Source organism: Pseudobdellovibrionaceae bacterium, from assembly GCA_023954155.1.
In the GTDB taxonomy this organism is placed as follows: Bacteria; Bdellovibrionota; Bdellovibrionia; order Bdellovibrionales; family UBA1609; genus JAMLIO01.
Genome location: JAMLIO010000003.1, coordinates 1 through 57,671, shown reverse-complemented (window position 1 = coordinate 57,671; position 57,671 = coordinate 1). Strand labels below are relative to the sequence as shown.

The following is a 57,671-nucleotide window of genomic DNA, read 5'->3' as shown; positions in this document are numbered from 1 at the left end:
GCCATTTTCTACCAATGAGCATCTCTAAGGGGCGACCCACCATGTGTAGAGCTAAAGAATTAAAAAGAAGGTGCATATAACTGCCATGTAAAAATGCTGCCGCTAAAATGCGATACCATTCGTTATGCTCTAAAATCAAAAAATGGCTAAGGGCTCCCATGGTCACAAGCGCAAGGGAGGTGGGAGCCACCCAAGACTGTGAAGTCAAAAGTTCAATGCCAAAGATCAAAGCGAAGACAGCGATAAGTGCCGTCGTGAACCATGTGGTTCGGGTCTGCAATTGCAGCGGAACAAAGGTGGGATCTATGGCCTCGTGGGGAGCAGAATGGTGTTGATTCACAAAAACCTCGATTCATTTTGGTGGGACTTAATATTAGGAGTTAAACCACGTTTTTTTGTAAAATTTCTACTTTAATACTCTATTCACCGCAGTGCAGTGAGAACTTATATTTGACCCACCGCCCACGGGATTGATAGCACCGAACCTTGGTGTTGTGTCTCAATGACCCTCCGAATTTAAAGTCTTAAATGAACAAACGAAGAAAAGTGAAAAAGGACAGTTGAGAGTGAATAGATATTATAAGGTCTTTATGTATGGGCTGGTCTTGACCTTTATCAACAGTGCTTGCACACGAAAAATAGACCCCAATGTCATCTATATTGGGCATTACGATTCCATGACAGGCAGCGAGGCTACTTTTGGCCAAGGCTCTTATAATGGGGTCAAGCTGGCTTTATTGGAACTTAACAAAGCAGGTGGAATTCACGGCAAGCAAGTTCAGGTCGTCTCAATGGATGATCAAAGTAAAAACGAAGAGGCGCGCTCTGTGATCACTCGTTTGTTATCTCGCAAAGAGATCATTGCTGTGATTGGAGGCGTAGCCAGCTCTAGAACCTTGGCTGCGGCACCAGTGGCTCAAGAGACACAGATTCCATTTGTATCTCCTAGTTCTACAAACCCCAGAGTGACTCAGATTGGGGAGTATATTTTTCGCGTGTGTTTCATTGATCCTTTTCAGGGGTGGGTGATGGCGAAATTTGCCATGGAACATCTTAAGGCCCAAAAACTAGCAATCCTACGTGATGTGAAATCTGATTACAGTGTGGGTTTGGCAGATTTTTTTAAAAAAGGTGTGAAGGATCGAGGTGGCGAGATCGTATCTGATCTGACATACCAAGCAGGAGATATTGATTTTAAAGCGCAGTTGACCCAAATTCGATCCCATAAACCTGACGCGATCTTTATTCCTGGTTATTACACTGAAGTGGGGTTGATCGCTCGCCAAGCTAAGCAACTGGGTATTGATGTGCCTCTATTAGGTGGCGATGGCTGGGACAGTGCTAAACTGACAGAGATTGGTCAAGATGCTGTGAACGACAGTTATTTTTCTAATCACTACTCTCAAGACACTAAGGACCCTATTGCTCAAGACTTTATTCGAAAATATGTAGAGCTGTATAAAGATATTCCTGATGGTTTAGGAGCCTTAGGGTATGATACAGCTCGAATCTTATTTGAAGCTATGGCAAGAACACAAGACTTAACTCCTGAGCAGATTCGTGACGAGCTAGCAAAGACGAAAGACTTTATTGGTGTGACAGGTAAAATCAGTATCGATGAAAATAGGGATGCTAAAAAAAGTGCAGTAGTTGTAAAGATTGAAAAGGGCCATCAAAAAATGGTCACCACTATTGAGCCAGAATAAAATGAAGTTAGGGTAGAGGAGATCAGGGCGTGCAACAGGAATTTCTGCAACATATTATCAATGGAATCAGTTTAGGGAGCATCTACGCGTTGATCGCTCTGGGTTATACCATGGTGTATGGTATTTTAAAGCTGATCAACTTTGCTCATGCCGATGTGTATATGGTTGGAGCCTTTGCTGCCTATTACACTGCGAAATACTTGGGAATTGAATCCAGTCCTGGACTTCCGACTTTATTGATTCTTTTAGGGGCCTCCATACTGGCCTGTGCGCTACTAGGACTCTTGATCGAACGTTTAGCGTATCGTCCTTTGCAACATGCACCTCGTTTAAACTTATTGATCACAGCCATTGGGGTTAGTCTGCTGTTAGAGTATTCAGCACAAGTGATCTTTGGTCCTAACCCTAAAGTTTTTCCTAATGTGATCAATGATGCCGTAGTTTTAGATTTAGGCGCGGCTAAAGTTCGTAGTTTTGATGTGATCATTTTAGTTATCGGTTTAATCTCTATGGGAGTTTTACACTTCATCATCCATCACACTCGTGCAGGACGTGCTATGCGTGCCGTAAGCACTTCACCTACTGTGGCAAGTCTTATGGGTGTGAACACAAATCGGATTGTGGCGTTCACTTTTGTACTGGGTTCGGCCCTTGCTGGGGTGGGCAGTGTACTTGTGGGTATGAAGTATCCTAAGATTGATCCTCTTATGGGGCTTCTTATAGGACTTAAAGCCTTTGTCGCCGCAGTCTTAGGTGGAATTGGAAGTGTACCTGGAGCCGTCTTAGGCGGTGTGATCATGGGACTTTCAGAAGAGATGGTGGTGGCGTATTTGTCTTCTACTTATCGTGATGCTTTTGCTTTTGGTGTTCTTATTGTGATTTTAATTTTTAAACCCACAGGCCTATTAGGCAAAAATCAAACGGAAAAAGTCTGATGAAAAAATCTCTACTCTTCCCTTTATTAAGCTTTTTAGCCTGCCTGCTTTTAGGCATTGTTTTTGAGTTGAGTTTTGGCCCCTTTATTAAGCTCATGATTTTATATGTCATGATCAATATGATTTTGGGTTTAAGCTTAAACTTAGTAAATGGTTTTACGGGTCAGTTCAGCTTAGGCCATGCAGGCTTTATGGCCATTGGGGCTTATGTTTCAGCTTATCTCAGTCTAAATTGTCCACTTCTGCCAGGGATCGCTGTTTATTTTAGTTTTGTGCTTTTTGCTTTAGCTGGGGGTTTAGCGGCCGCATTTGCTGGATTGATCGTAGGTATCCCGTCTTTACGTTTGCGCGGAGATTATTTGGCCATTGTCACCTTGGGATTTGGAGAGATCGTTCGGGTGCTACTTTTAAACTTAGAGGTTGTGGGTGGTGCGCGTGGATTAAACGAAATTCCAGCCATTCCACGTATTAACTATGAACTGTTTTCGATCAGTCGCTTTTTTTCTGCGTACATTGTGGCGGCCTTTTGGGTTTTGGTCACTGTGTTTGTGATTTATAGATTGATCAGAAGCAGTTACGGTCTGACCTTTATGAGTGTTCGTGATGATGAGATCGCCGCAGAAGCCATGGGTGTGAACACCACAAAAACTAAAGTATGGGCCTTTATCATTTCAAGTTTTTTTGCAGGAATTGCAGGAGCCATTTTCGCCCATGTGTCGAATTACTTAAACCCTGCCACATTTTCTTTCTTAAAAAGTGTAGACGCTGTGATTATGGTGGTTCTCGGTGGTATGGGTAGCATTACAGGGTCTTTAGTGGCGGCTGTTTTTATCACCCTAATGCCTGAAGTTTTACGTCCACTGCAATCCATGACGGGTGTGGATTTAAGAATGGTGATCTATGCCTTAAGTTTGGTTCTTCTTATGATTTGGCGTCCTCAAGGTTTATTTGGAAATAAAGAACTGATTCACGTTTGGAAGCATTACTCTCAGGTAGGGGTTCAACTTTGGAGACGTTACGTTAAATTGGGGAGGGACGATGTCCGCCGCTAATATTCTTAACGTCAAAAATATCTGCATGACATTTGGTGGACTGAAAGCCGTAGATAATTTCCGTCTACAACTGAATGAAGGCGAACTTGTGGGGTTGATTGGACCTAATGGTGCAGGTAAAACGACAATCTTTAATATGCTTACAGGTGTGTACTGTCCCACAGACGGCGAAATTATACTTGATGGGCAGGTCATCAATGGGATTAAGCCTTTCCGTATCTCTCAGATGGGGATGGCTAGAACTTTTCAAAACATTCGACTGTTTAAACAGATGACTGTACTCGAAAATGTACTGGTCGCCGCTCATCAACATGTGGATTACAATATTTTACAAGCTTTAGTTCGGACACCAAAGTTTTTTACAAATCAGAATGCAAGCACAGAGTATGCTCTGCAATTATTAGAAATCTTTGATTTAAAACATAAAGCTCACGAAGAGGCCACGTCTTTACCCTATGGGGAACAAAGAAAATTAGAGATTGTTAGAGCCCTAGCCACAAAGCCTAGAGTGATTTTGCTTGATGAGCCAGCTGCGGGTATGAATCCCAAAGAAAAAATCACTTTGATGGAAACGATCTCTCGTATTCGGAAAGAATTTGATTTGACCATTTTACTGATCGAGCACGACATGAAACTCGTGATGGGAATCTGTGAACGCGTTTTAGTATTAGATTACGGGAAACTCATTTGTGAAGGTGTTCCAGAAGTGGTGCAAAAAGATCCAAAGGTGATTGCGGCCTATCTGGGTGTTCCTGAAGAAGAGGTGAAGATATGAGTCAGATTTTAAATGTATCAGACCTCAACGTGAAATATGGTGGTATTCATGCCATCAAAGGGATCAGCTTTCATGTGGACACTCAAGAGATTGTATCTCTGATTGGTTCTAATGGTGCTGGTAAAACCAGTACACTGCGGGCTTTGTCGGGGCTTGTGTCTTCAACAGGGATCATTGAGTTTGAAGGTCAAGACATCACTAAGATTCCAAGTTTTGAGCGAGTGCCATTAGGTTTAGCGCAATCTCCTGAAGGACGTGGTGTATTTGCAGATATGACGGTGTGGGAGAACCTAGAGATGGGGGCCTACACTAGAAAAGATAAGAACGAAGTCGACCAAGACAGAGAAAAGTATTTAGAATTTTTCCCTAGACTTCGTGAACGTATTAAGCAGCTGGCTGGAACTTTATCTGGCGGGGAACAACAGATGCTGGCGATCTGTCGCGCGCTGATGTCTAGGCCCAAGTTATTACTTTTGGATGAGCCTTCGTTGGGATTAGCTCCTTTGATTGTGGCACAAATTTTTGAAATCGTGCAAAAATTAAATCAAGAAGGCTTAACTATATTATTGGTAGAACAAAATGCCACACAAGCCTTAAAGATATCACACAGAGCTTATGTGATTGAAACTGGGAACGTGATCTTAGAAGGTACAGGAGCCGAGTTATTGGCCAACGATCAGGTTAGGCAAAGCTATCTGGGGGCTTAAATTAGCATCAAGCGGTTAAGCTGTTGGAATGAATTTTAAGACAAACATGTAATATTTAGAATTTATTTTAAGAATAACTTCAAGTAAAAGTCTTACGACACCCACCTGTGGTTTCAAAAAATGTCATGAGCTTAAAATAAGTGTAAAGATTTTTGACAACTTTAGTGTCAGCACAAGATAGATTAGAGTTCTTATGGCATGGGCATGGCATTAGAAGTTTAAAGGTAAAAAGTCTTGATTTGGGAGTGGGTAATATTGATTTTTAAGAGAGCCGTAATTTTTAGTTTTATATTTTTTCCAATGACAACTGTATGGGCGAAAAGAAGTTGTGAAGGCTACTTATCACAGCCAATAACAGAAGTTTCTACGGCTTTGGATCTTTATGATCAGACTTGGGCGGGGATTTGGCAGAACTTTGCTCGTGCAACGAAAGCTCATCCTGACTTTAAATACATTTCAGATTTGATCCCACGCCCATTCACTCCCACTGAGCGTCAGTCTTTAATTCAAGAAAGTAAGCTTTATCGACAAAGGATTTATGATCAGCTTATTCAAAAAGGCATCAGTGCTTCTCGCGCCAATGAACTTTCACAAGTGGCTTATTCGAGACAAATCTTACTTTTGTTTTTTGAATATAAAACAGAATTAAACTTTGTTGACCCTAAGCTTCTTGGTCCAGAGAAAACATTAGTTCCTCCCACAGATTACAAAGGATCGCTTTCTGTAGCGGAGTTGAGCGCCATGTTTGGTGGGGTGGAAAAAGTATGGCCCACCTTAGTGAGAAAAACTAATCCCTACAAGGGGAGTAGTCTATTAGATGTCAAAGAGCCTATCCTTATTGCTGGGGGACGGTTTCGTGAAGGCTATTATTGGGATACTTACTTTGGCAGTATGGGTTTGATGGCAACGGGACGCTGGAAGTTGCCAGTCGCTCAACTGAGTAATTTTGTTGAACTGGTCAACACTTATGGTTTAATTCCCAATGGGCTACGTACATATTATTTAAGCCGTTCACAGCCGCCCGTGGTGTCTATGATGGCGCGCTTAGTGTATGAAGGCACTCGCAACTTAGATGTCCAAACTCAAAAAGAAATTGAAACGTGGCTGGTGCAGGAGGTTTATCCTGCTCTTAAAAATGACTATTCCAATTTTTGGATGGCAGAACGTTTGGATATCAAGACAGGGCTTAATTTTTATTCTGATAAATATAATGAGCCTCGACCAGAACGACACTCACATGATGTGGAATCTAGCTTGGGTCGCACCTATAGAGATGTTCGTGCTGAAGCTGAATCAGGGTTAGATCACACCAACATATTTCAAGGACAAGCCAGTCAGACACTTACTGTGTCGTTAAACAGTTTTATGTATGCCTATGAAAAGAATTTAAGTTGGCTGGCAGAAATGGCTAAAGACACAGTGGCTCAAAGAAATTACGAAAACGCGGCCCAGTTACGACAACAAAGAATGTCAAAGTACATGTGGAACCCCGAACTTCAAACATTTCAAAATTACCACATGACTGAGCAGAAGCTGATGTCAGGGATTTCAGGAGATGTGTTTTCAACTCTATTTGTGGGTTTAGCAACGCCAGAGCAAGCCAGACAAATGCGTCCCACACTTCTTAATGTTCTGGAGTTACCAGGCGGCATTGCGGCGTCCAGCTTGCGTGAGAGTGACAAGCAATGGGACGGAGTTCATGGTTGGGCTCCTTTTCAAGTCATGGCGATCCAAGGGCTGGCGCAATATGGCTTTAGGTCTGATGCAAATAGAATAGCCAGTAAGTGGCTTGCAACCAATCTGGATGTCTATCTTGAAAAAGGTCAATTCTACGAAAAGTTAGATTTGGCTAGAAAGAGTACCCCCGTGGAAGATCATTCTAAGTACCCCACCCAAACAGGCTTTTTATGGACGAATGGGTCAATTGCGTGGACTTTAAAATACTTAGGATTTGACTTCCAGTAAGCTTGGGGCATACAAGAGCCAAGTTGGTGGTTTTTAAATACACAATTAAAAGGGGAAATACTATGAGATACCTATTAGGTCTTTTGACATTAACTTTTGCCATGAACGTGATGGCTAACGATGGCGGTATGGCTTACATCAATGTGCAAGGCATTGCTCCTACGAATGCTAAAGAAGGAACAGAGATTAAGTTTTATGGCAAAGACGCCGCAAATTTTATGCGCCTTTTACCTAGCTATTCATCTGTACTTTATTCTATGGTTAGCCCTCAGGTTGCTGATAAGCTACAAGATTCTGAGCGTGGTGTGATGGTAGCAAGCAAGGGTTGGACTTTGATCTTTGGTTGCGCTGCGGGTGAACTGACAAACCTTGATTTTGATAGTGATGACGAGTTTGGTGGATATCCTAATGCTGTGTTTGCGCCTAGACAGCCCGAGTGCACTGTCAGTCTATATAAAGGAAATTGGACAGACGAAGGCGACAACTGGTCCATGAAACCTCTTGATTACCGTAAGACTTATCCACAACCTTATTAAGATTTGATCATAAAATTTAATGTTTTATGTGATTCAAAAAAAGTATTCTTTCAAACCGATAATTGCTGTGGCGATTGTCGGTTTTGTTTTTTTAATCTCATGGATTTCACATTATAACTTGATCAGCCCTTATCCTGTGAACTTTGATATTGCCACGATGTTGACCCCCAGTGGAATTTTTAAAAATTACATTTTCAATGACACTTATCTGACACCCTATTACGATCAGTCTCCTCAGATTGCAGATGCTGGAAGCAAAGGGTTGCTCTATTTTTTGATTTTTACATTAGATGTACTTGTTGTCCTTCTTCTTTGTAAGTTCAGGAAGTCTGACTTTGGCAATCCCCAAAGACAAGGTCACATATGAGTGGGTTGTCTTACGTTTATATTTTTTTTCAGTCCAATTTTCTGGAAGTTCCAGTTTATATTTTGTTTTATGTTTTTATATTTAAATCGTCTTTGAATATAAAACAGACGTCAATTATGGTGACGCTAACAAATCTTTTAACCCACCCCCTAGTCTTTTTTGTGATCATGCGCTTATCACTGTCGTATATTGAAAATATACTTATCGCAGAAATCTTTGCTATTGGGGCAGAAACTCTATTGCACGCATGGATTTTTAGAATATCTGCTAAGAAAACCTTTGTGGCTTCACTGTTTGCCAATCTAGTATCTTGGCAGCTTGCTCCTATGCTGACATTTTATATTTTCTACTGAAAGCTTCTGCCCTACATGATGCAGATCATACTCCACTACATTTTGTTTATGTTACCGTAACTCAAGTCAATTTAAAGCGTCTTGGGGGGTTATCATGAATCCTTTTGGGGTAGTGGGTCTTGTTTTTATCGGTTCGATCAAGACCCAAGCGGTGGTTCATTGAACAGCCGCCAAAGACAAGACCGCTCGCTGACGAAAAGTTTTGCCATAAATAAAGATAGACATACTAAATACATAGGGCAGGTAAAATGACAAACGATCAAGACAACAAAACCACCGAAGAAGATGTGCCGTATTTTCAGAAACTATATGATCGACCTTTTTTATGGTTGGCATTGGGGTTGATCACCATGGTCCTTTTTTATACTGGCTGGGGAATTTTAGAAATCATGATGCTTTCTAAGGCCCCTCTTCCATAGAACTTTCACACACTGGAGAAAATGACATGTCAGAAAAAGAAACTATGCACTCAGGAATCGTTCCCCCAGAAGGGGTTTGGTGGAAGAATGTTCCCTCCCAAGAAAAAGTATGGATCACTGTGGCTTTTATATGGTGCATGATCCTGTTTGCCATGATGCCTGTGTGGCACATTCGTGGTGGGCAAAACCCGTCGGGGATTCGATACAAAGTAGACCCCATGGACTTTATGGCACGCACGCAACGCTTTGTTGAAGAGTTTAAGGTAGGAGAAGAGTCTGGAATTCCAGTGGTTGAGCCTCCTCCAGGTTCGCATATCTATCTTGTGGGACGAATGTGGCAATGGTATCCCGTTTTAAAATTAAAAAAGGGTGTGGAGTACACGCTTCATCTTTCCTCTATTGATATTAACCATGGTTTTGCTTTGTTTCCAGTGAACATCAACTTCCAAGTTATTCCTGGATATGACTACGGTCTTAAGATCACGCCGAATCAGGCTGGGGATTTTAGAATCATTTGTAATGAATTTTGTGGAATCGGACACCATATGATGGTCGGTAAGGTTCTGGTAACTGAGTGATGTAGAGGAGCTAAAAATGAGTGGTGTTATTCAAAACCTAAGTTCTCGGTTCAGAACCTGTGCCGTAACTGGTTTAAAAGTAAATAAAGATTCTGAAAATTTAATTAAGGCCAATGCGGTGATCGCTATTGTCTGTCTTTTAATTGGAGTGACAGCGGCTTTCGGTCTGGTGCTGACCCGATGGCAAAGTGTGCATCTTTTGTCGGCAGAGTACTACTACCGTTTCTTGACTCTGCATGGGCTGAATATGTTGATCTTTTTCATCATCTTTTTTGAGATGGCGATTTTGTATTTTGCGGGACCTGTGCTGCTCAATGCGCGGCAACCCACGCCTAAGATAGGTTGGGCGGCTTTTGCCTTGATGGTGATCGGGATGATCATGGTAAATACTATGGTTTTGATGGGTAAAGCCGATGTGTTGTTTACCTCTTATCCTCCCTTACAGGCTCATCCTCTCTATTACTTGGGTGTGATTCTTTTTGCAGTGGGAGCTTTAATTGCAACGTCCTTATTTTTTGCCGCTCTGGTGGTCGCTAAACGAGAAAAAACCTATAAGGGCAGTGTGCCACTGGTGACCTTTGGAGCGATGACAGCTGCTATTATCGCTGTGATCACCTTAGTCCATGGGGCCGCAACTTACATTCCTGCTTTATTGTGGTCGATGAACCTGATTGAACTCGATGCTCAGTTATATAGACTTTTATTTTGGGCCTTAGGACACTCCTCGCAACAGATCAACGTGGCGGCGATGGTTTCTGTTTGGTATCTGCTTGGAGGCCTCACGGTGGGGGCTGTTGTGCTTAATGAAAAGGTCAGTCGTACGGCCTTTGTTCTATACATTCTTTTTATTTCCATGGCTTCTGCTCACCATCTCTTGGTGGACCCTGGATTTGGATCGGCATGGAAGATTTGGAACACCAGTTACGCGATGTATTTGGCGGTCTTGGCCAGTATGGTTCATGGTTTCACTGTTCCTGCAGGAATTGAAATGGGACAACGCCTACGTGGATTCAATGCAGGAAAGTTTGAATGGCTCAGAAAAGCACCGTGGAGTGATCCTGGATTTTCGGGAATGGCGTTGTCTGTGGTGATCTTTGGATTTTTGGGCGGGATTACTGGAGTTGTGATCGGGACTGAACAGATCAATATTATTGTTCACAACACTATGAGATTACCTGGTCACTTCCATGCGACAGTGGCAGGTGGGACAGCACTAGCATTTATGGCTGTGACTTATTATGTGTTGCCATTGATCTTTCAAAAACGAATTGCCTTTTGGAAGTTAGCAAAGTTTCAGCCATGGATTTTTGGCGGAGGCATGAGTTTGATGTGTATGTCTATGATTTACATGGGAATCTTTGGTGTTCCACGTAGACATTGGGACTCTTCTTTTTCTAATGCGCCATTTTCTGTAGAGTTCCACCCTGCGGTGTGGATCTCTCAAGCCTCTATGGGTGTGGGTGGTTTGTTAGCAGCCACTGGTGCTCTGCTATTTGTGGTGATTGCTGTTGTGACGGTGTTTTTTGGGAAACCTCTTACAGAACAGGCTTTACGTGAAGGGGCAAGTGGTATTCCTCAAGGTGTATTGCGATTACCCACACAGATGCACCAAGGAGACAATGTAGAAACTGTTCATAAAAAAGGTGCTCCAGGAACAATGATTCTTGTTTTGATCTTCTTTGCGTGTTTTGTGCTTTACTACTTCGTCAACTGGAAGATTCTATCTTTCCTTTGGAAGGTGGGTTAGATGTGAGTGGTTCGCGAGCCGCTGCGTTTCTGATGATTACAGTATGGATTGTAGGAAGCCTCTTTTTATGGGGGCTTGCCTTTTTTCCGACAGGAAGTGAAACCCCTGACTGGTTAAATGTAGCCCGCAATGTGTGTTTTGGTGCTCCAGAAAACGGCTTGCCTGATCTTGCAGGTTGGATTGTGCTTATTCTTGGACCAATCTCTTTTGTGATTGTGGGTATGATAGCTTGGCCACAAGAACTTACAGAAGCCGTAAAAGATCTCTGGTGGAATCGCTACGGAAAATTTTTTGCAACTTTAGTGATGGTAGCTGTAGTGGTGGAAGCCAGATGGGTCGTTAATAAAGTTCAATCGGGTTTGCAGTACGAAAGATTCGACTATGCAAATTCTTCAGAAGAGGATCTGCCACTCTTTTATCCAAGAACGAATAAAGCGGCACCTGATTTTACCTTAGTGGATCAAAGTGGAAATCCATTTCGCTTAGCTGATTATAACGACAAGACTGTGCTTTTGACTTTTGCTTTTGCTCATTGTCAGACCGTGTGCCCTGTGTTGGTTCGTCAGGCTTTAGATGTGGGAAGTGAATTTAAAGACAGTGTGCGAGTAGTGATTCTGACCCTAGACCCTTGGAGAGACACACCAAAGTCTCTGCCTTTTCTTGCAGAAAAATGGGAGCTGACTGAAGGCTCACATATTCTTTCGGGGTCAGTGGAAGATGTTCTTGCTGTTTTAGAACAGTTTCAAGTGGCGTATCAACGGGATGAGAAGACAGGCGATGTGATACATCCTTCTTTGGTTTATTTGATCGAACAAGGTGAAAGAATCGCCTACGCGTTTAACAATGCTTCAAACAGATGGCTACGTCAGGCGATTGAACGAATTGAGAGTGAAAGACATGCGATTACGGGATCTCGATAGAATTTTTAACCGTTTTTATTCATCAAAGTATAACCCTCTTTACCAGTCTGGTTCGATTGCTCTAGGGTTGTTTATTATTGTGGCTGTCACAGGAACTTATCTGAGTTTCTTTTATCGACTAGGGGAGCCTTACGAATCTGTGGAGGCTTTGAATCAGAGCTTTTGGTTTGGATCGTGGGTCAGAGCCCTTCACAGATATGCTTCAGACCTTATGGTAGTGGCTGTGGTCTTTCATGTTTTTAGAATGATTGTTCATAAAAAATATTTTGGTCCAAGAACTTTTGCCTGGGTGAGTGGTGTTGGCCTGTTGTTCTTGCTTTTGATTTCTGGTTGGACGGGCTATGTGATGGTGTGGGATGTGCAAGCTCAGGCTCTAGCCGCAGCAGGGGCTAAGATGTTTGACTCTTTGGGGTTATTTTCTGATCCCATTGCACGTTCTTTTAATGGAATTGAGCATCCGCCTGCTTCGTTCTTTTTTCTTAACTTGTTTTTACATGTGGTGCTGCCTTTAGGAATGGTTTTTGGAATTTGGATTCACACCTCTCGCATGGCACGAGCAGATTGGTTTCCTCACAAGAAAATCATATATGGAATGCTGGCATCACTGATTGTGGTGTCTGTGATTTGGCCTGCTCCTTTGGGGTTAAAGGCGGATCTGCTGAAAAGCCCTGAAGATTACCCCATTGATTGGTTCTTTAATTTTTGGATTTCTGGGGCGGAATCTTATCCGCTTTTGACCTTTTTACTTTTTATGGCTGGAGGAACTCTTTTGGCAGGAGTGCCTTGGTTCTTTAAGCCAAAAAGTCAGAGAGGAAAATCATTTAATGACCCTAATATCTGTGAGGGGTGCACACAGTGTGTTCAGGATTGTCCTTACGAGGCGATTCAAATGATGACCAAAGATGTGAATGCTAAAATGAAAACTGTGGCCGTGGTGACTCCTGAACTTTGTGTGAGTTGTGGTTTGTGTTCGGCTTCTTGTGACCCTATGACCATTGGTCCAGAAGGACGCAAAGGTGGGGATCAGCTTAAAGAGGCGAAACAGTTTTTAGAGTCTTTAAATTTGGACAAGAAAAGTCTAGATCACACTTTGATCGTGGGTTGTAGTAATCAATCAGCAGTTTTAAAAAATATCGACCAGTACTGTCAGACTCAGTCTACATACCATCTTTATCCCGCAGAGTGCCCAGGCACGCTGCATAGTATGGTTTATCGTATGTTTGCGGCTCGTTTCTCAAGAGTAGTTGTGGCCTCTTGTCCTTCACGAAACTGTGTCAACAAGGACGGGTATATGCTGCTCACAGAAAGAATGAGTGGGGACAGAGAGCCTACGATATTAAATCCTCAGCTCAGAGAGCGTGTGCACGCTTTTCCTCTTGGTGATGGCGAGGAAAAAAGATTTTTTGAGGTTCTTGAAAATACAGAGAGCATTTTAGAATCTCAGAAGACTAGCTCTTGGAAAACACGAGTTTCAGCTCTGATTGTCAGTCTGGGCTTAGTGTTTTTGATTGCAGGTTTGACTCGCATCCCAGGTGGAGCAGGGGAAGAAGAGGGTCTCTTGCGTGTAAGCATCCGCCTTGTCGGTCAAAATGAAAAGAGTTGCCAAGAGCCTTCCGCAGAAGAGATGGCTAAACTTCCTATACACATGCGAGCAACAGAAGTGTGCACCTACCGCGCTCTTAGTTATCAGTTGAAACTCAGCATTGATGGCAAAGAGCATCTAAATGAACAGGTTCATCCAGGGGGCTTAAGACGTGATCGTCCTATCTATGTGAACCATGAGATCAAGGTGGCCACTGGAGTTCGTGATGTGCAATTTTCTATGGAACCTATAGACTCTCAAGATGAATCCATTGTGAGTTTGAACTTGGAACGAAAGGTTGAATTTAATTCAGGCCAAGTGGCTTTGCTTTATTATTCTCTTGATACAAAAAATGCGGACATAAAAGAGTCCACCGCCACAGAGGTGCAAAGTGAATAAGTCTTTGACTACGGCTTGGGTAGTACTGGGAACAAGTGCGCTTTTAATAAGTGGTCTACTTTCGGTTTTAGTGACAGGAGCTAAAATGCCAGGGATCAAGCAGGCTGTGGATATTGAATTTATCCAGTGGTGCTTGGTGGTGCATGTGAATCTTGCCACTTTGATTTGGTTTACGGCTTTGCCTGTGGGGCTTTTGCATTTTTCTACAAGGTCACGTAGTTTCTTTTCAAGTCCCTTATCGTGGGTGGGTTTTGTGTTTGCGTGTGCGGGTCTGGTTTTATTATTTAGTGTTCCTCCACAAGAAGGTGTAAAGCCCATACTGGCCAATTACATCCCTGTTCTGAGTCATGAAAGATATTATTTGGGACTGGCAGTGTATCTTTTAGGAATTGTGGTCAGCATTTTATCACCCAAAGTCTTTGTGAATGATCTGCGTTTAAAGAAGGAATGGAATGGACTTTATGAAGTGCGCTTCGGGCTTTTTATTGGGATGGTTTTTTTATTACTTGCCGTAGTAGCCCTTGGGTTTTCCTTCAAACAGCTCTTTAAAGAGCAATGGCTGACTGAATTTAGAATTGTGGAAGTAGGAATGTGGGGTGGTGGCCATTTGATTCAACATGCCTCGGCGGTGTTTATCGTCTGCTGTTGGGTTTTGCTTCTATGCCGTCAGCAAGAGCGTTCTGTCTTTGATCGTCGTGATCTTTTTTTGGTCTTTTCAGGAATGGGGCTTCCCATATTTTTTGTGCCTCTACTTTTGTACTTTGATGTCACGAGTGCAGAGTACAGACGGGGATTTACATTGTTGATGCAGTGGGGGATTGCTCCGTCAGTGGCTCTTTTTCTGGTTTTTGCGTTCAAACGACTGTCCTTACGTCTCTCAGATCTGAAGAGTTATGAGTTTGTGGCCTTTGCTTTAAGTGCTTTATTGATCGTCACAGGTTTTACTTTTGGTGCTTTGATTAGAGGACCTGATCTGCGAGTGCCAGGACATTATCATGCCAGCATTGGTGCTGTGACTTTGGCGTTTATGGCTACAAGTTATATGGTGTTGGCTCCCAGTGTGAGCAGATGGATGCTGCGTTCTGTGTGGTTTTATGGAATTGGACAGTTTATTTTTGCAAGTGGGATGTTCATCGCTGGAGCCTTTGGAACCCCAAGAAAGACCTATGGAAGTGAACAGGTTTTTACGCATTGGGGACAAAGTTTGGGGATAGGTGTGATGGCCATTGGTGGAATAGGGGCTTTACTGGGTGGGATTTTCTTTGCGGTGGCAATTTTTCCTCATCTGTGTTCATTAAAGTTCAAAATTGAAAATGGAGAGTTATGTCTAAATACCAAAAGCTCGCTTGGCTGATTGGTCTACTGGCTTTATTGTTTGTGATGGTGTCTGTGGGAGGTATTACTCGGCTTTCCAAGTCAGGTCTGTCTATCACAGAGTGGAAACCTGTTACAGGAATTTTGCCACCTTTAAGTGAAGAGGCATGGCTCAGGGAATTTGATTTATATAAAAACTCACCAGAGTTCAAACACCACAACGCGCATTTTGATTTGCAGGATTACAAAGGCATTTTCTGGTGGGAGTACATTCATCGTGTTTTAGGACGGGTGATTTTTCTTTTTGCAGTGGCCTTAAGCTTTAGTTTCTGGAGAAAGAAAGAGGCCTCTGGCGGGTATGCACTTTTGCTTCCGATGCTTATTGTTTTTCAAGGTTTAATGGGATGGTTGATGGTGAAGACGGGGCTTAACCATCGGCCTTCAGTGAGTCACTACATGTTGACCGTTCACTTTTTTCTGGCGGTGTTCACCATGACGGTGGTGTATTACCCTTTATCACAAATGAAAAAACCTCTTTGGGACCGATTGTCCAGACGAGGATATTTTTTAGTGATCACTTTAGGTGTTCTGCTTGGTCTTCAAATTGTGTACGGTTGTTTTACAGCAGGTTTAAAGGCGGGATTTTATTTTGGCACTTTCCCTTTTATGGGTGGGCAGTTTTTTCCACCACAGGGTCTACTTATGGAGCCCGCTGTGCATAATTTTTTTGAAAACCCTATCACAGTACAATGGATTCATCGTTGGTTGGGCGTAGGTGTGGGACTGTTTCTATTTTTCACAGGGTATCATCTGATAAAGCACGAAAGCCCTTCCTTTACCCGACCTGTTTTGCATTTAGTAAGTTTAGTGATCATTCAAATTATTTTAGGTATCTCGACGTTACTTTTTCATGTTCCCATCTCGCTGGCTGTATTTCACCAAGCAATGGCCGCACTGATTTGGTTGGGGTACTGTAACATCGTCTTCCGCATTAACTGTAAGCCTTCGCTTACGCAATAGCTTGTGATGCTTTATTTGGGTCTAGGTAAGCCTCCCGATCAAGACACCGTCGACTTGCGAGAGGGCTTTGTATGATTTAAGGGTGATGTTCTTTTGCTAATTAACGTGCCGTTCTGGAAGCATACTCACAGGTGATTTGTTTCTTTAAATCTGGATTGTAGACATTAGCACGCATCACCCAGTACGTTCTTTGACCACCGCCTTTTTGTTGAAGATCAAGCAAAGAGTGGGTGGTTTCGGTAGGTTTACCAGGGCAAGATTTCGTTTGGGTTAGTTTTATTTTAATGAGTGTGTCAGTAACTTTAATCTGTTTTTTGGATATAGTTGTTTGACATGAACTTTTTGTTATAGAGTCAAGGTTCTTATTACGTCTCAGTTGTGTGGTCTTGTTATTTTGAGATTTTCTGTTTGCGGCTGAATCGCCAACATCATCAGCAAGATCAAAAGTGTAGCCAAAGCTAGTTCCTTTTGAGGCATCAGGTATGTATGGCAAATCGTTGAGAATCACTTGATCGCCCCAAAACACTAAAAAAGCAGCTCCTTGAGGTTTACCAGGACATAAGTTCTTTTGAACTAAATCAGGTGTACTACGGCCTGCTGGAAGAAACTTCTGAGCGCGCAGTTCTTCTTGTAGGTATCTGGGTATTTTAAATTCGTCTTCAGCAGGAGCCTCAGGTGGTTCATAGGGTGCAGTAATATTACTGCTATCACCAAGTTCATTGGCCATAGTTCCGATAGATATTCCTAGGGTCAGTAATAATAAAATTGCAAATCTCACATTTAGCTCCTTTGATTTTACCAAGATATATTCGTATCGGAATAAGACAGTCTCTTTTTGAGAAAAAATATGGTAGTGACTTTATTATTTATAAATCATTGAATTTAGAGAGGTTTTTAACTGCCCGAGGGTGCCAATGAGCCTCAAAGTAGTGATAAGGATGGTTATGCGCTTCTTTATACTCTTCTAATAAATTCCAATTGATGGTTTCATGGTTTTCTTCGTCTAGTCGTAGATCATGAATAAGGGCATCTCGACTGCTCCATGCTTTTTGTGTGGTAAACGCTTGATCTAACCCATTTTACAGGAGATTTATAATTTGGACTAAACTATAAATTTTTGAAAAGTCTATTTGTTGATGCTTTAATATCTTGGTCTTTAAATAAAGAAGGCGTTATAATCACCAAAGCAACATATTTAGTATGTTTTGTTATGGCATATTTTTAAAAATATAAGGGGAAGATGTGGAACTCACAAAGACTCAATGGTTTTTTTTTGTTGGTGCCTTTACTTTATTAACAGCCGTATTTTTTGTCAGTTGTTCTAATAATAAAGGGCTCGACCTTGACCCATGCTCGAGTGAACACCTTTTTGCTCATCATGCCGTCCCAATTCCTGATATTGCATTTCTGGCCCCCATTGGAACCATGAGCCCACATGGCGGGAGTCCTCTACCTAAGAGACATACGGGCTATATGTTAAATAAAGAGGACGTTCCTGTTATTGCTCCTGGAGATTTTATTATCACAGAGATCAGAGAAACGACGTACGTGACGTCTCCAACTAGACCAGGTCATAAAGACTATTCAGTCAGCTTTGCGGTTTGCGCTGAAGTCAGTGGGCATTTTGGTCACATCAGTGCGCTTGAGACACATATACTAGATCAAGCCAAGGGGGGGATGAAATGTGATGAGTACGACACAGTCGATGAGCATATTAGAAGCTGTAAAGCTCGTGTTAAAATTAAAGTCAAAGCTGGGGACAGCTTGGGTTTGGTAGGGGTGGCCCCTCATTCGCCAGCGTTAGATATGGGAATGATTGATACACGCACTTCTGACTATGTAAATCCTAGTCGTTATGCGGTAGGCGGAGGCGGTAGTCTTTGCCCATGGGATTGGTTTGAGGCCCCACTTAAAGCCGAATTGTATCCCTTAATTGGGGATTTTTCAGCCTTTACAACCGAGGCCCCTGAGTGCGGAAGTATGGCTGTAGATCAAGCAGGGACAGCAAAAGGGCGTTGGACACTTCAGAGCGCGCCTGCCAATGGGAAGGATCCTACGGCCTCTAACTTTTTTGTTCTTGCCCCCAATCCTTACGCTGGAACCACAGAGGTTGTGATCTCAACTCGCATTGCTGCTTTGGATGTTGCGACATTACCTGCCTTTAAGCTTAACTCTAGTGGAAGAGTGAATATAGCCCCAGCAGATATTCAAAATGATGGACTGATTTATTGTTATAATCCTATTACAAACCCGATCAATCAATCTACCTTTAGCTTTTTGGTGCAGATGATCTCAGCCAGTGTGCTTAGGGCAGAAAAGGTAGAACATGCACCTGGAGATTCTGTCTGTAATAATGCCCCAAGCACTTGGAGCTTTACTGGAAATGCTGTCAATTTAATAAGGTAAATTATCAAAAATAATCTTAAAGTCTGTAGTAGTACGGGTGGCCCTGAGGACTCTGCGAATACAACAATATCTATATTAGCAAAATGCGCTAAGACATAGCGGGATAGGTTTTTCATCTTACTTTCACTTCACTGCTATTCTATAAATTTAAATTGACCAATGGAAATCTTACTGTCTATCTGTAAATAAAATACTTGAAGGAGGGGAGTATGAGATCTTTATCAGTTCTTGCAATTGCAGTTTTATGTTTTATGAGTGTAGGGTGTCAGACCACATCAAAAACGACAGGTGACAATTCGGTTGGTTACTTGCTGATTGCTCACGGTTCCATCCACAACCATGGTGACTCTCATAGTCACCACTCTCATGAAGATGTCACTAAACGCCCTTGGGAGAAAAGTGTTCTTGATACAGTAAAGCATGCCAAAAAAGAAACGGGAGCTCACATAGAAGTAGCCTTTGGAATGTGGGACGCCCACTCTTTCCAAATGGCTGTTAATAAATTAACTGCCCAAGGAGTAAAACGCGTTCATGTTATTCCGCTTTTTGTAAGCAGTCATAGCCTTGTTATTCGTGCGCAAAAGTATCAATTTGGCATTTCACCAAAACCACCAGAAGGATTTGAAGAACTTAAAAGAGTTCAACTTCCAGAGGGTGTGGATCTGGTTTACGGAAATCCATTGGATGACTCTCCTCGCTTAAGCCATATTCTTTCCAGACGTGCTAAATCTTTGTCTAGCAATCCTGCCCAAGAAACTCTGATTCTTGTTGCTCATGGTCCAGTAGAAGATGACGACAATAAGGAATGGGTTAAAACTTTACAGGCTCACTCTGTAGAGATTCAAAACGCTATGGCCAATCAAGGACGTCGATTTGCAAAAGTGGAAGTTTTGACTTTAAGAGACGATGCTGGCAAAGAGGTCCAGCAGAAAGCCACTAAAGAGTTTCGCGGGCTTGTAGAACAAGCTATCAAAGAAAATAAGACACCTCTTATACTTCCAGTTCTGATTGCCAAAGGTGGTATTGAAAAACGATTACTTAACAGGTTAGACGGACTGACCTTTGCATATAAGGGCGAGATGATTGCTCCAGATAAAGAACTAGCCAGATGGATCATTGATCACATGAAGGCATCGTTCTAATTTTTTCAGTGTGCGTTGCATTTGGGGAGAACCGCCGTCACCACCAAAGATGAGGCAAATTATTCATATATTTCTGTTTTGCATCCGAGTAAGCTGCCTCCAGACTTGATTGCAATAACTTTGGACTGAGTCCTAAACTCATGTAGCTTATATTCAAGATTATATGAGGCCACTTCTCTACTTAAAAGAGCTAAAGATATAGGCTTAGGATAATATTTATTTGAATCTAAAATATTAAAATATGTTTTTTCTAAGAAAGTGGTATCCATATTTGCTTTCAAGTCTGTTTTATTAATGCTACTTGGAATTTCTAATAAACACTCTATAAATACTACTGGTAATTGCGTAGTAGTCGATTCAGCATAAGCTGACACATTAAAACTTAATAACAAAATTAATGCATAAAAACTTTTCATATTATCTCCTATTTTGTCCTAGTTTGGACCAATTTTGTCTCTATATATTTAAACCTACTTAGGTTATACAAATTCAAACTACTGTAGTGCAAGTACCCTGCCAAGATTTAGTTAAGCATTCCATTAAAGAAAACTTAAAAATTCATTTTAATATGAAGACACAAAAACAGACGGTCTCATTTTGATCACCGATGCTTCCCGTTGAGTTTTATTTGAACTCGTCTTTAATTTTATCCTGTAAATACGATTTGTATGTTATCGCATTTCCTCACAAAGTAGAGATTGCAATAGAGGGTTAGATGAAAATTGTCCAAACCTTCAGAAAAATGCCAGCATTTTACAATTATCAAAGGGAAAATTAAAAACAGACCCCAAAAATCATTCAGGCGAAGGAATTTTTTTTTATCCAGAGTTTTTGATAGATTTTGTATTGCGACTAATGGTTTATAGTAAATTTAAGTCTTTCTAAAGAAGATAGATTTGTATCTCGCTCACAAGCTAAGCGCATTTTATTTGGATTAGACAATTTTAATCATGGCGAAACGAGTATAATTATTGGCGGCCACATAGTTCAATTGGGAACTTGACTCCAAGGGAATTTGCCCGCAGAAGAATGAATAACCAGACCGCAAGTTAACGCTTCGAATCTCAGATCTGGGTTGGCTTACAGAATGGGGATAGGTCAACACGAATTGACTAGATTTTGAAATGGACCGATTTATTGGGGGAAGATCAAGCTTAATATAGCAAATTGAAGGCCAAACATTTTCTATCAAATGAAATAGGAAGGGGGTTGAGGGACATTTTAAGGGCCAATTCGAAGAGTTGCTGTCAAATTGTGTACCTGAAATAAGGTGTTTTATTGTGGATGACCCAGCTCTTTGATTTTTGATTTTCTATATTTAAAGATCATATTTATATCTTTTTGTATCCAGTGTTTTAAAATGAATTTACCAGCAATCCATCCCGGAATTTTGTAAGTCACTTCATCTCTCAATAGGGTTCCCCCTTTAACAGAGTCAAATAGGTGGAGGTGATGCCATTTGGTATATGGTCCCTTAAGTTGGTGATCTTCAAAGCTATGCTCTGGGACCCATTTTGTAATTAAAGTTTTCCATTTAATAGGAACTCCATGGATTTTTAACTTATAAACAATAAGCATGCCTTCGCAGATATCTTCAGAGCTTTTAGATATGATTTTAAATTTCAACCATGGTGGTGTAAGCACCTCTAGGTTTTCTGCTTTCGAGAAAAAAGGAAATACTTCGCTTTTTTCTATGGGAACAAATTGATTTGTTGAAAAGAAATTATCAGCCCAAGTTTTATTAAAGTAAATGTCTTTAAGCGCTTCATTGCATGAATTGAAGGAAAACTTAAATCCAATTTCTATCAACCGTTTAGGGATCACCTTTTGGCTGTTTAATACTACATCCGACATTTCACCTAGCATTAACTTGATTGCAAATCGTGGAGCAAAAAGTGTGAAAGGAATATTTAGTGAGCGAGCGTAAAGTTTTGTTAAGTCTTTATTCTTAATAGGCTCTGGTGCTGTTAAGTTATAGGCCCCAGAAATTTTATCATCTTTTAAGGCCAAAGTTATAAAACTTAAAAGGTCTTGCATGTGAATCCAACTGATCCATTGCTTACCATCACCTAAAACAATTGGAGCCATTTGGGATAAAAACCCACCATCTAAATCAAGTACAACTCCTTGTCTCATTTTAACTACTCGCAGGTTCAAACCTGCTGCTTCATCGATGGCTTGTTCCCACTTCAAACAAAGTCGAGCTAAAAAATCATCGCCGTGTGGTGAGTTTTCATCAATGATTTGATTTTTTGTATCTCCATAAAGACCTACTGCAGTGGAAGTGATTAAAACTTTGGGCTGATCAGAAATTGGTAATTGTTTAAGGCCTTTAAGTAGGTTTTGAGTTCCAAGGCACCGAGAGTCTTCTAAAATTTTTTTTCTTTTTGAAGTCCATCTTTGAGCTGCCAGGCCTGCTCCGGCTAAATGTATAACTGCATCTAAAGCACCAAAGACGTTTAGATTTGGGATGTCTGTGTGAGACCATTTTAAAACATTGCTGGAAGGAAGTTCAAATACATCTTTAGGATCTTGTGCTAGCGCAAATATGTCATGTCCTTCAAGAAGAAGCTTTCTAACAATTTTTTTTCCAATTAATCCTGTTGCGCCAGTCACTAAAATTTTCATAAGTCCTCAGTTTTTTAAGGTTGTCTTTTGAACTTCCCACTAACAACTTTAAAGAAAAGAGAAGGGTAGTACTTTGCTACTCTTAAACCCCAGCGGGTAGAGCCTTTAGGTTGTAGAAGGTTGTCATCATTAAAGATGGCTTGTTTTATTCTGTGAGCATATTCTTCGGTAGAAATATGGTCCGTTGGCACTTCAAAATTATTGCCATACTTTACTTCGATTTCATCAAACATCCTTGTTTTGATACCTGGGGTGATCAAACACAAGGATGTAACTCCAGTGTCCTTAATTTCAGTCTGAAGACACTCGGTAAATGCCCAAACGGCAGCTTTAGAAGCAGCATATGTTGTAGCGCATGGAAAATGCATCAAAGCAGAAACGCTTGAATTATTAATGATCTTCCCTTTTTTCCGACTCAGCATTCCTGGTAATACACCATGTGTTAAGTGAATGAGTGAGCTGATGTTGACTTGAACTAAGTTATAAATTTCATCGATGGTCTGTTCTTCTAGTAGTCCTCCAGTTAAAACTCCTGCATTATTAAAAAAGATATCGACTTCTTGATTTTGAAGTTTCTCGACTAAATTGATGACATTGTCTTTCTTAGAAAGGTCTGAGATCCAAGTCGTTACAGACTTGGCCCCAAGCTTTTTTAATCTGCTCACTAGTTCTTCATCGTTATTCCTAATGACTAAATGAACATGAGCTCCTTCTTTGGCGGCCATTTCAGCAACAGCAAGCCCAATGCCTCTATTGGCACCTGTAATAAAAAAGTTTTGATCTTTAATTTTCATAACGGGTCCTTTGTATATGCAAAATAAGCGGGAAGAAAATAGCCCAAAAGATAGAGTAGATGATAATAGACACATAGCTGCTAAACATAAGGACATTAAAGAACTGTCCATAGTAATAGCTGAGTGGCCCCATTACGGCTCCCGCAAGAACTGTTATGAAAATACTCGATTTAAATAAGATACCCATTAATGGAAGTACAGATGAAAATAAAATCCAAATGGACAAAAGCCACGTCAAATAAAACCAATTATTATGAGTATTTGGAATTGAAATTAAATTTGCTTTTAAGGCAATGAGATCAAAAGCAAATCCGATTGTGGAGACGGCAATTAAGTATAACAAGTGTTGTTTTGTAAGAACTTTTGAGAACTTGAGTGTAGCTAATGCAATAACAGGAAATATAAGTGAAAAAACAGGCCAATTCCAAACTTGCAAATAAACACACGAAAGCCAACCCACGTAGAACCATAAAGCTATGAAAATTTTTAAGTTCCTATTCATTAATAATCTCGTATTCAATATTTACCGATTGTCCTTTTCCTTTAAGGTCAGACAAGTTGGATAAGCCTTTATAGTTTTTAATAACTTTGGTGGTTTTATCATATTCAATGACCAGTTTTTTTACAAAAACACGAAAAACAGGGTTCGATAATGAAATTCCAAATTTCACCAGATCGCTTTCTTCCTTCTTAGCAATCGAATATCCTTTGAATTGGTAAAAGCTCATTGATGAAAGAACACCGAAGTTTAATGGTACATTTTGGTTCTGAAGAGTATTGAAATTCTTTTTAATAAAGTTATCAAAGCCCTGTCCTGCAACCATATTTTCTGAGTATTTAATGGTCTTTGTTTTTTTGGCCTCACCTTCTTTTTCAATACTAAACTGTACTTCTTTGTCATTAATGAAACTTAATGATTCTTTTTTCTTAAACCTAAAGTCTTCAAACTGAATATTGGGAACCATTAAGTTGCCGGAAAAATCAGACTTCATCTGTGCAATCAAATCACCTTTAAGATCGTAATAGTTTGATTCTATTGATTTGTAGAACCTTTCCTTATCCAACGTGATAGAATGATTCTCAACATAAAGTACTTTGTCTGTATCTAAGGACTTGGCGGTTCCTTTAAGCTCAAGGCCATAAGTAATGATGGGTATTAAAGATAAAAGAAATGACAATAAAATTTTCATTCTTGCTCCAAAAAAGATTTTTATTATTCAAGATTTTTCTTAACGCTTCTGATGACAAAACCTACAACTGGTATTTTTTCATAAATCATTTCACCTAAATCCAGATAGTCGCGATGGTATTTAATTTCACCCTTTTCATTTAAAATAAAAATAGAGCTTCCAACGACATCAAAAGGCTTAGAAGAGTTCAGTTTTTTTGAAGTCAGTGTCATAACCCACTCCGCGGCAATCGAGTCCTTTCCTTCAATGAAATTCTTAAACTCGAAATGAATGTTCTCAACGTTTTGGTACATTTTATTGTAATAATCCTTAAGCTCATCCAACCCCTGAACATCAGCCACTGGATCAATAAAGTGAACATCGTTAGAATAAAAACCATCTAGAATATCCAGGTTTTTACCATCAAAACGATTGTACATTTCTTCAATTTTCTTGCTCATTGCGCTTTTCACTTTGTCCTCGCTTTTTTGATGTTCGTATTTGTCATAAACAAGTTTATTGATATCAAAACCCTTGTCTTCTAAATCAATTAGAATTGAATCCAGAGTCTGTTGATCTAAGTGTTTTGTTCGCGACATGATAAATAAAGACTTTCTTTTGGGTTCGCTGACTACGACCCAATTGTAATCTTTGTCTATATTTATTATCCAATACTTACCTTTTCTAAAAAAACCGAAATCAATATTCAGTTTTGTATTTGATTTTGAATTGGAGGGTTTAGCAACTCCACGAATAGAAGAGTGAATTCTTTCGTTTTTAAAGCAGATATTTAAAACATCTATTCTTTCGTCTTTTCTTAACTTGTAATGAGCTTCAGAGTAGTCACAATCTTTTTGATAACGGTGAGGATAGCGTGCAATTTCAAACCATCTGCCCATGTATCTATTTAAATCAATATCACTCACTGAAGTTAAATCTTCGTTGGCCAGTGCAAAACTAGGTAGGTTTATAAGTAAAGCTGCTAAAACTTTTAGTGTTAAAATTGTTTTTAGAAAATGCTTCATTTTTGCTCACTTGTTCATATTAGACTTTTATTATTGCACAATATATGTATAATGTAAATGCTGTGCATTGATTGTGCATCAAATTGATTGTTTAGTTTTCTACAAGGATTAAGTTTTTATGAAACATATTAATATTAAGGCTGTGGCTCAATTAACAGGCATTAATGCTAATACACTCAGAGCATGGGAGAGACGATATGAAATTCTGACCCCAGACCGCGATAAAGATGGGCGAAGAATTTATAGTGGTAAAGATGTAGAAAAGATTAGCCTTTTGTGGTCCCTAGTTCAAGAGGGGCATCTTATAGGAACACTAGCTGGTTTAAGTCATGTGAAGCTAAAAGAGCTTAACCATCAACATAAATCTAAAGGTCTGCATATAAGTAAAGAAGTTAAACCTAAGCAATACGAACATTTAAATCAAATTATATTGGCTTTAAAAAGTTTTGATTTGATTCAAGTGCAGACTGTTTTGCAGCATACTAGGTTTGATTTAAGCCCTAGGTTAATAGTGACAGATCTAATACTCCCTTTACTGACTCAAGTCGGGGAGCTTGTTGCTGAATCTAAACTTTCAATCTCTCAAGAACATTTGCTTTCAAGCTTGTTAAGAGACTATTTAGGTCAAATATATCAATCTTTATCGCCATATGATTATAAAACAAAAAACAAAACACAAAGAGTGGCTTTAACAACTCGAGAAGGTGATCTTCATGAGTTTGGAATACTGCTTGCGGCTATTTTATGTCGTATTAATAATATTGAAACTTTTTATTTTGGCCCTAATATGCCTGCGAACGACTTGGTCGAGGCCTGCCGTAATTTCAAGATTGATACTATTGTTTTATCTTTTGCTAAGTTACCCCCTTCTAAAGAATTTATTAGTCCAGAAAAATATCTGCAAACTTTAGATGAAAAGTTAAGCTCAAAAGTTAAGATTTTAACTGGTGGAGGTTTAAGTTCTAATTTTGTTATTAAAAATAAAAAACGACAGGTCATTAATTTTTCCTCACTGATGGATTTAGATAATTTTTTAATTGCAGAAAATAGGTTGGTTTAACAAATGAAGATCGCAGTGATAGGTTCTGGTATAAGCGGGTTGAGTGCAGCTTTAATACTAAAGCAACAGTTTAATGTTGAACTATTTGAATCAGAGAAAAGGTTGGGTGGACACGCGCACACCGTGGATGTTTCGAATTCTACGCAGCAAAGTGTCCCTATTGATACGGGGTTTTTAGTTTTTAACGAACCTACTTATCCTCACTTTGTGGGTCTTCTAAAGTATTTAAATGTTGAAGTTGTAGATTCAGATATGAGCTTATCAATTCAAACTCACAAGGGCTTGCAGTGGGCGGGAACAAATTTATTCACTGTTTTCGCTCAAAAAAGAAACCTGTTTAACCCAAAATTTGTTAAGATGTTATTTGAGATTGTTAAATTCAATAAACAAGCGCATGAAAATTTAAAACTTGCAAAAGAAAACAATTGGAGTTTGCGCGACCTGATTGCATTTCGTAAAAACTCTGAAAGCTTTGTTAACTGGTATCTTTTGCCAATGACAGGTGCTATTTGGTCCATGTCCAATCGAGACTGTTTGGATTTTCCAGCTGAGACTTTTTTGCAGTTTTGTATAAATCATAATTTGCTGCAGGTTGAAGGTCGACCTGTTTGGAAAACCATCAAAAATGGTTCGATTACATATGTTAATAAAATAAAAGAGCAGTTGCCTGTAATTCACACAGATTGTCATATTGATAAAATAACACCTGTTGGGAATAAGATCCGTATTTCAAGCCAATCTAAAGATTATGACTTTGATAAAGTGATACTCGCTACATCAGCACCCATCAGTTATGGGCTTTTGGCCGCTAATTTTTCAAATTGGGAGAATCTTCTTAGGGAATCAAAGATCTCAAAAAATCGAGTGGTTTTGCATAAGGATGAAGGTGTGATGCCTAAAATAAAGAAATGTTGGACTTCCTGGAATGTTATGGCAAAAGGCTCAGCAGAAGACAAGTCTTCAGTTGAGTTAAGTTATTACTCTAATAAACTTCAACCTATAAATACTAAAGAAGATTATTTTATTACATTAAACTCTGAACGAAGTCTTAACAAAATTGAAAGAGAGTTCATGTACAATCACCCTGTGTTTGATGGTGAGCTTTATACCATTCAAAAAAAACTTCATAATTTTCAAGGTGAGGATGGTATTTATCTTACTGGTGCTTGGACGCGATATGGTTTCCATGAAGATGGAATACTAAGCGCGGTCAATGTTGCAAAAATGTTAGGTGTGGAGCCTCCATGGAAAGTCTAAGCTTTGAGATAGAAATTGCAGAGGGGTGGGTTTCCCATGCTCGAAAAAATAAAAACGATTTAAACTTTAAGTATAATATTTTTAACTTAATCATTCCTGTGGATGATATAAACAAAGATGTTCTAAGGTTTAATAAGATTCCTTATATGAAAATTAAATCCAAAGACTATTTAGATGGGCAATCTATTCCTTTTAAAAATGCTATACATGATTTTTTAAACGATAAACTAAATTACACTTGCGAAAAAGTTTTGCTACAAACAATGCCTAGAATGTTTGGCTATGGTTTTAACCCCATTAGTTTTTGGTACTGTTACAAAAACAATGAGCTTGATGCCGTTTTATCTGAAGTTAATAATACTTTTGGTGAAAGACATTTCTATTTTGTATTGCTTGAAAAAAAAGATGATTTCCATACTTTAAAAAAGTCATTTCATGTTTCGCCTTTTTTTAAGGTAGAAGGGTATTATGACTTCAAGTTCGATATTAGTGAGAAAAAGAATGTAGTTACAATTAACTACTTTAAAGAAGAAAAATCATTACTATTGTCTACAAAAATACATCTTGAAAAAAAGAAATTAAAAAACACTTCGGCTCTTAAGCTTATATACAAATATAAGTGGATGACCTTTATGGTAGTCGCTAGAATCCACTACCTTGCTATAAAGTTATGGATAAAAAAGATACCTTTTATAAAAAAACCTGAACCCCCTGCCAAGGATGTTACTCATGAGTCACAAAACAAGTTTAAAAACTAAGATGATCTTTAAGCTTTTAGAAAAAGCTCAATTTGGAAAAATAAAGATACTTTTAAATAATACGTGCAGACTTTATCGTGTTTAATGGTAACCCTTTAGAAAACATTAAGAGTTCTCGTTTTATTTATGAGGTTTGGAAAGAAGGAAAGCCAGTGGTTCAAAATCAATCTATGGGAAGCATAGAGCCAGAGTTTAAAGAGCTATAATCTTTATTACAAAAAATTATAAAATATTGGAATTGGAAGTTAAATGTCGCAAAAATATGGTTTGCATTGGTTTAGAAGAGACTTACGTGTTGCAGGTAATTTAAGCTTGCGAGCACAAATAAAAAAACACCAAGGAAAAGTGCTTGGTGTTTTTTGTTTTGATAAAAAGTTTCTTTCTAGAAAAGACTTTTCTTTTTCGCGATTTCAGTTTTTCTTACACACTCTTCAAGAGTTAAAAAAAGAACTTAATGATTTGGGTGGGGACTTGCTGGTCTTGGATGAGGGTCCGGATGGAGCTTTTGTTAAAATCATGAATGCTTTAAAAGAAAGTGCATGGGGATTGCCGCAGAACATCTCATGGAATAGGGACTATGAGCCCTTTGCCATACAAAGAGATTTGCGTATTAAGGATCTGATATCTTCATATGAGGTCGAGGTTCATACTTATAGAGATCATTTGCTGATTGAACCATTTGAGTTGGAAAAAGATCAAGGGCAAGGTTATCAAGTCTTTACCCCGTTTTCAAAAAAATGGTTAAGTATATTAAACACAGACGAAATACAAAAAAGAATTTCAGAGCAAGAAGCGGGAATACGTTATTTAGAAAAACGTATTAAAGGTCATAAAAAAGCAGTTTTTAGTTTTATGTGGCAAGATGTATTGAATATTGAGTGGGTTCATCAAGATATTTTAGCTGAGTATATACTAAGTAACGCCAATAATGTGACAATTGAAATTCCTGAAGCAGGTTCTTTGGTTGCATATAAGGCGGCCAAAGCTTTTGTCAGCAAAATAAATGATTATAATAAAAATAGGGATTTCCCTAATTTGAGTGCTACATCTAGGCTGTCTATTTATTTGAAAAATGGGTCCATCACTGTTCCTCAGTTGATTTATATTTTTGGGTTACAAAAAGGCTATATTAAAAAAGAAAAAGGGTCGGATGTTTACCTAAGTGAATTAATATGGCGTGAATTTTACTATCATATTTTGTATAGAAACCCTTACGTTGAAACCAAAGCCTTTATACCAAAATATCAGAATATTGTTTGGGGTAATGACAAAAAGCTTTTTGAAGCATGGAAATCTGGGCTGACGGGGTTTCCAATTGTGGATGCGGGTATGAGAGAGCTAAATACCACTGGATTTATGCACAATCGTGTACGAATGATTGTGGCTTCGTTTTTGGTTAAAGATTTACTGATTGATTGGCGCTGGGGTGAGAAATACTTTATGCAGCAGCTATTAGATGGAGATCTTTCGGCTAATAACGGAGGGTGGCAGTGGGCCGCCTCCACGGGGTGTGATCCGCAACCTTATTTTAGAATTTTTAATCCATGGTTACAAAGCAAGAAATTTGATCCTGAAGGCATTTATATTAAGCAATTTGTGCCTGAGCTTAAAAAAATACCGGCTTCACAATTACATGAGCCGGTAGATCATGAGACTTATCCTAAACCTATTGTTGATCACAAATCACAAAAAGATAAGGCGTTGTCATTATATAAAAAAATTTAATTAAGAACCGCTATTTGTTGCAGCACTTTCGACCGCAGCAGCTTCTTGTGTTTTTAATTCAGGTGCTAATTTTTTTGGAAGGAAAATTGGATGGGTGACTCTGCGGCGACCCAAGTTGCCGATTTCCTTAAAGATTAGCACCGAGGGTTACCACAAGTCACCACTTCTTTTTTTATCCTCTCCTGAGTTCTAGGACGTTTCCAAGCCTTTCTTCTTTGCTCGGAATTGAAATGTTCAATCCTTCCGTTGCCCCCTCGACATCCTTACCCGATAGGCGTAAGTATCCTTGAGTGGTCTTTAAAGAAGAGTGGCCCACAATCGCCATGACTTTAGAAAGGGGAACTCCGTTATTTAGCATTTGCGTAATAAACGTAGCCCTTAAGTCGTGAAACTTGATGGGTGTTATGCCGATCTCCTCACAGAAGTTTTTTAAAATCTTAGCCTGATCTCCCTGTTGCCATTCCCACAAACGGGGAAGTACAAACTCAGAATCTCTGGCCGTTTTAAGTTTTAACTCCTCAAGGAATCTACGGCACTCATTTGAAATTGGACAAATCCTGGCTTTCGCGGTCTTTGTCGGACCTTCCCCGTTGTAGCGGGTCCAAGCCTTACTTATAGAAATCTTCCCAGTGACAAAATCAACGTCTGTCCAGCGTAAGCTAAAAAGTTCACCTGAGCGCATTCCCGTAAGGATTGCAAGCGTCCAGTGGGGGAAGAATCTATGCTCTGTGCGTTTGGCTTCTTTTAGCAGAATCTCAATTTCATTTTTATTAAGAACTGCTTGATTGGCCTCAGCACACCTGACTCTAATTCCTACAGCAGGATTGCGAACAATGATGCCTTCTTCAATGGCGAGGTTAAAAACTCGTTTTACGATTTTTAAAAGACCCCTTTGAGTGTAGCTAGAGCAACTTGCTGCTCCCTCAAAAACCGCACTGTGAACATCGCTTGGTTTTATTTCATCCACAAACTTTTTGTTCCACAAAGGGTTAAACCACTTGTTAAGGCAGTGCTTGTAGTTCCAGTAAGTTGAAGCTCTGTACTCGATTCTGTACTTTTCAAGAACTCTCTCGATCCACTTTTCCCATGTCACTTTGGTTCTGTAGCCTTCAAGTTCCATACGAAACTCAAGCTCTGCTTTTTTGGCCGCAGCTTCGCTAAAGAACCATTTTTTCTTTCGCGTTACTTGCTTGCCAGACTTGTCTCTAATTTTTACTATGACTTCGTACTTTGCCTTACCGTTTTCAAAAACTTTCTTAATTCCCATAAACTATTCCTTTCACGTTTTTCGTTGTTCACGAAAAAGCGTATGTAGGTAGCTCACGTTGAATCTAAGTTGGTTTCCGAAATAGCGACACTCGATCTCACCTCTGCATTTACGAATCCGTAAAGCGTTTGGTGAAATGCCTAGTATCGCTGCGGCGGTCTTAGTACAAACCCATTCGGCTGCTATTCTGTTTTCAAAGAACTGTGAGCTTTTCGGCTCTGATTTTCTGGAGTCCACATTACTCCTTATTTGTTAGCCTTTCAATCGGCTAAAAAAGGAAATGATATGTCTCAGGTCTAAAAAATCATAAATTATTACTTACACCAATTTCTCTTAACTTTCTTTTCTCCAAAGTAGGGGTAGGCAAATCTTTGTTTTATTAACTCATCAGCAACTGACAGGCCATCAGCCTTTACCGTACCAAGGATTCTAAAAAATTTATCTTTTTGAACATCAACAATGTCGATGCGTTTAGCTGAAGCAAGAATTTTGGTTAAAAAATCTTTTGCTTCGATTCCTTTTTTCTTTTCACAAGAGTCTTTCGTTCTTAATTCAGGCGTATCAATTCCCAGAATACGCACACCCATTCTTTTTCCAAAAAGAGGATGTTGGTCAGGTAGGTCAATAAAGATGCTGTCTCCATCGTAAACTTCAACAACCTTCACGCAATTAAAAGATGTTTCAGAATGAAGACACTCTTGGCTTGATGTTGAATCAAGCTTTGTCTGAGGTAAAGATGCACAGCCCGATAAGAATAAGAAAACTAAAATATAAAGATTTGTCTTCATGTTTTTACTCAACTTTTTTGTCCTTTCCATGGCTCGCCAGGAAGGAGTGTAATAAGCTTTGATTTTATAATTTCAGCCTCAGCTACAGGATCAAACTTTGGTGCACTTTTAGAGAGAAGAGGTAATATGTCTTCCGTAAAAGTTAAATCATTCAATTTACCATGCAAGTTAGACTCAAACTGAGCGCGAGACACACTCAAGTTTTGATGTTTCATGTAACCATGAAAGCACTCAACAATTTTTGTACAATCAATTCCCTCAATATGCTGCAAAGCCATACACATATCGTAAAGATCGCGTCCCTTTTTTCTTTGATAGAGTGCGCGTAGTTTTGTTCCTAAAAGCTCTTCGGTTTCGTAAATCAATACATCGGCTTGCCCTTGAAACCATGCGCTTTGCATTTGGAAGGTTTTTCTTTTTGAGGGTAGTAGCATGAAGTTTTCATCTGTGTTGATTTCAACTTTAAGACGCATTGGTAATACAGGTTCAACTTCGGACTTAAACTTGTAGCTTAAAGTCACGCGTGCTTCTTTGCGGTCAATGCGGGGCTTTCCAAGCCAAGGGTCAAGTAAACTTCTAAGGGCATCAAGAGCCTTTCCAACAGGGCCACTTTCTACTTGTACAAGATCAATATCTTCTGAGTATCTATTGGGTTTATCGAAGACAAGTTTTTGTAAAGCCGTTCCTCCACGAAATGCAAAAGTGGTTTTTAGAAGTGGATCAGAAAAAATCTGCACAATAGCTTTACTTAAAACAAGGTCTTGCTCAACTTGATGAGATTCGGGCCATGGAGCTTGAGATCGCCATCCAGCGATAAATTGTTGTTCAATCATAAATCTGGATCAACCTCCGTATTAACCATGACCTGCCATTTGTTGTCGCGCTCAGTAACACCTTTACGTTGATCGGCACGAAGAAAAACAGGGCTTGGATTCTGTTTAGAAAGCCATGTATGTAATGGCTCAGTAAGTTTTGTAGAAACAAAACGATCTAATAGGTAGCCGAGGCGTTGAGCATAGGAAAGCTCATTATCAGCTTTAGCGGCTTCCATTAGCTTTCTAGCTTGCATAACTTCGGATAGCTCAATCAACACAGTAGCTACATTATCAAGATGACCTGCAAAGCGAACATAGCGAAGTAAATCAAGGGCTGTAGCTTCTGGTGTGGAAACTCGTAAACTTCCCATAGGAGTTTTTTTAGTTTCTACAAAAGTGTTTTCCATACGTTTCTTATTTAAGAAACGTACACGCGAATTTTGATGTTCTAGGTTTAAAAGTCGCTTTGTTGTAACAACTTGAAGTTCTTGTGGAGACTGATGTGCGGCTCCGTGTAGGGCTGCGGCTGACAGCACTCCGACATAGTAAGGTTGCCCAATAAATTTCATCAGATGGTCTATGAAGAAGGTAGGTGGTAGTCCCTTAGAGTCTCGATATTCAGGAGGTACGACGGCATAAAAGTTATTCTTCACGCGCATGATCTTAGTGCTTTGGCTCAGACGATTTGCAGCCTTACCAAACGCTGAAGAGGAAATGCCAAGAGCATCCATAGCTTCTTGTTTGGAAAAGAAGTAGCGACCTTTCCTTTGTAGGGACTCAGCATAGTCGATCAAATAGATGGGTTTATTTCCCGTTGTTTTCATGCTCATATTTTCCCTGTTAAAGGGATGAAAGTCAAATGTTGTAATGCTATAAATATCCCTATATTGGGGAATATTCTAGCATTTTGTCAATATCACACAAGTATTTTCAGGTACTTAGAAGTTATATGGATAGTGTGTCATTTTAAAACATGAGGGCCTTTTTATTACTATGCAGGCTATATCTTTAAGGCTTCGATATTCTATTATTTTACCCCAATATAAAAAGTGGGGTAAAAAATAAGAATAAAAAGCTGTTAATTAAGAGGGGAGAACTGAAAACAGTTCCTCCCTCTTGTTTAGGAGCTTTAACACTATTTCGAGGGGCGTTTTTCTCTTTTTTACCAGCAATGCCGTAGCGGGCACGAATAGCTTTTTTCAATTCTTCAGGCAGGTCTGCGTCTATTTGGCGGTGGTGGTTTTGACCCTTGCAAAGGCTACAACCCACCTAAAGACCTTCTACAATGTGGAGTTGTGGTGATGGCAAATGGACTTCAAGCACCCATAGCCTTTAGACCACTTTGTGCAGCACAAGGTCTTTCGAAGGAAATGGTGGCTTGTGAAAATAGCGACGGAAAATGACGTGGTGTCATTGAAGATGAGCTTGTGGAAGTTCTTTCGCAAACTCCTGACTATGAGTAGTAACTGACTTTCGCCATTCACTCTATGGAAGCGGCAACATTTAATGTGTTGTCGCTTTTTATTTAGACTTCTTCTTTTTTTTCTTTCCTTTGGGATCAATCAAATCGATTACGGTTATTTTTTCGTGCCTAATCCGAGAAAGAGCTTCTGCAATTTGTTCCATTGCAAGTAGGGTAGGGTTTACGCCAGGTTTTTTGTAAGGATAAAGCTGAGTGTAAGTTACGCCCATTTCGTCTGCTAACTCAAGAATAGAAGTGTCTCCAAGTAACTCCGAAAATCTAAATTTAGTTTTTGGGATAATAGCTTTCTTTTTTTTCACTGCTTTATACCTTGCATTTGTTTTATGTAAGTATAATATAAAAGTTATAATTTTAAAAATATAATTTAAATATTATATAATATTTAGAATTTATTAGAAAGATGAGCGGTTGTACGGACTTCTGACCAGGAATAACTATTTGGCCTAGACAAAAGGATATTGTGTAATTTATTATGGGAGCATCATGCTAGAAAGATTACTTAATAAAGAATCACATCGTAGTACTAGGTTGGCACTATCTGAAGTGAGAGATAGTGTTACTCATAAACAAAAAATTAATAACTGGACTCATAATTTATATAAATATCCTGCTTGCTTCCCTCCAAGCTTTCCGAAAGCAGTTATAAATAGTTTTTCAAAAATAGATGATTGGATACTTGATCCCTTTGTCGGTGGGGGGACTTGCGCGGTAGAGGCCATGGTCGCAAGACGTAACTTTGTTGGAACTGACATCAATGAATTAGCTGTGTTTTCAGCAGAACTAAAAACAACTCTTATTTCAAAAGGGGAGGCGAGTAAGCTTTTAGAATGGGCTTCAGCTCTTTTCCTTAATGATCAAGAGCCTGAGTATAGAGCTGGTGATGAGATTTATTTTACCAACATTCCAAAAATTATTGAGCTTTCTACTCGAAAGATATCTTCAGCTATTAGAGTACTACCAACAAACAAGCTAAGAAATTTCGCAAAGGGAGCTCTGTTAAGGCTTGGGCAACTGGAAGTGGAACAAAGGCTGTTGGTGAAAACAATTAGACAGGCAGAGGAGATTTACAAACAAACATTAAGCTCTCAAATTGATATGTCTTTTCAGCTTTATCTTGAATTTAACTCAAATCCTGTAGACTTTATCCCATCTACACATATTCGGCTGGAAAGCGCATCTGAACCAAATGTCACTAATGAGTGGAAAACTTCGAGAAAGCCATTTAGCCTGGTTGTAACGTCCCCTCCTTATCCTGAAAGACATATTCTTTATAATAAGTGGCAGGTAAATGGAAGATTAGAGACAAGACTCCCATATTGGATAATTGATAGTAATCAGATTGAAAGTGAGCCATTTTATACCATGGGATCAAGGGATGGCGTTGCTAGTTTGGAAATCTATATCACAAACATGATGTTAGCATTTGAAAACCTTAACAAGGTTATGGAAAAGAATGGTGTATTTGTTCAGGTTCTTGCCTTCAATAATTTAAAAGACCAATTACCGTTGTACCTTTCGGCTTTGAATGAAACAGGATTTGAGGAAATTCGTAATATAGATACGTCTAGTCCTGACGGCCGCTTATGGAGAGAGGTTCCAAATAGAAAATGGTTTAATAGAACTGCATCCTCTGACAAGTGCAAAGAGGTTGTTCTTTTTCATAGAAAGAAGCGATCTATTTGAGTGGCAAAATGCACATTTCAATTTTATTTCGAGCGATTGGTTTTAAACTAATTTAGTTAAACCCTAGAACAACATTCAATTCAACAAAGAGGTTTTGATTATTATTTCAACTACTTACGTTGGAATGCCAATAAATTTGACTTTAGAATTCGAATTTGATATAATGCTTTGTGAGTGTACTTTAAAAGTGATCGCTTTCTTTGGAAGGGAACATTTTCAAATACTCCAGTAAACAATACTTACTTTGGCTCTTTGCTTTTTAGCGAAGGTAAAAAAGGAGGCAGTAATGCTACATTTTCTTATTACCTAATTAATCTCCTAAAAAAATTTTATTATTCTAACTCCCATTCATGGGATTATATCTTTTTATTTATCAATTTAAAGAATTTTAGGAGAAATTTGAAATGAGTTTTGATTATAAAGCCATTGTTGGCGAAGAAAATATTATTAATACAATTGAATCTATAACCCCTGACGGAAAGATTATCCAATGGGTAGAGGCTGATTTAGCTAATGTCGAAATGGACGTTGATGAATACAATGTTCGTTGGGGTGGAGAGAATGTTTCTAAAGAAAAACAAGAGGAAAGAATTCGTATTGAAGCTCCAAAGGAGCATAAGAATTTGGTTAAATCATTACAGTTTATTCCTTCAGCTTCGGAACCAATTATTGCTTATTTGAATCCAGGCATGAAGAGGGTACAAAAAATTCATGGACATCGTAGGGGAATAGCTGCAGAGGATGCGGGTATTGAAAAGCTTCGAGTGCTGATTGCGATGAACATCGATGAAAGTACAAAAAAATTTTTGAGAGATCATCCGGAGGCCAATCCATCAAAGGTGCTTCACACAAATTATGCACGAGCTAGAGTTGTGTATAACGAATTGAGAGGCGTTGAAGACAAGTCAAAAAGAGAAGCAAAAATTGGTGAAATCATGCAGAGAACTGGTTTAAAGCGTAATCAAGTCTTAACGGCAGAGAGGCGTTCAATCTTCATGGATCAAGTCTGTGAGCGTATCGGCGTTAGCCCTGAGGAGAGAAAGAATCAGTTTAAGACTTTCGCGACTTGTGACCAATTGAACGAGAATGAATTTCAAGAGTTAAGGCATAAAGGTGAGTTTGTGAGACTGCAACATTTGGATAACTTGATGCATGCATATATCAAGCACCAGGTGGCGCATGATGATGTTAAAACAACAATTAATTATCTTTCCCACTCAGTTCCGTCAGATCCCATTTTGGTATCGGTTTACGATGGAGAGGTTGATTTAAATAGCATTGATTCTTTGCGAGAACTTACTGCAAATGTTCGATTAGCAATGATTCGATCAGAAAGTCCGGTAAAAGAGGTGAGAAAGGCTCTAGATAGGGAGTGGAATAGGACATTTGAACTTCAAGACAAAACAGTTGCCTCAGACATTGTTTCTTTGCTCGAAACACAAATACAAAAGTTTAGAAGTTTAGAAAAAACATTGGTGTAGGTGATTGTTATGAATACAGTTGAAATACGATATGATGAAATTGAAGGCGCAAGTTTCTTACGATGGCCACCCGCGGCTGATTCTGCAATTAAATTTGCAGTTAACCCACCATTAGAAGATTTTACTCTTAGACTCGCGAAAATTGAAAGTAGCATGGTTGGCCCTCTTAGAGATTTTTTAAGAGGGCGTGGGTTTGGTATTCGGGTTCCAGAAGAGGATGTAGAATATAGGCAAAAGAAGGCCGAATGGGCTGATAAGTTGAGATATGGTTGCAATGAATATACTGATTTGGAAATTTTGAGTTATTTGGAATCTCTAGGTGTTGATTTTAGAGCAATTCAAGAGCAGGGGATTTTGCTTTCGTTAAGAAACCATATCACTTTGCTTTCGGCTATTTGTGGGTCTGGAAAAACCATAATAATGCTAACTGTTTTACAATTTCTTAAGGATAGAGGTGGGGTTAGAGCACTAATACTGTCTCCAAACACTGCCACTGGGGTGTATTCGAGAGAAGTAAGAAAGTTTGCTAAATATTTTGATTTAACCATTGAAGATCTCTCCTGTGCCTCGAACCATGAAATTCAATGTCGATTTGAAACAACAAACTGTGACATTGTTGTTTTGCCTTATTCAAAAGTTCACAGTTTTACAAACGAGTTGAGGGCATTTACGAATAGGTTTCATGGTAGGGAGACAGTTTTATTGCCAGACGAGGCTCATGCCTTAAAAAATGTAAAAAGTAGAGTTAGCAAATCGGTTCGACGTGTGGCTCCATTCTTTGGAAGAGTTATTTTGAGTACTGCCACACCGATGCCCAAAGGGCCTAAAGACGTGAGAGGATATCTTTCTCTAGTTAGTGATCCTTTGCCAGAGCAGCATTATCGGAATGAAATTCCTCCTGAAGACTATCAAATATTAGAAGGTATGGCCTTCGTATCGGGAGAAGAAGATCTATCATATGCGCCTGTAGATAAGGTGAAATTTACCTATAGAAATCAAGGTGAATTGGACTCTCATCTTGTAGCTGAAATATCTAGAGAGATTGAGGCTGGGAGAAAGGCAATTATTTTTTGTACCACAAACGCCGCTATTTCCCATGTCTACAACAAATTTCCAGAAATCGGAAAGGCAGTCTTAAGTGGCACCTACCATACTGATGACCCGAATTCTTCTGTTCTCCTTCTTGGTAGGAAACCAGAGTGTCAACAAAAGGCCATTGATCAATTCAATCGAAATCCTGAGTGCAAACTATTGATAGCGAATTACAGAGTGGGTTCCACTGGATTAAATCTTCAGGAATCGGGAGCAAGGATAGCATTTTTCTATGAAATCACAACAAACGGGGCTGACTTCTACCAAAGTAAGTTTCGGATTAGGAGACCGTATATTTTTCCTGAGGGTGGTTTTCGATATATATATGCTATTCCATCTGAATTGAGGTTAAGAAGGCAGGCTACACGACAATTTGCAAAGTTGGATAGCCAGCAGGCTTTGCTTGACGAACTTAAATTGAATACACGGAAAGCGCCATGAATAGATTAGAAATTGGAGATAGGGCTGAGGAAATAGCATTGGATTATGAGTTTTCACGGTTAAAAATTTGTGGTGCTTCGAAATTTGTTACTCTTGTCTCTGACAATACTTCTTTGGGGTATGATATAGAATCTATAGATTCTGTAGGTCATCCAGTGACTCCAAGATTTATTGAAGTAAAGGCGTTCGGTTCATCAAACACATTTTTTATTTCAAAAAATGAGATGGAACGTCTTGGGGCTTTGGGGGAGTTGGCATTTTTGTATTTGGTAGATGTGAATTTGGGTCAAGTTGTTCATGAAATAAGAAACCCTGTGGCGAAAGGAGTTTTTAAAAATGCAGAAGTCTGTAAATTAAAGATAGTATATTAAAATGTATAATGCCATCGAGTTTAGATAGGGAGATCAAAATGAAAACTCAGTTCGACTTACCTTTAGAGGTTCCAATTTCAGGGCTATTTGAGTCCATTCGTGGATTCAAATACTCATTTCACGAAGCTATTGCCGATATAGTTGACAATAGTGTGGATGCGAAAGCTACAGTGATTCACATATACATAGATAAAGATGAAGGAATCCAAATTGTAGATGATGGCGAAGGAATGAATGAAGACGATCTTAAGGGAGCAATTACTCCATGGAGAAATGCTGGTCACAAATCTGCAAAAAAAGGTCAAAAGGGAAAGTATGGAGTTGGATTGAAATCGGCAGGGTTTAGTTTGGGTGATATAATATGCATTCATACAAGAAGAAGAGGAGGGACATTTTATTATGTGGAGATGCCCTTAGAAAGTTTGCGAAAGAAGAGCAAAGATAATCTAATAAAAGTATCTATCGAGCCAACGGAACTTTGGAATCAGACGGGCCTTACAAACGGGACAATCATTGAAATTAGACAAGTTAACAAACGTAAAGTAAGAGCAGATTTAATTGATAGTTTAAGAAATCGTTTAGGGTTATCCTTTTATGGTATGTTGGAACGAGATGAATTGGTGATCATGATAGATAGGGCACCAGTTGACCCAATAAACCCTCTCCTTCCTGAGCTACAGAAGAACTCTCGATTAAATTATTATCATTCATATTCATTGAAAGAGATTGAAATTGAAGATGATGATGGATCAAAAGTAATTTTTAAAGTATCTGCAGCACATTTAGGTCGTGGTGGCCATTGGTCTGAGAAAGAAAGAAAAAATCTAAGAATGTTTCTAAAAAGTGCTTCTCCCCAATTTGGTGGAGCTCAATTAAAAATTCAAGAGCAGGGTTTATATATTTCCCGAAATGGACGTTTGATTACTCAAGGAGGGTGGTATGGGACAAGAGCATTTTCGCATCATCATAGCCCATGTAGAATTTTGATAGAGTTTTCTGATGATGGAGACAATTTAATGGGTGTGGACCACACCAAGACTAAGCCAGAAATACAAGACCACGTCACTGCCAAGCTCAACCAGCAGTATATAAATCAAATTTTTTCGGATAGCGAAGACAGGTATAGGGATGAGGGCACGGAGTTTAAGCGACAATGGCAAAAGAAAAAGGCCGATGAAGAACTAAAAAAATCTGGAAAGGGAAAGCCTTCTCCAGCTGATTTAAGAATGGATAGAGACAACAAAATTTCTAATGCAATTCCAGGTTATGATGATAAGCAAAAAGGAATAGAAGATGACTTAAAGGAAGACTTGGAAGATGAATGGTGGATGATAGTCGATCATTTGCCTTATGATTGCCTATGGGCTCCAATGGTCAATAAAGAGGGTGAAGTTACGGTTCTTTTTAACGAAAATCATCCTGGTTATTCTGCTCTTTTTTATGAAGATGATGAAGATAAAGTCAGACAAAATTTAAATAACTTTTTTTATACACTTTCAACCTATGAAGCGCATTTTGGTGAGCTAACTCGTCGGTTAGACAATGAATTAAAAGATGAGTTGAAAAGGCAATTGGCTGCATATAGAAGATATGTTTCTAAGGAGTTTAGAGAGTTTGAATAGATGAGTAAAGTATTATAGGTACTTCAAAGGGTGAAAAAACTCTGGATCTTCTCGTTTCATAGTGAACATTAAATATTAGCACACAGAATACCACGCGCCTGACCTCTTTTAATTTTTTAAATAGGAAAATTGGATGGGGTGACGCGTTTTTTGTAGTTTCTTGATATTTCAGAACTTTTCTAAGGACTGGTTACCAAAAGTTACCTTTTTTAGGATGAAATAGTTGCACCAGATCGTCTCAAAATAAGTTGATATTGATAATAAATTTATAAATATCAAATTTTGGATATTTATAAAAATAAAGTAAAAACAATAAGATATATATATTGTAGTTAAATATATATATATATATCCAATTTTGTATTGAAAATTGTGAAAGCTTCCGATATTATATAGGTGAGAGGTACTTCTATGGAAACAGTTTTAAACTTTACTAATGCAAAAAAGATCGAAAAAGATAATGATGATAATGCTGTAAAAGGACAGGCTTTGTTCAAAGTTATATTTGGAATTATGCGAGAGTGGGGCTTGAATCAAGCCGAGTTGGCTGTGTTGGTTGGTCGTCAGCCTACCACTATTTCGGAATGGAAAAAAAAAGGAACTATTCCAATTTCAAAAACACCCGACATGAATGATTATCAATTATTTGAGTTCATAGAGCTTTATAAAGCACTGACAAACCTATTTGTATCTGTAAAAGATAGAGTTGACTGGCTACGAGAGGCCAATGAGGGGATGGGCGATAGATCTCCGCTTGAGTTGATAAGAGAAAATCCAAAAAACCTAAGTTATACCCGAGACATAATTAGTCATCTATCTAACCCATGAACATATTTAGAACATGCGCGCCAAAGACGGCAGATATTGAGCATTTTTTAGATTCTATTGAGGAGATTCAGGCTATGCAAAGCCTTCTCTCTGCATCCGATATGTTGGAAGAGGTTTTCTCGCGAAAGGCAAATGCTAATGAATCCCGTTTTTGCCCGCCATATTTTTCGCCTATTCCTATTTACGTTTCAGAAAATGACAAGACGACTTTTTATGAATACTGTTTTCATTTACTGAATAATAAAAAATTTATTCATGGGAACAAGCCTGTGAAAGCTGCTCTCTATTATTTGAAATTGACTAATAAACCTAAGATTAAAGATATTTCTAAAATAACTCCCAAAGGAGTTATGAGCCGTAAGTCTTATTCGCATGCTCACAAATTCATAAAAAACATGAAAGTACCTGATATAATAAAATATAAATCTGTTCGAGATAATGATAAAAATATAAATTACGCTGTTTACTTTAAAAAATACATAGATTCAAAAGGGATGGATCCTCACTCCGTTATCATAAGCTTTGTTAGTTCCAAGATGGTTGAGGTTACTATCGGAGCAGATGTTTATAGAATTTCGCCGAAGTTTTGAGTTTACAGTTTTGTGGGAGAACCGCCAAAGTTATAAGGTCTTTATATATAAAAAATATTCTAAAGGGAATTTATGAATAATTTATCAATAGATGACTTGCTTAGCTCACAAGAAAATGAAGCTCTTGATTTCAAGCAAGAGTATCCTTCTACAAACTCAGACTTGATCCATGATATTTTGAATTTAGCAAACTCAATCACGGATTCAGATAGATATTTAGTTTTTGGCGTTCAAGATAATAAGAATATATGTGGAATTGAAACCGATAACAAAAGGAAGAGTATTGCCAATATAATCACAATCCTTAGATCTGCGCGCTTAAATAAAATCCCAAAAATATCCTTAAAAACAATATGTTTCCAAAATCATGAAATTGATATTTTAATCATCAAAAATGAAGATGAAAAACCTTATTTTCTTACCGAGGACTATACTTCAAATGGGCGTCCTCTACGCGCAGGAGCTATATTTTCACGTGTTGCTGACACAAATACACCAGTCAATAGCACAACAGCAGACCATATTGTTGAAAAAATGTTTTATGAGCGCTTTGGATTCAAACTCACGCCAAAAGAAAAACTTTTTAAATATTTACACGAACTTCAAATGTGGAGCTACGGATACAATGAAAATGGAAATTTGTATTTCTTCCATGAACGATTTCCAGAATTTACTATAGTTGCAAAAGATCAAGATTTTTCAGAATCCTATGTTGAGCCGTGGAGTATTAATTTTCCCGATAAAAATTCCAAAAGAAGAGATTTTTTTGTAAAATATAACGGAACTATTTTAGATAATCTAACACTTATTTGGTTAGACGGAACCAGAGGAAAGAGGATTCAGCCTTATCGTGTAGACATCCAAAAAGACGATACTTACTACCTATCATATTACTATGTAGAAAACTCATTAGATCATCTTGTTAACAAAATGATTCAGAAATGTTATCCAGACACTGGTCATCAAAGAAGACTCGAAAAACTATTTCCTTCCTTTAAATCACACGAGGACGCTGAAAAAATTTTAAACGAAGACTTTGCTAAAGAGTTAAAAGAATATACTTGGTACTACTTTAATAAAAAAGACGACGACTTTATTATAATTGAGTCTGGCAAAGAATGGAAAATTTTTTGGAAAAGATAAATATCTTGAATCACCCAGTAAGTAACTCAAGATCGAGCACAGAATAATATGGTAGAGCCTGAATCAAAAGAAATAGTATTTCCTTCAGACTCTTCTTCTGATTCGTAATCAGAAAGTGCACAACGCCAAGCTATAGGATCATTTTCTTTCATCAAAGTGACAGTATCAAATTCCATCCAGCCAACTTGAGTTGTTTCTGGATAACATCCACGCATGAGGTCTTCAAAGGACTCTTCAAGGTCTAAAGCTTCAAGCTCAGTTTCTAAAATGTGTTTGATGATCCAGTCAGTACCATACTCGCAGCCCACTTCTGGAAGTAAGCGCATAAGATCATCTGAACCACAAGATTTACAACAGCCAGTTGGGGCCTCTTCATAGCAATGATAGCAAAATGGAATAGAACGATTAAGGGCAAGTTGATTAAGTTTTTGTTGGATTTCTTCTCTCATAAATAACTCCTTTTTAGGTTGTTGTTTTCCCCTTGTAGGGGCTTCTTCGCTTGCGTTCTGAGAAGCCCGAAAAGGGAAAAAGGGAGAGAAGACAAAGGGCCTCGCCCCGACCAAGCGAAGCGAGCAGAGGTGAGTGACAGGAGTGAAACGTATGGCGCGAGACCTGCGAAGGGGCGAATCAGGAACATTGTCGGAGCGACCGTCAGTTAAACCTAAAAGTCAGGAGTTTAAGAGATGGAATCCGACAAGAGCTTAGTCAGCCCGTCGTTTATTCTTTGATAGGTAGAAGCATGGGTTTGCCCCATTTGGATGCTTGTGAGTCTTTGAGCAGTTGATATTGCGCGACTCTAGTAAGTTGGATGAGCTTGGGTAGCTGTCCAGAAGCAGCAGCGATAAGAACCGTAGCGATTGCGATTTTGATAAGTTGTTTTGGGATCATGGGAACCTCCTTAAATGGGTTTAAAATTTGGGATTGATAGGTTTAAAAATTGAGGGGAAGAGGCTTAGACGAGAAATGTCCAAACCTTAGAAAAATACCGAATGAGTCTGCAAAAAAACGCCAGATTTCAGGTCACCAACGGGTCACCAAAAGGTCACCAGACATCGAAATAAATCGAAATTTCGTGAAATACTCTTCAAACGCATTTTCTCTAATCAAATCAGGCAGGTGCCTGACATCTTTTAACTTTTTTTAGTGCTAATTTTTTTGGAAGGAAAATTGGATGGGGTACCAGGACTCGAACCTGGGAATGATGGAATCAAAATCCATTGCCTTACCGACTTGGCTATACCCCAACGAATTAGAATCAGGTCTATTTTTAGATAATCTAGTGAAATCAGGCAAGTACAATATGAATGCCGCGCAACAAAACGCGGCCCCTTGCTAATAAAATAGGACGATTTTGAATTATGAACCTGTTTTTATACCTTCTAAAGAGGACTCTAAGGATCTCACCTCAGCCTCAAAGGCATCAAAAACGGCCTTTTCGATCATGGCTCGGGTCTCTTGATTTAAAGGGTGGGCGATGTCTTTGAACTCGCCATTTTTACGTTTCTTAGAGGGCATAGCTACAAAAAGCCCCTCATGCCCTTGAATCACTTTAAGGTCTCTGATGATAAAGCAATCATCAATAGTGATAGTCACGTAAGCTTTTAATCTTTCTTCGTTTACTGGAAATATATTCACATCGGTGATTTTCATGCTGCACTCCTTCGACTTCTTCTATGACTTAACGGCTAAAATGAACCTCGACTTGACTAAAATCTTAAGACCTTAGTTGGTGTGCATAAAAAAACATAAATCTGTCTCAGAATGAGACAGGTTCAATTATTTATCCAAATCAAAACTTCGCAAACGTAATGAATTTCCAATCACTGATACGGAACTTAAACTCATGGCCAAACTTGCAATCATAGGACTTAATAGAATTCCAAAAAAAGGATACAAAAGCCCCGCAGCAAGTGGGACGCCAAGAGTGTTGTAACCAAAAGCAAATAAAAGATTCTGTCTGATGTTTTTCATGGTCAGGTGACTTAAGCGATGGGCACGCATGATTCCTGTCAGGTCTCCTTTGACCAGAGTGACTCCTGCACTTTCAATGGCCACATCAGCGCCTGTGCCCATAGCAATTCCAATATGAGCCTGCGCAAGTGAAGGGGCATCGTTAATGCCATCACCTGCCATCGCGACATATTGACCTTTAGATTGCAGTTGCTGAATCACTTCATGTTTTTGATCGGGAAGAACTTCAGCGATGACCTTGTCAATGCCAAGCTCTTTAGCGACAACATGGGCCGTGTTTTGATTGTCGCCAGTGAGCATCACCACTTCGATTCCCTGTTTGTGAAAATACTCAATAGCAGGTTTGGAGCTTACTTTGATTGGGTCTTTTACGGCGATCACTCCTGCGGGCTGATGATCAATCGCGATCAGCATGACTCCATGTCCTTGAGATTGTAGGACTTGAGCCCTTTCTACTAACTGCTGATACTCGATGCCATGTGTTTCAAGAAGGCGTCGATTGCCTGCAACCACTTTGTGCCCTTGCACGGTGCCAGTAATGCCCATCCCTGTGACAGAGTTAAAGTCTGTCACAGGAGTCAACTTTATTTGTTTTTCAAGTGCTCCCGATACAATAGCTTCTGCCAACGGATGTTCGCTGGATTTTTCTAAAGAGGCTGTCAGAGCTAAAACCTGCTCTTGATCAAAACCGTTTAAGGTTTGCACTTCTGAGAGTTTAGGTTTTCCCAAAGTTAAAGTTCCAGTTTTATCCACCACAAGCGTTGTGATTTTTTCTAGCCCCTCTAAAGCTTCAGCATTTTTAATTAAAATGCCATGAGTGGCTCCTTTGCCTGTGCCCACCATAATGGACATCGGAGTGGCTAGCCCCAAAGCACAGGGGCAGGCAATGATCAGAACTGCGACGGCATTGACTAAAGCGTAGGTCAACTTAGGTTCTGGTCCAATCAGAAACCATACAAGAGCAGTGATGATCGAGACCACAACCACAGTGGGAACAAAATACGAGGACACGGTGTCAGCTAACTTTTGAATCGGAGCGCGACTTCGCTGAGCTTGCGTCACCATCTTTACAATCTGAGATAAAAGAGTATCCGAACCCACTTTGGTGGCCTTCATGACAAAAGAGCCCGTAGTGTTTAACGTAGCACCTGTGACCTGACTTCCAACTTCTTTTTCTACGGGAATGGGTTCGCCTGTGATCATGGATTCATCCACAACACTTTGGCCTTCGGTCACTTCGCCATCAACAGGAATTTTTTCTCCAGGACGCACTCTGAAAAGATCATGGGGCTTGATGTGTTCGATAGAGACATCTTCTTCAGTGCCGTCGGGTAGGACTCGTCTTGCAGTTTTAGGGGCAAGCTCCATCAGGGCACGAATGGCGTTTCCTGTTTGGTTTCTGGCACGAAGCTCAAGAATCTGTCCTAATAACACAAGAGTGATAATGACCGCTGAGGCTTCGTAATAAAGTGGGACCATGCCTCCGTGAACTCGAAAACTTTCTGGAAAAATATGAGGCCAAAATGTAGCCACGATACTAAAAATATAAGCCACACCTGTACCAAGTGCGATCAGAGTAAACATATTTAAATTCCAAGTTTTGATAGAGGACCAACCTCTTTCAAAGAAAGGCAAGCCACCCCAAAGAACCACGGGGGTAGCCAGTAAAAGTTGGAGTCCCGCATAGAGCCAGTGGGGGAGTGTGTGCTGCACGGGTTGGCCAGGAATAAGGTCTGACATGGCTAAGAAAAGTAGTGGGACTGCGAGAAAAGCACTCACTTTAAAACGTCGAGTGAAATCCACTAGCTCAGGGTTAGGTGCATCCTCTAAAGAGATTTCTTCAGGCTCAAGGGCCATTCCACAGATGGGACAAGTGCCAGGGCCTTTTTGTCGGATTTCAAGGTGCATAGGACAGGTGTAGATTTTCTCTTTGTCGGCTTCAGAAACCTCGACGGGTGTTTTATCAAGTTGGGCTCTGGGGTCAGCATCAAATTTGGTTTTACATTTAGGGTTGCAGAAAAAATACTCTTGTCCTTCAAAGTGACTGCTTCCTCCCTTAGCGGTCTTAGGGTCTATTTGCATTCCACACACTGGGTCGGTCACAAGTAAAGCGGGCTTGGTGCTGTGAGTGTCACAGCAGCCTGTTGTTTGATCTTTATCATTGTGATGATCCATAAATTCTCCTTTTGTCCCAAGTCTTATTTTAATGTGCTCTTCTAAGGGGTTCATCAAGTCGTCTTGGTTATTATGTGAATCATTCTAAACCTTCCAACAATTGGAAGGTCAAGACAACATTCTAAATAATTGTAAGGTTATGAATTTTATTGTATTTTCTGTTGAAGAACGTAGTAGAGCTGTAGTTCTTATGACTATACGGGGAATTGTATGAATATAGGTGAAGCCGCGAAAGTTTCTGGAATCAATGCCAAACTGATCAGACACTATGAGGCTGTGGGCATTATTCCTAAAGCCACCAGGTCGGAATCTGGGTATCGCAATTACTCAGAGGCTGATGTGAACATTTTGATTTTTGTGAAAAGTGCACGCAGGCTTGGATTTTCCATGAAAGAGATCAAAAAACTTGTGAGCCTCTGGAGAAACAAATCTCGTTCTAGTTCTGAGGTGAGGAACTTGGCCTTAGCGCACGTGCAGGAATTAGAAGATCGCATTGCAGAACTTGATTCCATGGTGAAAACCTTAAAACATTTAGCTAAGAAATGCCATGGGAACGATAGGCCAGAATGTCCCATTCTTGATGAATTGGCCCGTTCTAAATACTAAGAGTAGGAGTGTGCCTTGAACAAGATCAAAACTTTAAATTCTTATTTACGATGGACTTTTTTTAGTGGTCTTAGCGGTATCTTTGCAGGTTTGGCTGCCGCTATTTTTTTAATTTCCTTAGAATGGGTGACTGATACTCGCAATGCCCACTCCGCAATCATCTGGTTACTTCCTATAGCGGGATTGGGTATAGGTTGGGTTTATTATAAATTTGGTCAGGATGTTGAGAGAGGAAACAGTCTTATCATTGATGAGATTCACACACCTAAAAAAATCATCCCCTTTCACATGGCGCCTTTTATTTTGCTTGGTACTTTAGTCACGCATCTGTTTGGGGGTTCTGCGGGGAGAGAGGGCACATCGGTGCAAATGGGAGCGTCTCTTTCAGACCAACTTTCCCGTTTTTTTAAAATTGAAGCAGAAGAAAGAAAAGTTCTTTTGGTCTCTGGTGCGGGGGCAGGTTTTGCGGCGGCCATTGGTGCTCCTTGGGCTGGAGTGATTTTTGGTATGGAGATGATCTATATTGGACGTTTTAAATTTTTTGCTCTGTACCAGTGTTTGATCGCTTCTTTTGTCGGATATGGAATTACAATTTTATTGGATGCCCCTCACACACATTATCCCATTCCAGAAGTTCCTGATTTAAGTTTACAAGTTGTATTTTGGGTGGCTGTTGCGGGGCTTGCCTTTGGCATGGCTGCGCGTTTTTTTACTGTCACCACCCATATTATAGAAAAGCTCGGTCAGCGTCTGATTTCTTATCCTCCACTTAAGCCCCTTGTGGGGGGCTTACTTTTGGTGGGGCTTTTTTATTGGGAAGGGTCGTATCAGTATGTGGGTTTAGGAATTCCCCATATTCAAGCTTCACTAGAGCAGGTGACGTCGTTTAAAGATCCTGTATTCAAGTCTCTTTTTACATCTTTAACTGTAGGAACAGGTTTTAAAGGAGGGGAGTTTATTCCTCTAGTGTTTGTGGGCACAACTTTAGGTAGCGCACTTTCAGTGATGATTCCTTTGGGGTTTTCTTTCCTTGCAGCCCTAGGGTTTGCTGCTGTCTTTGGTGCTGCGACAAACACACCTATAGCTTGCACTATCATGGCCATGGAAATCTTTGGCTACCAGATCGGCCCATTTGCTTTGGTGGCTTGCCTAGTCAGCAGATATATCTCTGGCCCACAAAGTGTTTACAAAACCCAACGTATATACCAAAAACTCTAATCTAAATTCTAACGAGCAAGCAAAGAGGGCCCATCTACGACGTGGGTGTCAAGGGGTTAGACAGTTAGGGGGCTCAATTTCCCTCTTAGGCTGGCATCTAATTTGCCTTAATAAGCCTAAAAGGGGTTAAGTCTATGAAAAAACTTACTTTAAAAACTTTGCTAGGTCTTTTGGTATCAACCACTGTTTGGGCACAGGGTTCTGTGATCATTTATGATTCGGTTGAAGATGTAGAAGCCCAAGCTACAGAACCAACAATCAACTCTTTGGTGCAAGAGGCTCTTAACGAAAGATTCAATTATCTAAAGCATAATGATCTTCGTGATGTAGCTAAGCACGACAAAGCGATGCCAGGGACTTCAAATCATATCCTTATGGACATGGAGGCGGATGCTTCTAAATATGCAGGTGCGAATGTGGATTTTTATGCAGATAAAGGTTCTCAGATCAGTGCTATTGGTCCTTTAGGGCATGTGACTAAGGATGCAGATGGCAAGAACACTTTTAAAGTGACAGATACCCGAGTCAATCGCAGAAGAGATGCCATTTTAGGTGTGAGCTATGAGCGCATTTGGGATGTGACAGGTGAAGATAAAGTTTTTGATATTGATTTGATGCTGTTTATTCACTCTTCAGAAAGGGGTGGATATTACTTTAGAAAGATCAACATCGAGACCAACTGGCATAACAAGGTCAATGTACCTACTGCCAGTGGTGTTAAGAGTATAGCTAAGACCACAGTAAAAAAAGTGTATAACGAAGTTTCTCTGAGCGAAACTGACTTTGAATTGAGAGTAGAGTTGGCTTCACAAAAGGCTATTTTATTCGATAATAATCATGGGATCACAAAAGTTTTTCCTATCACTGCAGGAGCCTTAGATATTCGTTCTTCATTGATGGGTAAAGAAAGTTTGATTAACTCAATGTCTCTGTTATTGCCAGGACGTAGTGGTAACTTTGCGGATTTTAAATTTGAAAACTCAGTTCTTGTTAAAAGAAGTGTGTGGACAGGTGCTCCTAACCAAGAAGCGCGTATAGAACCTTCTTATTACAAAGGTCGTCCATTTATTGGAATCATTGATAAGAGCAGAATGTCCAGTTCAGGTTCTGTAAACTATTATGAAGGCTATAGAGAAGTGGGCTTTCACTATCAGATTGATGATGATGGTTTAAGAAGAGGTTTTGAGTCTCACGGGTGTATCCGTTTACAAGATCACGATCTTTATATGTTAGATGCGATCTTAAACGGTGGTCCTAAAGATACGATTCCTGTTGAAGCCAAGATGGTATTAGATAAATTTAAAGATTTTGACAGCATTTACAGCAGACAAAAATCTTATAAAAAGGTGATTTACAGTTCACGTCCTAATTCACCACAGACTGTAAAGTGTGAAAATAAAAACCCTTACCCTGTTCGATTTTTTGATGGTGGATTTCACACAGTGGCGGACTCTGACTGTTTGACAAAGATCTCTTCTGACGGAGAGGTGCTGCAAGACGCTGTGGACTACATGTTAGGTCTCTCTTCTTTTTCTCCCACTCCGCTTAAGGTGCGTGATGCAGATCATGCTCCTGTTGTAGCTGCTTTGGAAGAGGTCAAGTCTGCAAAGTATCAAAATATTTTGACTTACACATTTACAGAAACCTTTCCCAGAAGCACAAAGTGGATTGGTGATCTAAATCAAGATGAGTTGAATTTATTATTAACAAACTTAAAACGAAATCTAGAGTACGGTGGTTCTGGTTACGGTCAGTACGGCAATAATAACGGTGGCGGTTATGGACAAAATGATGGTTATGGCCAGAATTATGGAAATGGCGGCGGGCACTACGGCAATGGTGGTGGTAACACCAACAATGGTGGAGGCGGAGGTCTTGGTGGATTTTTAGGTGGAATCTTCGCACCTTCACGTCCTGCACAAGACGCTTTATGGCCTGATTTTTCGTGCTCAAGAAGTAAGGGGTCTGCAACGACCACGAACTTGCAAAACTACAATAGCTATTGCCGTGGTAAAGCACAAAACCCAACATCAAGCACTCCAAGTAATAAACGTCCAAGAATCAATAACTGTAGAGCCTTCTTTGATGCTCTGTTAAGTGCAGGTTGTGGTTACAGATAATAAGATCTGAAAAAAGATCAATAATTAAAAAAAGAGAAGGTCGTAAAACCTTCTCTTTTTATTTTAAAGTCACGCTTGAAAGGGTTCTTTGTTATCACCTTAGACTCGCGCGCGCTCTTGTTCTGAAGCTTTTGTGAAAAAAAGATGCTGCGGAAGCTTAAAATCTAAAATGAAGTTTAGCGTGCAGAGCGGATCACTTCAATCAAAGCATTTAAAGCATCAGTGACTGTAAAGATGCCAAGCAGTCCGTTATCATCGTTGACTAGGACGCTGCCAATTTTTTCTTGTGACATGGTGAAGGCTACTTCGTCTAAAGTTTCTGAACAACTGACAGTAACAGGATTTTTGGCCATGATGTCTGAGGCTTTGATCAGATTTTTATGTTCATCCTTAAGACCTTGAATCACTTTAAGATCACGTTGGCTGATGATGCCTGTGGCAACACCGTCTTTCATGATAGGAATATGTCTGACATTGTATTGGGTCATGATCTCTAACAGCGCATCTACAGAGGCATTTTCATCTGCGGTGATGGGATCTGGAGTTGTAAATTCTTCGACAGGTAAGTTCAATTTTTGTGTAAATGCGTTTAACATGGTCATCCCTCCCTTAAAGGTTATCGATTCCATTTCTTTTGTATCAGAACAGACACTGTTCTGCCAAGACTAGTATTGATGGGTGAGCCAAATAGTGTTTGATCTAGGTAACTGACAGTTGTGGCCCACTGTGTAGAACTTAAATAGCTTACAGAAAACATGGCTGTCGCATATCGCTCTACAGAACCCATATAGGAAGTTGTACCATCGATATCAATAGGGTCTTCATAAAACCATGTCAGAGAAGTGCCTACCCTAAAAGCTTTAAGATTATAACCTGCTCCTATGCCTAGACTTCCTCCCCATCCTGGATGAAGGGTGCCCTGTAAATAGGAATTAGTGGTATCTTTAGCAAAAGAGTGACGTAGACTTGCAAGTCCAAAGACATCAAAGGCTCCTAAGGTTTTAGTCAAAAGGGTTCCTGCTCCTATAGACCAAAACCCATTGCCACGACTGTCTAGTCCTCCCACTTCTGATTCTGCGCGGGATTTTCCTGTGGGTAGGGTGAGTTGTAAAAAACCAATGCCTTTGGGTTTGAGAGGGTTATAGTCCCAATCGGTTAAATATTCGTATCCTAAGGAAACAGACACATCTCCCAGCCCCGAATACTGCTGTCCCATGTAAGAGCGTTGGATGACGGGCACAACGGCTCCTACTTGCCAGCGATCTGAAACTAAGTGCGCCCCTTCGAGTTGCATCACCATCACGCTTTGCTTCTCGTCCCACTTGCGCCAAATTCCTCGGGCATCCACAGTGTTGATGACCACATCAGTAAAAGAGTAAGAGCTTGTAAATTGCGCCTTTTCATCACCAGAAATGATAGAGGGTGCAGCAAAGCCTCCTCCACAGCAGGCGGCGGCAAAGGCCTCGGAAGTGCTTAGAAAAAAATGTAATGCTACATTAAATGATAAGAGTAAGAACGGCTTCATCTTGAACCTGCATTCCCTCTTTGATTTGAAAACGGATGTCCCATTCACCAGGCATAATAAAAAACACGTGAGTAGCTCTGAAGCTTCCTGTGTCCACCTGTTCAACTTGGGTAGGTGTAGAGCCATGATTCATACTGGGCATCCATAAGACCACTGCGGGCAGCGTAGAAATGTCCACAGGAATGGGCGTGCCATCTAAAAGATTTTCTCGAGTGATTTTAAAAGTAAGAACCCCAGGGTTTTGAGGTGTTGGGAGGGACTCCCATGTCCAAAGAAGACAAAGATCGGAATTTTTAAATCTCAAAGTGCATTTTTCTGTATCGTAACTGTCCTCATCTGAGCCTGGGGCTGTAACTTGGTGAGCTCTAGAGCCATCGTTTTGAACGACTTCATATTTACGATCTGCGCACCCAGATAGCCCGAATGTGATAAACAAGAACAATAAAATAGACCGAGTCATAAACTCCCTCGTGAGCTGTGGTTCAAGCTGTAACATAGGGTTTAAAGGATAGAAAGTGCAACATGATGTTGCGGCCTATGAAAAAGACTCGTCCTAATGCAAAAATTACGCTAAATCACACAAAACGTTTATGTTAAAAGAGCTTAAAGGAGTGGAAATGAAAATTTCAAAGGTGTGTGTAAGAGCAATTCTGGCAATGACTGTAGTCTGGGGAGTTTTTATAGGTCAGGTTTTGGCTCATAGTGGACACGTGCATGCGCCAAGTTCTTCTGCTCCTATGGTGCATCTGACTTTTGCACAGGCAGGCGTGCACGCCCATGTGATGTGGGAGTTGGGACCTGTCGTAGGTGCGGAGTCTCGTCTAAGAGTAGAATGGAAGAGTGCTTTAGATCATTCGTCAGTGAGTCCAAGTGGTGATTTTGAGGTGGTGCTGTGGATGCCCAGTATGAACCACGGGTCTGCGCCTACGTTGGTGCAAAATCTTGTGGATGAAAACGGAAAGGCTCTTATCGGAGTGTATGAAGTGTCTAACATCTATTTTGTTATGGGTGGGGATTGGGAAGTTCGCCTCACTTTGATCGGTGCAGACGGAACTTTTGAAACTCAAACTTTTGCCTTAGATGTGCTGGAAGACTCTGAAGCCCCTTCGGGACATGGAAACCCTCACAGTCATGGGGGCGGAGACTCTCATCATCATGGTCACCACTGACAAGAGGATGACAATGTGTTGCATTACCTGTCATTCAGTTGAGATTCCCTGCGAAATAAGGTTTAGCTTTTAACAGTATGAACACATCCTCTTCGCAAAAGATTTCAATCAAGTACATTCTGCAGGCCTTAGGTGTCTCGGCATTTTTGGCGGCCATATTGGTTTTTGTGATGATGGAAGTGATGCGGGGGCAGACCGAACCCAGCTATGGCGGAGACTTCACACTTTCTTTTCGTGATCAGCCTTGGAGTTTTTCAGACCACACTAAGAAACTTAATGTTTTATACATTGGCTACGCAAAATGTCCTGATGTCTGTCCTATGAGTCTGAGCGTGGCCGCGCAAGCCTTTCAAAAACTGAGTGAAAAAGAGCTTCAAAAAGTTCAGTTGGTCTTTGTCAGTGTAGATCATGAAAATGACACTGACACGGAGGTGGCCAATTATGCCGAGCAGTTTTTTTCTGAATTTGTAGGACTCAGTGGAAGTGAAGAGCAGCTTAAAAAAACAGTGTCGCAATTTTACTCCAGCTATTTACTCGAGAAAGATCCAAGTTCTTATTTAGGATATTCGATTTCACATACTGATAGACTGTATTTTTTAAACTCCAAAGGCATGGTGGTGAGCACTATTCCCAACCCCAGAGACGCAGATGAAGTTTTTAAAATGATTAGGGCGAAATTATAATGATCAAAGTAAAAAAAGTGATAACGATAAACACCAAAAGTATGATTGTTCTTGCCAGCATGTTGTGGGTGACCTCTATGCTGACCGTCGCCAACGCCAACGCCAACGCCAACGCCAACGCCAACGCCAACGCCAACGCCAACGCCAACGCCAACGCCAACGCCAACGCCAACGCCAACGCCAACGCCAACGCCAACGTTCGCGGGCAGACCAAGTTGGCCGTCGAGCAGGGGATTGTGTATTTACCTTTAGATGGTGTGAGGGTGACTGCGGGTTACGGTACGCTTAAAAATGTGGGGAATAAAGAACTCAATCTAAAAATTGTCAGTGCCCAAGGGTTTAAAGCTGTTGAACTGCATGAGACCCTCGAAAAGAATGGAATGATGAAGATGCAAAAGGTGGAGTCTTTAAAGCTAGGGGTCAATGAGACCTTCGAGTTAAAGCCAGGCGGTAACCATATTATGCTTTTTGATCCTCTTAAAAAATTCAAAGACTCTGAAAAGGTCAAGATCACTTTTAGTGATGGTACTCAAAACCTTCTGCTGCATTTCAATATGCAACCTAGAGAGACCGCTCAAAAGCCCAACAAAGAGCATCATCATCATTGATGCTCTTACTGTGTAGAACAAGTAGTTAAGAGTTATAACTTTAAAATATTTTAAAGACTCATTTAGACATTAAGGTCAGTAAAGTGCGACTGTCTCTTTGAATGCGAAGTAAGTTTTTATCTTGCAAACGCTTTTGGAAGTCAGACACGGTGGTCACTTTACTGCGGTTAAGTTCCAGAATGACATCCCCCGCTCTAAGATCGGCTTTGAAAGCAGGCGAGTAAGGGTCAACGCCAGTGACCAGAATGCCTTGTGTGTTAGGCGATAATCCAAAACGGTTCAAAAGAGAATTGTCGAGCAGACTGACACTTAAACCAAAATCTTTTAAGGCAAGACTTTGCTGCTTTTGAGGGGCATTGGGTGTGGATTCATTCTGAGCCCCACTCTTTGCAGAGCTGCCTATGATGACACTTAATGTACTGGGTTTGCCATTTCGAAGCACTTTCACTTTAGAAGCGCGTCCTACGGGTGTAGAGGCCACAGCTCTTTGTATGTCGTTGGGAGATTCAATCTTTTGTCCATTAAACTCTACAATAACATCATAGGGTTTTATACCTGCTTTTTCTGCAGGAGAGTCAGGCATCACATTGGCCACAAGCGCGCCTTTTGTATTGGGAAGCTTAAGTGAGGCGGCAATGCTCTCATCTAGCCCGTGCATTTCAATGCCCAAGAATCCTCGTTGAACGGTTCCTGTTTTTTCAAGTTCAGACAAGAGCTGTTTGACGTTATTGATAGGAATGGAAAAACCAATTCCCTGTGCGCGGGCATCAATAGCGGTGTTCATTCCCACAACTTCACCTTTCATATTGACCAAGGGACCACCAGAGTTTCCAGGGTTAATGCTGGCATCGGTTTGAATGAAGGGAAATAGATTAAGACCACCTGAGTCTCTTTCTAACGCGGATACGATCCCTTTAGTGATGGTGTTGCTGTGTCCATAGGGGTTACCAAAAGCCGCAACCCATTCGCCTACTTGTAATTGACTGCTGTCCCCAAGTTTTAAAGCGGCCAATTTATTTTTAGTCTCAATTTTAAGAAGGGCCACATCCGTTTTGGCATCACTGCCGATCAGTTTGGCGATGTGCTCTGTCTCATCGTTTTGAAACTTCACTTTGATTGTGTCGGCTTTATCTACAACGTGGGCATTGGTTAAAATTAAACCGTCATTACGAATCACAAAACCAGTTCCTAAGGATTGCATGGGGCGGATCTGTGGATTTTGGAAAGAGCCTCTGGGCGCACCAAAAAATTGTTCAAAGAAAAAGTTTAGGGAATCAGGAACTTGTCCTTGATTAAACTTAGGGCGAGTTTCGGTATAGATGTTCACCACACTGGGGTTGGTCTTCTTGGCTAACTCAATGAACAGATTTGAAGGTAAGGGTTGACCATCTTCTACTTTGGGGAGTTGAATCTTTTCAGCTTGTAAAACCTCAGACTGTTTCTGAGCATGACAAGCCACGGAAAAAAGTATGACAGCAATAAAACTAAAGAATCTATAAGTCATAATTGGCCTCCGATTTAAATATTATATTATGTGAAAAGTTATGCTTTTAGTTGCTTGCAGTAGCATTTTTTTTCTTATCTAAATACTGCATCTGCAAATCGGAAAGTAAAGCTGTGAGAAATTTATTTTCCTCTTCAGTGAGATTCCCT

The 57,671-nt window shown here is 39.9% G+C and carries 55 protein-coding genes, 1 tRNA gene and 1 pseudogene (1 of these 57 running past the window's edge); 36 read left to right on the top strand and 21 right to left on the bottom strand.

Features of this window, described 5'->3' with window-relative positions; translation table 11 throughout:
- Nucleotides 1–340: the 5' portion of a rhomboid family intramembrane serine protease gene (locus M9899_04620; protein MCO5113441.1), read on the bottom strand. 827 nt of this gene lie to the left of the window's left edge; the window shows 340 of its 1,167 coding nt (coding positions 1–340); it begins with the start codon at nt 338–340; the stop codon falls past the left edge of the window.
- Nucleotides 341–566: 226 nt separating this feature from the next.
- Between M9899_04620 and M9899_04615 the strand changes: the two genes are divergently transcribed.
- The 16 genes from M9899_04615 to M9899_04540 all read left to right on the top strand — a co-directional run bounded on the left by M9899_04615 (nt 567) and on the right by M9899_04540 (nt 16,375).
- Nucleotides 567–1,706, top strand: coding sequence for an ABC transporter substrate-binding protein (locus M9899_04615; GenBank protein MCO5113440.1), 1,140 nt, complete (start codon nt 567–569; stop codon nt 1,704–1,706).
- Nucleotides 1,707–1,735: 29 nt separating this feature from the next.
- A complete protein-coding gene (locus tag M9899_04610) occupies nt 1,736–2,641 on the top strand; it encodes a branched-chain amino acid ABC transporter permease (GenBank protein ID MCO5113439.1) in 906 nt (301 codons plus the stop codon).
- Nucleotides 2,641–3,693 carry a branched-chain amino acid ABC transporter permease gene (locus tag M9899_04605; GenBank protein MCO5113438.1) on the top strand — a complete coding sequence of 351 codons (1,053 nt, stop codon included), beginning with the start codon at nt 2,641–2,643 and terminating at the stop codon, nt 3,691–3,693. Before M9899_04610 ends, M9899_04605 begins: the two co-directional genes overlap by 1 nt.
- The gene (locus M9899_04600) at nt 3,680–4,468 is read left to right on the top strand and encodes an ABC transporter ATP-binding protein (GenBank protein MCO5113437.1); all 789 of its coding nucleotides are present in this window, start codon (nt 3,680–3,682) and stop codon (nt 4,466–4,468) included. Before M9899_04605 ends, M9899_04600 begins: the two co-directional genes overlap by 14 nt.
- A complete protein-coding gene (locus M9899_04595) occupies nt 4,465–5,175 on the top strand; it encodes an ABC transporter ATP-binding protein (protein ID MCO5113436.1) in 711 nt (236 codons plus the stop codon). Before M9899_04600 ends, M9899_04595 begins: the two co-directional genes overlap by 4 nt.
- A gap of 255 nt (nt 5,176–5,430) precedes the next feature.
- Complete coding sequence (locus tag M9899_04590; protein ID MCO5113435.1) at nt 5,431–7,140, top strand: alpha,alpha-trehalase; 1,710 nt, start codon at nt 5,431–5,433, stop codon at nt 7,138–7,140.
- 62 nt (nt 7,141–7,202) lie between these two features.
- The gene (locus M9899_04585; protein MCO5113434.1) at nt 7,203–7,676 is read left to right on the top strand and encodes a hypothetical protein; all 474 of its coding nucleotides are present in this window, start codon (nt 7,203–7,205) and stop codon (nt 7,674–7,676) included.
- 28 nt (nt 7,677–7,704) lie between these two features.
- On the top strand, nt 7,705–8,043 hold the full coding sequence (locus M9899_04580) for a hypothetical protein (protein MCO5113433.1): 339 nt from the start codon (nt 7,705–7,707) through the stop codon (nt 8,041–8,043).
- Nucleotides 8,044–8,159: 116 nt separating this feature from the next.
- On the top strand, nt 8,160–8,396 hold the full coding sequence (locus M9899_04575) for a hypothetical protein (protein ID MCO5113432.1): 237 nt from the start codon (nt 8,160–8,162) through the stop codon (nt 8,394–8,396).
- Nucleotides 8,397–8,644: 248 nt separating this feature from the next.
- Nucleotides 8,645–8,815, top strand: a complete 171-nt coding sequence (locus M9899_04570; GenBank protein MCO5113431.1) for a hypothetical protein — start codon at nt 8,645–8,647, stop codon at nt 8,813–8,815.
- 26 nt (nt 8,816–8,841) lie between these two features.
- Nucleotides 8,842–9,393: a hypothetical protein gene (locus M9899_04565; protein MCO5113430.1), complete on the top strand. Its 552-nt coding sequence runs from the start codon at nt 8,842–8,844 to the stop codon at nt 9,391–9,393.
- A gap of 16 nt (nt 9,394–9,409) precedes the next feature.
- Nucleotides 9,410–11,140, top strand: a complete 1,731-nt coding sequence (locus M9899_04560) for a cbb3-type cytochrome c oxidase subunit I (GenBank protein ID MCO5113429.1) — start codon at nt 9,410–9,412, stop codon at nt 11,138–11,140.
- 2 nt (nt 11,141–11,142) lie between these two features.
- Nucleotides 11,143–12,060, top strand: a complete 918-nt coding sequence (locus M9899_04555; GenBank protein MCO5113428.1) for an SCO family protein — start codon at nt 11,143–11,145, stop codon at nt 12,058–12,060.
- On the top strand, nt 12,038–14,041 hold the full coding sequence (locus M9899_04550) for a cytochrome b N-terminal domain-containing protein (GenBank protein MCO5113427.1): 2,004 nt from the start codon (nt 12,038–12,040) through the stop codon (nt 14,039–14,041). Before M9899_04555 ends, M9899_04550 begins: the two co-directional genes overlap by 23 nt.
- Nucleotides 14,034–15,395, top strand: coding sequence for a cbb3-type cytochrome c oxidase subunit I (locus M9899_04545; protein MCO5113426.1), 1,362 nt, complete (start codon nt 14,034–14,036; stop codon nt 15,393–15,395). The genes M9899_04550 and M9899_04545 overlap by 8 nt, the downstream gene beginning before the upstream one ends.
- Complete coding sequence (locus tag M9899_04540) at nt 15,365–16,375, top strand: COX15/CtaA family protein (protein ID MCO5113425.1); 1,011 nt, start codon at nt 15,365–15,367, stop codon at nt 16,373–16,375. Before M9899_04545 ends, M9899_04540 begins: the two co-directional genes overlap by 31 nt.
- Before the next feature lie 100 nt (nt 16,376–16,475).
- On the opposite strand, the gene M9899_04535 is transcribed toward M9899_04540, so the two are convergent.
- Nucleotides 16,476–17,153, bottom strand: a complete 678-nt coding sequence (locus tag M9899_04535; GenBank protein ID MCO5113424.1) for a hypothetical protein — start codon at nt 17,151–17,153, stop codon at nt 16,476–16,478.
- A 464-nt stretch (nt 17,154–17,617) separates the two neighbouring features.
- Here M9899_04535 and M9899_04530 point away from each other — a divergent pair, with 464 nt between their 5' ends.
- Nucleotides 17,618–18,781 (top strand): hypothetical protein, encoded by a 1,164-nt coding sequence (locus M9899_04530; GenBank protein ID MCO5113423.1) that lies wholly within the window; start codon nt 17,618–17,620, stop codon nt 18,779–18,781.
- 209 nt (nt 18,782–18,990) lie between these two features.
- Nucleotides 18,991–19,923, top strand: coding sequence for a hypothetical protein (locus M9899_04525; protein ID MCO5113422.1), 933 nt, complete (start codon nt 18,991–18,993; stop codon nt 19,921–19,923).
- A gap of 59 nt (nt 19,924–19,982) precedes the next feature.
- Here M9899_04525 and M9899_04520 read toward each other — a convergent pair whose 3' ends face one another.
- The 5 genes from M9899_04520 to M9899_04500 all read right to left on the bottom strand — a co-directional run bounded on the left by M9899_04520 (nt 19,983) and on the right by M9899_04500 (nt 25,539).
- Entirely contained in the window at nt 19,983–20,339 is a 357-nt protein-coding gene (locus tag M9899_04520) for a hypothetical protein (GenBank protein ID MCO5113421.1), read from the bottom strand.
- An 859-nt stretch (nt 20,340–21,198) separates the two neighbouring features.
- Nucleotides 21,199–22,551, bottom strand: coding sequence for a TIGR01777 family oxidoreductase (locus M9899_04515; GenBank protein MCO5113420.1), 1,353 nt, complete (start codon nt 22,549–22,551; stop codon nt 21,199–21,201).
- A 14-nt stretch (nt 22,552–22,565) separates the two neighbouring features.
- The gene (locus M9899_04510) at nt 22,566–23,345 is read right to left on the bottom strand and encodes an SDR family oxidoreductase (protein MCO5113419.1); all 780 of its coding nucleotides are present in this window, start codon (nt 23,343–23,345) and stop codon (nt 22,566–22,568) included.
- A gap of 494 nt (nt 23,346–23,839) precedes the next feature.
- Nucleotides 23,840–24,535: a hypothetical protein gene (locus M9899_04505; GenBank protein MCO5113418.1), complete on the bottom strand. Its 696-nt coding sequence runs from the start codon at nt 24,533–24,535 to the stop codon at nt 23,840–23,842.
- 23 nt (nt 24,536–24,558) lie between these two features.
- Nucleotides 24,559–25,539: a lipocalin family protein gene (locus M9899_04500; protein MCO5113417.1), complete on the bottom strand. Its 981-nt coding sequence runs from the start codon at nt 25,537–25,539 to the stop codon at nt 24,559–24,561.
- 118 nt (nt 25,540–25,657) lie between these two features.
- Between M9899_04500 and M9899_04495 the strand changes: the two genes are divergently transcribed.
- The 4 genes from M9899_04495 to M9899_04480 all read left to right on the top strand — a co-directional run bounded on the left by M9899_04495 (nt 25,658) and on the right by M9899_04480 (nt 30,339).
- A complete protein-coding gene (locus M9899_04495; GenBank protein MCO5113416.1) occupies nt 25,658–26,599 on the top strand; it encodes a MerR family transcriptional regulator in 942 nt (313 codons plus the stop codon).
- A gap of 3 nt (nt 26,600–26,602) precedes the next feature.
- Nucleotides 26,603–27,856: an FAD-dependent oxidoreductase gene (locus M9899_04490; GenBank protein ID MCO5113415.1), complete on the top strand. Its 1,254-nt coding sequence runs from the start codon at nt 26,603–26,605 to the stop codon at nt 27,854–27,856.
- Entirely contained in the window at nt 27,844–28,614 is a 771-nt protein-coding gene (locus tag M9899_04485; protein MCO5113414.1) for a DUF1365 domain-containing protein, read from the top strand. The genes M9899_04490 and M9899_04485 overlap by 13 nt, the downstream gene beginning before the upstream one ends.
- A gap of 249 nt (nt 28,615–28,863) precedes the next feature.
- The gene (locus M9899_04480) at nt 28,864–30,339 is read left to right on the top strand and encodes a DNA photolyase family protein (protein MCO5113413.1); all 1,476 of its coding nucleotides are present in this window, start codon (nt 28,864–28,866) and stop codon (nt 30,337–30,339) included.
- A 172-nt stretch (nt 30,340–30,511) separates the two neighbouring features.
- Here M9899_04480 and M9899_04475 read toward each other — a convergent pair whose 3' ends face one another.
- The 5 genes from M9899_04475 to M9899_04455 form a co-directional block, all read right to left on the bottom strand.
- The gene (locus M9899_04475; GenBank protein MCO5113412.1) at nt 30,512–31,606 is read right to left on the bottom strand and encodes a site-specific integrase; all 1,095 of its coding nucleotides are present in this window, start codon (nt 31,604–31,606) and stop codon (nt 30,512–30,514) included.
- A gap of 314 nt (nt 31,607–31,920) precedes the next feature.
- On the bottom strand, nt 31,921–32,406 hold the full coding sequence (locus M9899_04470) for a thermonuclease family protein (GenBank protein MCO5113411.1): 486 nt from the start codon (nt 32,404–32,406) through the stop codon (nt 31,921–31,923).
- Nucleotides 32,403–33,227 (bottom strand): nucleotidyl transferase AbiEii/AbiGii toxin family protein, encoded by an 825-nt coding sequence (locus M9899_04465; GenBank protein MCO5113410.1) that lies wholly within the window; start codon nt 33,225–33,227, stop codon nt 32,403–32,405. Before M9899_04465 ends, M9899_04470 begins: the two co-directional genes overlap by 4 nt.
- Nucleotides 33,224–34,039, bottom strand: a complete 816-nt coding sequence (locus M9899_04460) for a type IV toxin-antitoxin system AbiEi family antitoxin (GenBank protein MCO5113409.1) — start codon at nt 34,037–34,039, stop codon at nt 33,224–33,226. Before M9899_04460 ends, M9899_04465 begins: the two co-directional genes overlap by 4 nt.
- 691 nt (nt 34,040–34,730) lie before the next feature.
- The gene (locus tag M9899_04455; protein MCO5113408.1) at nt 34,731–34,991 is read right to left on the bottom strand and encodes a hypothetical protein; all 261 of its coding nucleotides are present in this window, start codon (nt 34,989–34,991) and stop codon (nt 34,731–34,733) included.
- Nucleotides 34,992–35,175: 184 nt separating this feature from the next.
- Between M9899_04455 and M9899_04450 the strand changes: the two genes are divergently transcribed.
- The 8 genes from M9899_04450 (at nt 35,176) to M9899_04415 (ending at nt 43,943) form a co-directional block, all read left to right on the top strand.
- Nucleotides 35,176–36,375: a site-specific DNA-methyltransferase gene (locus M9899_04450; GenBank protein ID MCO5113407.1), complete on the top strand. Its 1,200-nt coding sequence runs from the start codon at nt 35,176–35,178 to the stop codon at nt 36,373–36,375.
- A gap of 404 nt (nt 36,376–36,779) precedes the next feature.
- A complete protein-coding gene (locus M9899_04445) occupies nt 36,780–37,856 on the top strand; it encodes a hypothetical protein (protein ID MCO5113406.1) in 1,077 nt (358 codons plus the stop codon).
- 9 nt (nt 37,857–37,865) lie between these two features.
- Nucleotides 37,866–39,389, top strand: coding sequence for a DEAD/DEAH box helicase (locus M9899_04440; protein MCO5113405.1), 1,524 nt, complete (start codon nt 37,866–37,868; stop codon nt 39,387–39,389).
- The gene (locus M9899_04435) at nt 39,386–39,760 is read left to right on the top strand and encodes a DUF3883 domain-containing protein (GenBank protein ID MCO5113404.1); all 375 of its coding nucleotides are present in this window, start codon (nt 39,386–39,388) and stop codon (nt 39,758–39,760) included. The genes M9899_04440 and M9899_04435 overlap by 4 nt, the downstream gene beginning before the upstream one ends.
- A gap of 38 nt (nt 39,761–39,798) precedes the next feature.
- Nucleotides 39,799–41,382 carry an ATP-binding protein gene (locus M9899_04430; GenBank protein ID MCO5113403.1) on the top strand — a complete coding sequence of 528 codons (1,584 nt, stop codon included), beginning with the start codon at nt 39,799–39,801 and terminating at the stop codon, nt 41,380–41,382.
- 411 nt (nt 41,383–41,793) lie between these two features.
- Nucleotides 41,794–42,210: a hypothetical protein gene (locus tag M9899_04425; protein ID MCO5113402.1), complete on the top strand. Its 417-nt coding sequence runs from the start codon at nt 41,794–41,796 to the stop codon at nt 42,208–42,210.
- A gap of 74 nt (nt 42,211–42,284) precedes the next feature.
- Nucleotides 42,285–42,800: a hypothetical protein gene (locus M9899_04420; protein MCO5113401.1), complete on the top strand. Its 516-nt coding sequence runs from the start codon at nt 42,285–42,287 to the stop codon at nt 42,798–42,800.
- A gap of 72 nt (nt 42,801–42,872) precedes the next feature.
- A complete protein-coding gene (locus tag M9899_04415) occupies nt 42,873–43,943 on the top strand; it encodes an ATP-binding protein (protein ID MCO5113400.1) in 1,071 nt (356 codons plus the stop codon).
- Nucleotides 43,944–43,969: 26 nt separating this feature from the next.
- Here the strand turns inward: M9899_04415 and M9899_04410 are convergent, their stop codons facing one another.
- From M9899_04410 to M9899_04390, 5 genes and pseudogenes are all read right to left on the bottom strand, one after another.
- Nucleotides 43,970–44,392 (bottom strand): hypothetical protein, encoded by a 423-nt coding sequence (locus M9899_04410; protein ID MCO5113399.1) that lies wholly within the window; start codon nt 44,390–44,392, stop codon nt 43,970–43,972.
- 268 nt (nt 44,393–44,660) lie between these two features.
- Nucleotides 44,661–44,831, bottom strand: a complete 171-nt coding sequence (locus M9899_04405; GenBank protein ID MCO5113398.1) for a hypothetical protein — start codon at nt 44,829–44,831, stop codon at nt 44,661–44,663.
- Between the two features lie 280 nt (nt 44,832–45,111).
- Nucleotides 45,112–45,187: transfer RNA gene (locus tag M9899_04400), tRNA-Gln, on the bottom strand.
- Nucleotides 45,188–45,335: 148 nt separating this feature from the next.
- Nucleotides 45,336–45,593: pseudogene (gene spoVG, locus M9899_04395) on the bottom strand (septation regulator SpoVG).
- A 126-nt stretch (nt 45,594–45,719) separates the two neighbouring features.
- Nucleotides 45,720–48,089 carry a heavy metal translocating P-type ATPase gene (locus M9899_04390; GenBank protein ID MCO5113397.1) on the bottom strand — a complete coding sequence of 790 codons (2,370 nt, stop codon included), beginning with the start codon at nt 48,087–48,089 and terminating at the stop codon, nt 45,720–45,722.
- Between the two features lie 210 nt (nt 48,090–48,299).
- Here M9899_04390 and cueR point away from each other — a divergent pair, with 210 nt between their 5' ends.
- From cueR to M9899_04375, 3 genes are all read left to right on the top strand, one after another.
- Nucleotides 48,300–48,695 (top strand): Cu(I)-responsive transcriptional regulator, encoded by a 396-nt coding sequence (gene cueR, locus M9899_04385; GenBank protein MCO5113396.1) that lies wholly within the window; start codon nt 48,300–48,302, stop codon nt 48,693–48,695.
- A gap of 15 nt (nt 48,696–48,710) precedes the next feature.
- Entirely contained in the window at nt 48,711–49,913 is a 1,203-nt protein-coding gene (locus M9899_04380) for a chloride channel protein (protein MCO5113395.1), read from the top strand.
- Nucleotides 49,914–50,047: 134 nt separating this feature from the next.
- Nucleotides 50,048–52,033, top strand: coding sequence for a hypothetical protein (locus tag M9899_04375; protein ID MCO5113394.1), 1,986 nt, complete (start codon nt 50,048–50,050; stop codon nt 52,031–52,033).
- A 176-nt stretch (nt 52,034–52,209) separates the two neighbouring features.
- Here M9899_04375 and M9899_04370 read toward each other — a convergent pair whose 3' ends face one another.
- From M9899_04370 to M9899_04360, 3 genes are read right to left on the bottom strand one after another with little or no spacing between them, the layout of a single operon-like run.
- Entirely contained in the window at nt 52,210–52,629 is a 420-nt protein-coding gene (locus tag M9899_04370; protein MCO5113393.1) for a CBS domain-containing protein, read from the bottom strand.
- A 20-nt stretch (nt 52,630–52,649) separates the two neighbouring features.
- Complete coding sequence (locus M9899_04365; GenBank protein MCO5113392.1) at nt 52,650–53,558, bottom strand: hypothetical protein; 909 nt, start codon at nt 53,556–53,558, stop codon at nt 52,650–52,652.
- The gene (locus M9899_04360; protein MCO5113391.1) at nt 53,530–54,018 is read right to left on the bottom strand and encodes a hypothetical protein; all 489 of its coding nucleotides are present in this window, start codon (nt 54,016–54,018) and stop codon (nt 53,530–53,532) included. Before M9899_04360 ends, M9899_04365 begins: the two co-directional genes overlap by 29 nt.
- 157 nt (nt 54,019–54,175) lie before the next feature.
- Here M9899_04360 and M9899_04355 point away from each other — a divergent pair, with 157 nt between their 5' ends.
- From M9899_04355 to M9899_04345, 3 genes are all read left to right on the top strand, one after another.
- Nucleotides 54,176–54,727 carry a FixH family protein gene (locus M9899_04355; GenBank protein MCO5113390.1) on the top strand — a complete coding sequence of 184 codons (552 nt, stop codon included), beginning with the start codon at nt 54,176–54,178 and terminating at the stop codon, nt 54,725–54,727.
- A gap of 77 nt (nt 54,728–54,804) precedes the next feature.
- Nucleotides 54,805–55,410 carry an SCO family protein gene (locus M9899_04350; GenBank protein MCO5113389.1) on the top strand — a complete coding sequence of 202 codons (606 nt, stop codon included), beginning with the start codon at nt 54,805–54,807 and terminating at the stop codon, nt 55,408–55,410.
- Complete coding sequence (locus tag M9899_04345) at nt 55,410–56,018, top strand: copper chaperone PCu(A)C (GenBank protein MCO5113388.1); 609 nt, start codon at nt 55,410–55,412, stop codon at nt 56,016–56,018. Before M9899_04350 ends, M9899_04345 begins: the two co-directional genes overlap by 1 nt.
- Nucleotides 56,019–56,076: 58 nt before the next feature.
- Here M9899_04345 and M9899_04340 read toward each other — a convergent pair whose 3' ends face one another.
- Complete coding sequence (locus M9899_04340; protein MCO5113387.1) at nt 56,077–57,522, bottom strand: Do family serine endopeptidase; 1,446 nt, start codon at nt 57,520–57,522, stop codon at nt 56,077–56,079.
- Between the last annotated feature and the right edge of the window lie 149 nt (nt 57,523–57,671).

Excerpts from the sequence above, each read along its gene's own strand:
- M9899_04605 (MCO5113438.1), top strand. The coding sequence starts at position 2,641 with ATGAAAAAATCTCTACTCTTCCCTTTATTAAGCTTTTTAGCCTGCCTG.
- M9899_04600 (MCO5113437.1), top strand. The coding sequence starts at position 3,680 with ATGTCCGCCGCTAATATTCTTAACGTCAAAAATATCTGCATGACATTT.
- M9899_04595 (MCO5113436.1), top strand. The coding sequence starts at position 4,465 with ATGAGTCAGATTTTAAATGTATCAGACCTCAACGTGAAATATGGTGGT.
- M9899_04585 (MCO5113434.1), top strand. The coding sequence starts at position 7,203 with ATGAGATACCTATTAGGTCTTTTGACATTAACTTTTGCCATGAACGTG.
- M9899_04575 (MCO5113432.1), top strand. The coding sequence starts at position 8,160 with ATGGTGACGCTAACAAATCTTTTAACCCACCCCCTAGTCTTTTTTGTG.
- M9899_04570 (MCO5113431.1), top strand. The coding sequence starts at position 8,645 with ATGACAAACGATCAAGACAACAAAACCACCGAAGAAGATGTGCCGTAT.
- M9899_04565 (MCO5113430.1), top strand. The coding sequence starts at position 8,842 with ATGTCAGAAAAAGAAACTATGCACTCAGGAATCGTTCCCCCAGAAGGG.
- M9899_04560 (MCO5113429.1), top strand. The coding sequence starts at position 9,410 with ATGAGTGGTGTTATTCAAAACCTAAGTTCTCGGTTCAGAACCTGTGCC.
- M9899_04550 (MCO5113427.1), top strand. The coding sequence starts at position 12,038 with ATGCGATTACGGGATCTCGATAGAATTTTTAACCGTTTTTATTCATCA.
- M9899_04540 (MCO5113425.1), top strand. The coding sequence starts at position 15,365 with ATGTCTAAATACCAAAAGCTCGCTTGGCTGATTGGTCTACTGGCTTTA.
- M9899_04525 (MCO5113422.1), top strand. The coding sequence starts at position 18,991 with ATGAGATCTTTATCAGTTCTTGCAATTGCAGTTTTATGTTTTATGAGT.
- M9899_04520 (MCO5113421.1), bottom strand. The coding sequence starts at position 20,339 with ATGAAAAGTTTTTATGCATTAATTTTGTTATTAAGTTTTAATGTGTCA.
- M9899_04515 (MCO5113420.1), bottom strand. The coding sequence starts at position 22,551 with ATGAAAATTTTAGTGACTGGCGCAACAGGATTAATTGGAAAAAAAATT.
- M9899_04510 (MCO5113419.1), bottom strand. The coding sequence starts at position 23,345 with ATGAAAATTAAAGATCAAAACTTTTTTATTACAGGTGCCAATAGAGGC.
- M9899_04505 (MCO5113418.1), bottom strand. The coding sequence starts at position 24,535 with ATGAAAATTTTATTGTCATTTCTTTTATCTTTAATACCCATCATTACT.
- M9899_04500 (MCO5113417.1), bottom strand. The coding sequence starts at position 25,539 with ATGAAGCATTTTCTAAAAACAATTTTAACACTAAAAGTTTTAGCAGCT.
- M9899_04495 (MCO5113416.1), top strand. The coding sequence starts at position 25,658 with ATGAAACATATTAATATTAAGGCTGTGGCTCAATTAACAGGCATTAAT.
- M9899_04490 (MCO5113415.1), top strand. The coding sequence starts at position 26,603 with ATGAAGATCGCAGTGATAGGTTCTGGTATAAGCGGGTTGAGTGCAGCT.
- M9899_04485 (MCO5113414.1), top strand. The coding sequence starts at position 27,844 with ATGGAAAGTCTAAGCTTTGAGATAGAAATTGCAGAGGGGTGGGTTTCC.
- M9899_04480 (MCO5113413.1), top strand. The coding sequence starts at position 28,864 with ATGTCGCAAAAATATGGTTTGCATTGGTTTAGAAGAGACTTACGTGTT.
- M9899_04475 (MCO5113412.1), bottom strand. The coding sequence starts at position 31,606 with ATGGGAATTAAGAAAGTTTTTGAAAACGGTAAGGCAAAGTACGAAGTC.
- M9899_04465 (MCO5113410.1), bottom strand. The coding sequence starts at position 33,227 with ATGATTGAACAACAATTTATCGCTGGATGGCGATCTCAAGCTCCATGG.
- M9899_04460 (MCO5113409.1), bottom strand. The coding sequence starts at position 34,039 with ATGAGCATGAAAACAACGGGAAATAAACCCATCTATTTGATCGACTAT.
- M9899_04450 (MCO5113407.1), top strand. The coding sequence starts at position 35,176 with ATGCTAGAAAGATTACTTAATAAAGAATCACATCGTAGTACTAGGTTG.
- M9899_04445 (MCO5113406.1), top strand. The coding sequence starts at position 36,780 with ATGAGTTTTGATTATAAAGCCATTGTTGGCGAAGAAAATATTATTAAT.
- M9899_04440 (MCO5113405.1), top strand. The coding sequence starts at position 37,866 with ATGAATACAGTTGAAATACGATATGATGAAATTGAAGGCGCAAGTTTC.
- M9899_04435 (MCO5113404.1), top strand. The coding sequence starts at position 39,386 with ATGAATAGATTAGAAATTGGAGATAGGGCTGAGGAAATAGCATTGGAT.
- M9899_04430 (MCO5113403.1), top strand. The coding sequence starts at position 39,799 with ATGAAAACTCAGTTCGACTTACCTTTAGAGGTTCCAATTTCAGGGCTA.
- M9899_04425 (MCO5113402.1), top strand. The coding sequence starts at position 41,794 with ATGGAAACAGTTTTAAACTTTACTAATGCAAAAAAGATCGAAAAAGAT.
- M9899_04420 (MCO5113401.1), top strand. The coding sequence starts at position 42,285 with ATGCAAAGCCTTCTCTCTGCATCCGATATGTTGGAAGAGGTTTTCTCG.
- M9899_04415 (MCO5113400.1), top strand. The coding sequence starts at position 42,873 with ATGAATAATTTATCAATAGATGACTTGCTTAGCTCACAAGAAAATGAA.
- M9899_04410 (MCO5113399.1), bottom strand. The coding sequence starts at position 44,392 with ATGAGAGAAGAAATCCAACAAAAACTTAATCAACTTGCCCTTAATCGT.
- M9899_04405 (MCO5113398.1), bottom strand. The coding sequence starts at position 44,831 with ATGATCCCAAAACAACTTATCAAAATCGCAATCGCTACGGTTCTTATC.
- M9899_04390 (MCO5113397.1), bottom strand. The coding sequence starts at position 48,089 with ATGGATCATCACAATGATAAAGATCAAACAACAGGCTGCTGTGACACT.
- cueR (MCO5113396.1), top strand. The coding sequence starts at position 48,300 with ATGAATATAGGTGAAGCCGCGAAAGTTTCTGGAATCAATGCCAAACTG.
- M9899_04375 (MCO5113394.1), top strand. The coding sequence starts at position 50,048 with ATGAAAAAACTTACTTTAAAAACTTTGCTAGGTCTTTTGGTATCAACC.
- M9899_04370 (MCO5113393.1), bottom strand. The coding sequence starts at position 52,629 with ATGTTAAACGCATTTACACAAAAATTGAACTTACCTGTCGAAGAATTT.
- M9899_04365 (MCO5113392.1), bottom strand. The coding sequence starts at position 53,558 with ATGAAGCCGTTCTTACTCTTATCATTTAATGTAGCATTACATTTTTTT.
- M9899_04360 (MCO5113391.1), bottom strand. The coding sequence starts at position 54,018 with ATGACTCGGTCTATTTTATTGTTCTTGTTTATCACATTCGGGCTATCT.
- M9899_04355 (MCO5113390.1), top strand. The coding sequence starts at position 54,176 with ATGAAAATTTCAAAGGTGTGTGTAAGAGCAATTCTGGCAATGACTGTA.
- M9899_04350 (MCO5113389.1), top strand. The coding sequence starts at position 54,805 with ATGAACACATCCTCTTCGCAAAAGATTTCAATCAAGTACATTCTGCAG.
- M9899_04345 (MCO5113388.1), top strand. The coding sequence starts at position 55,410 with ATGATCAAAGTAAAAAAAGTGATAACGATAAACACCAAAAGTATGATT.
- M9899_04340 (MCO5113387.1), bottom strand. The coding sequence starts at position 57,522 with ATGACTTATAGATTCTTTAGTTTTATTGCTGTCATACTTTTTTCCGTG.